The following is a 55,610-nucleotide window of genomic DNA, read 5'->3' on the forward strand; positions in this document are numbered from 1 at the left end:
GATGTGATCGTGACCAGCGGCGGCGCTTCAGTCGGCGATCACGATCTCCTGCGTCCGGCGCTGGAGGCCTGGGGTGCCGAAATCGATTTCTGGCGGGTCGCGATCAAGCCGGGCAAACCGCTGCTGGTAGCGACTCGCCCCCACGGCGAACGCAGGCAACTCGTGATCGGGCTGCCGGGAAATCCCGTATCCAGCCTGGTTACGGCTTATCTTTTCGTTCTGCCGGTCCTCCGCGCGCTCCTTGGTGCCACCGAGCCTTTGCCGCGCAGCATTATGGCGAAGCTTTCCGCCCCTCTGAAGGCTGCTGGAGCACGGCGGGAATTCCTGCGGGGGGTGTGGAACGGGGAAACCGCGCAGGCCCTATCGCTACAGGACAGCGGCGCGCTTTCTTCACTGGCCGCCAGCAACGTACTGATCGACCGTCCCGCTCAAGCCGAAGCGGCCAATGCGGGAGAGATGGTTCGAATGTTCTTGCTCCAAAATGGCGGTATTGCTTGACTATACCCTGTTCGTTGCATAATTGTTCCCTCATTGTTCGCAGGAAAGTTTTCTAAGGCGGCAGATCGTTTCGGATCTGTTCCTTGGAATCATCCGGCGAGGCAGCACTATCCGGTCGGGCCAAGGGCCGCAGAACATATGAGGCAAAGCAGATGTTGACGCGCAAGCAGCATGAATTGCTCCGGTTCATCCAGGTCCGGCTCGAAGAAAGCGGCATCTCGCCCAGCTTCGAGGAAATGAAGGAAGCGCTCGACCTCAAGTCGAAGTCGGGCGTTCATCGCCTGATCTCGGCCCTGGAAGAACGCGGCTTCATTCGCCGCCTGCCCAACCGCGCCCGCGCACTCGAAGTCCTGCGCCAGCCCGAGGATTCGACGACCAAGCCTGTCCGCAGCGCTCCGGCAGCGGAAGAGGCGCCGGTTCGTGCTCCGAAGGTTCCGACACCGGCCAACGACGTGATCGAAATTCCGCTCCATGGCCGGATCGCGGCAGGTGTACCGATCGAGGCGCTGGAAGGCCATTCGATGCTTCCGGTGCCGGCCGCTCTGCTCGGCTCCGGTGAACATTACGCGCTGGAGGTTTCCGGCGACTCCATGATCGACGCAGGCATTCTCGACGGCGACTTCGCACTCGTGAAGCGCACCAATACCGCACGCGACGGCGAAATCGTCGTCGCGTTGATCCGGGGCGAGGAAGCGACGCTCAAGTATCTCCGCCGCGAGGGCAGCATGCTTCGGCTCGATCCCGCCAATGCCGCATACGAGCCGCAGATCTACGGTCCGGACGAGGTGGAAGTTCAAGGCAAGCTCGCAGGACTTCTGCGCCGTTATCACTAAGCCTGAAGGGGGGAGAAAGCCCCCTTCAAATAATCGACCGAGATCTACCTCCAGGCACGCCACCAGCCATGATCGCCCTGCGTGTCCGCAACGGTTGTTAGCGTTTGCCGGTCCAGATCAATGGCCACGCCTCCACTGCGATCCAGCATGGCGCGATCGGCCTTCAGCCACTTCGGTCGGCAACTGTCCGGAAGCCGGCGATCAGCAATGACGACGTCGGATTGCCTGCAAGCCTTGGTGAGTTGATCTTCCGGCACGATCAAATGTCCCTTGGCGATGAGGACATGGTTCAGCGTCTGGCCGGTTCGCAGCGCAACGGCGCAGAAATCGCTGTTGCATCTGGCGCCCCGAACTGCCGAAACGACCTTGGGCCATTCGCGCCTTCCTACCGCTTCCATCATGTTGTCCAATGCATAATCGCTCGAACCGTCACGGAGCATCACGAGGCGCCGACTGTCCGGATCGATCCATCCGACATGGCGACCATCGCCTGAAATCACCAGATCCGGCGCCTGGACCATCATCAGGCCCAGGAATCCGATGACGATCGGCACCACTCCCCACAAGCGCACTCGTCCTTCCCAAAGCCCGAGCCATAACCCTCCCGCTACGAACAACAGGAAATGCCACCCGTTCAACGTTGGCAGGACACGGACGGAACCAGGACTATCCGCAATGAAATGGGCTATCGCCAGCAAGCCCTCGATCGCATGATCCGCCAGCCACCAGATCGGCCCGCCTGCTCCCACGACATCCAGAACCAGCGCCAGCGCGACCAGGGGCATGATAACCAGGGTTGTCAGCGGGATAGCCAGTACGTTGGCGAACGATCCGTAAATGCCCGCACGATGAAAATGGTAAAGACCGATCGGTAGGAGCGCCATTTCGATCGCGATGCCCATGACCAGCAGCAGCATGACATGACGCAGGCCCTTCACAGGCAGTGCCTCTTCGCGCGGAGCAAGCCATCGCTTTAGCGGTTCAGCATTGCCGAGCGCGATGAGAACCATCACCGCCGCGAAACTCATCTGGAAGCTGGGGCCGACGATCGACTCGGGCCAGACCAGCAGCACGATGAAAGCCGCCACTGCCAGCAAGCGCATCGACAGGGCCTCTCGCCCCATCGCCAGCGCCGCCAGCACGAGCAGGGCACCCAGGCAAGAACGCACCGTCGGCACCTGGGAACCGCTGAGCAAGGTATAGCCGATCCCGGCCAAAGCCCCGCAACCGGCAGCAAGGATCGGCAACCGGACCCGCAAGGCCAAGGCTGGCGACAATGCCAGCAGTCGGAGCGCGAGAAGATAGACCCCGCCAATCACCGCGCTCACGTGAAGCCCGCTGATCGACAGCAGATGCGCCAGCCCCGCATCCCGCATCGCCTGCGCATCGTCTCCGGAAATCGCCCCCATATCGCCCGTGGTCAGCGCTGCGGCGATTCCCCCGACCGATCCGGCCAGTCGCCCGGTTATATGACGTGACAAGCCATTACGCCGTTCCGCCAGCCAGTCCCCGCCACCGGCCGCCGAAATGATCTCGATAGGCGCAGTCACCTGCCCCGTCGCCGCAATCCCGGAAAACCACGCCGACCGCGCGAAATCGTACCCCCCCGGGAACATCGGCGACGCCGGTGGAGCAAGCCGCCCGCGAAAGCGGACCACCATTCCCGTCTCCAGCACATGGTCGCGAAACCGCACCGGCAAGTTCACGCGCACCTTGATCGCTCGCCCGGTTCCCGGCTCGCGCAGCGCCAGCGTCAGCCGGTCGCGCTCCAGCGCGGGCCGTTCTTCCAATCCGATCACAGCCCCGGTGAACGTTCCCGAAAGCGGGCGCTGGATCGCCTCTGCGCCGACCATTTCAGAGCGCAGCCAAACGCCAAGGCATCCCGCCATCGTCAACAACGCTAGCGACAATATCGCCTGCCGAAGATACGGATAGCGAAGGACGCCGGATCGCCAGTAAAGTGCGAATAGCGCAATCGAGACGCATACTACGCAAAGGCCTGCCCAATCCTCTCTTGAGGGCAGCGAAAACCACGCAGCTGCGCCGCTTCCGAAGGCTACGGCGAGCCACGGTCCCCTAGCGAAACCGCAGTTCGAAAGAAAACACTCGACACCAGCCAAACTGCTCGACAAGTGGCTCTGGCTGATCCATGGGCGATGCTGCATTGCAGCGGCTCCGGCGACATCCGGATGCTCTAGATCAACCGTCGTGGCGGCTTGGCTGGCCATGGCGCGCATAGGACAGGAAGGTTATAATAATGGCAAGCGGCAGCGCATCGAGCGGATCGACGGCAGGCAAGACCGTCGTCACGCGCTTTGCCCCCTCGCCCACGGGTTATCTTCACATCGGCGGCGCCCGTACTGCTCTCTTCAACTGGCTGTTCGCCCGTCATCACGGCGGCAAGTACCTCCTCCGTATCGAGGACACCGATCGCGCCCGCTCGACCGAACCGGCGATCGAGGCGATCTTCGACGGCCTGACCTGGCTCGGCCTCGAGGGCGACAAGCCCGCCGTGTTCCAGTTCGCCCGCTCGGAGCGCCATGCCGAAGTGGCCGCCGAGCTGTTGGCTAACGGCCATGCCTATCGCTGCTACCTTACGCCCGAGGAACTGGCCGAGCGCCGCCAGAAGGCCCAGGAAGAGCGCCGCCCGTTCCGCATCGACAGCGAATGGCGCGATGCCGATCCCGCGACCTGGCCGGCCGACCGCTCCTACGTCGTGCGCGTCAAGGCGCCGCGCGACGGCGAGACCACGATCACCGACCTCGTCCAGGGCGAAGTGACCGTCAGGAACGAGGAAATCGACGACTTCGTCATCCTTCGCTCGGACGGCACGCCGACCTACATGCTGGCCGTGGTGGTCGACGACAACGACATGGGTGTGACCCACGTCCTGCGCGGCGACGATCATCTCAACAACGCCTTCCGCCAACTCGTGGTCATCCACGGCATGGGCTGGGACGTGCCGACTTACGGCCACGTGCCGCTGATCCACGGTTCGGACGGCGCCAAGCTGTCCAAGCGCCACGGCGCGCTGGGCGTTGATGCCTATCGCGACGAGATGGGTGTACTGCCGGAAGCGCTGTTCAACTATCTGCTGCGCCTCGGCTGGGGCCACGGCGACGAGGAATTCATCAGCCGCGACAAGGCGATCGCGTGGTTCGACATGGCCGACGTCGGCAAGTCGCCCTCGCGCTTCGATCTCGCGAAGCTGCAAAATATCAACGGCCACTACCTGCGCGAGGCGGAAGACGCCCGCCTGGCGGAACTGGTCGCACCGCGCCTGGTCCAGGCCGGATACGATAATCCCGACTTCGCCCTGCTGACGCAGGCGATGCCGGTACTGAAGGTCCGTGCGAAGGACCTCAACGAACTTGCAGAAGGCGCGGCCTTCCTGTTTGCCAAGCGTCCGCTCGCGTTCAGCGAGAAGGCGCAGGCGCTGCTGACGGACGAGGCGCGGGGGCGCCTCGCCGCCATCCATGAGCGTCTTTCCGGCGAGCCCGACTGGGCGCTGGAGGCACTGGAAGCCAACCTGAAGGCAATGGCCGAGGACTTGGGATTGGGCCTCGGCAAGCTCGCGCAACCCTTGCGGGCGGCCCTGACTGGTCAGACGACCTCTCCGGGTATTTTCGACGTATTGGTTCTGCTCGGCCGGGACGAAAGCCTCGCACGCATTGGCGCGCAGGCGGACGCCGCTGCCGGGACACACATATAAGGAGTAAGAACTGGTGGGTGATCAGGTCAAACTGAATGCCGGTGGCACGGAATTCGACTATCCCGTGCTCAAGGGCAGTGTCGGCCCGGATGTCATCGATATCCGCAAGCTCTATGCCCAGACGGGCAAGTTCACGTACGATCCCGGCTTCACGTCGACGGCGAGCTGCGAATCCGCGCTGACCTACATCGACGGCGACGAAGGCGTACTGCTCCACCGCGGCTACCCGATCGGCCAGCTGGCCGAGAACTCGTCGTTCATGGAAACCAGCTACCTGCTGCTCAACGGCGAGCTGCCGAACGCGGACGAGCTGGCCACTTTCGAGAACACCATCACGCGCCACACCATGCTCCACGAGCAGCTGGCGAACTTCTACCGCGGTTTCCGCCGTGACGCCCACCCGATGGCGATCATGTGCGGCGTGGTCGGCGCGCTTTCGGCGTTCTACCACGACTCGACCGACATCTCGGATCCCGAGCACCGCAAGATCAGCTCGCATCGCCTCATCGCCAAGATGCCGACGATCGCCGCTGCCGCTTACAAGTACTCGGTCGGCCAGCCTTTCCTCTACCCGGACAACAAGCTGAGCTACACCGGCAACTTCCTGCGCATGACCTTCGGCGTCCCGGCGGAAGAATATGAAGTGATCCCCGCCGTCGAAAAGGCGATGGACCGCATCTTCATCCTCCATGCCGACCACGAGCAGAACGCCTCGACCTCGACCGTGCGTCTTGCAGGGTCCTCGGGCGCCAATCCGTTCGCATGCATCGCCGCCGGCATCGCCTGCCTCTGGGGCCCGGCCCACGGCGGCGCGAACGAAGCCGCGCTCAACATGCTCAAGGAAATCGGTACGCCGGACAAGATCCAGCACTACATCGATCGTGCGAAGGACAAGAACGATCCGTTCCGCCTGATGGGCTTCGGTCACCGCGTCTACAAGAACTACGATCCGCGCGCCACGGTCATGCAGAAGACCGTCCGCGAAGTGTTCGATGCGCTCAAGGTTACCGATCCGCTCTTCGAGACCGCCCTGCGCCTCGAAGAAATCGCCCTCAGCGATCCGTACTTCGCCGAGAAGAAGCTGTTCCCGAACGTCGACTTCTACTCGGGCATCATCCTCTCGGCCATCGGCTTCCCGACCACGATGTTCACCGCGCTCTTCGCCCTTGCCCGCACCGTGGGCTGGGTCGCGCAGTGGAACGAAATGATCTCGGATCCCGGCCAGAAGATCGGCCGCCCGCGTCAGCTCTACACCGGCCCGACGCAGCGCGACTACGTGCCGGTCGGCCAGCGCTGATCGATCGGTTCGCCGAAACCGGTTCGGTAAAGGAGGCCCTCGCGAAAGCGGGGGCCTTTCTTTTTGGCCCCGTCCGTGCGCAAAATTGCCGCTTACCCATTCCCGACGGGAAGGTGTATTGTGGAGGCGGGTCAGGCCGATTGCCGACGAGACCGCGCCGTCGCCACAATCTCGCCGCAAGCACTTTCTATCCTGACCTTGTTTCGCAAGGGGGAAGGTTTGATGCTGTTTCTCAGACTTCTTGCCATTTTCGTGGGCGTGCTGGGAATTGCCGTAGGTCTGCTATGGATCGCCCAGGGCACCGGTATCCTGTCCTGGCCAAGCGGCAGCCTGATGCTCGACGATCGGGGATGGGCGATCCGCGGCGCGGTGATGGCAGCGGTCGGCGGTATTCTGCTCTGGCTTGCACGGCGCTGGAACGAGACCAACAACAATCACCTGTAAGTCAGGCCTCAAGGTCGGCCGGAACTTCCAGAATGAAACGCGCGCCCTGCCCCGGCGCGCTGTCGACGAGCAGTTCTCCGCCCATCGCGCGAGCAAGGCTGCGCGAGATATAGAGCCCCAGCCCCGAGCCGCCATCGCCGCTGCGGCCGAGCCGCTCGAACTTGTCGAATATCTTGCCTTGCTGATCCCCGGAAAGACCCGGCCCCTGGTCCGCTACGATCACCCGCGCTCGGTCCTCAAGCGCTTCGAGCCTGATCCAGATCTGCGAATGCTCTGGCGAATAGCGGATGGCATTGCCGATGAGATTGAGCAGTACCTGAAGCACGCGTCGGTATTCGGCCACGGCAGGAAGCGTTTCCGCGACATGCGGCGCCTCGATGACGATGCCCTTTTCCTGCGCGCGCACGTTCAGGATACCGGCCGCCTGGCGCGCCAGTTCCGACAGGTCCACCTTGTCCGGCGCGGTGCTGAACCCCTCGGTCTCGACGACTTCGAGATCGGCCAGATCCTCCAGCAGCCCCAGCAACAACTTGCCCGCACCCGCGATCTCGCCCGCATATTCGGCATAGGCATCGGGGAGCGGCCCGGCAAGCCGGGTGCGGATGGTTTCGGCATTGGCGATGATCCGCGCGATCGGCTGACGCAGGACCGGCGCGAGATCGTGGCCGACGAGGCTGCGCCGCAGCAGCGGCTCCATCGGCTCCCGAACTGCCGAGGCAGGGGTCGCAGGCGTGTCCGAGACCAACAGCAGTTCGAAACCCGCAGGATCAAAGCCGGGGCGCATATGTGGAATGAGCGAAACCCGCCAGGACCGCCGCGATCCCGGCACAGCAACCGGCGCGCCGTCGAGCAGGCGCCAATGCAAGGGCTGCTGATGCGCCACATTCTCAGGCGGCAGAAACTCGGTCCAGAGCCGGCCAAAGCCGCCTTGCATGGCTGCTGCCACCTCGGAGAGTTCCGCACTGTCGGTCAGCACCGCCAGTACCCGCTGATCGGCATCGAGCTGCGCACTCAGTTCGGCAAGGTGGCGATCGATCATCGTCCGGCGGCGCTCCACCGAAGCCGCATCCTCGACCGGCGCTGGCGCGGTCTGCCAGTTGCGGACCACTATCTGGCAGCCCTCATTCAAGCCCTGCGGCTCCACCTCGACCCATGCAGTGATGACGTCGCCGCCGTCGTGCGCCGTGACCGCGCGGGCCAGTCGGAAGCCGTAGCGCCGCGCCTTGCGGACGAGTTCGAGCAGCTCGGGTATCGCGATCGTGCCGGGAAGCTCGCCGCCGCAGCGCTCCTGAAGCCCGGCAAGCGGCTCATCCGCTTCCAGCAGGCGGTCCTGCGCATCGCTGACGGCACGGGCCAGAATGGTACCTTCCATCAGCATCAGCCGCCCTGCCGTCCACTGGCCAGAATCGAGGCGGCGAGATCGACGCCCAGCCTCTCGAACCCTTGGGGCAGCATCGCCTCCGGGTGAATGGCGAGGAATTGCTTCTCGATATCGGCGGCCTTGAGGCCTGCCGCCCGCAGGGCCAGCGCCAGACGCGCAAGCTGCGCCTCATGCGTGGCCAGCACGGCGGCCTCGCGGCGCAGCCCCGACCCCGTCGCCAGCGCCGTGAAGAACAGCGCCGCTCCGGCATGGGCCACCGACAGCGCAACATGGAAAGCCCCGCCGAGCGCGGTCAGCAACCGGGCTGAAAGCCCGAGCCGGGTCGCCCCTTCGTCGTAACTGCGGCGAATGTCCGCTTCGAACAGCGCAAGACGTTCGGCGAAATCCGCCCGCCCGGTCAGAAACGCCTTAACCGCCAGCAGGACCCGGTGCAGCAGATCACCGGGAAGCTCGGTTAGAGGCAAGCTCATCCGGCGCTGGGCCTGGCACCAGCGGGCCTGCGCGGCCAGCCAGTTCACGGCGAGGCCATGCATCTGCCCCTCGGCCGAGGCCAGCATGGCCTGGATCAGCGGCGACACTACCGGATCGAGCGCGAGGCGCACCTGCAACCGCTCGGTCATCTGCCATTCCAGCGCCATCGCGTGGACATGCGAAAGTAGCAGAGTATCGGCCATGAAAGTGCGGGCAAGGTCTTCCACGTCTTCGGCGAACTGCACCGAACCCGCATCTTCGTCATGGAGCCTTTCCACGATTCCCCGGGCCAGATCGCCCAGCATTCCGCGCACCCGCGCCAGAATCTCGTCGCTGAAGAGCGCGCTGTCCTCGGCCGCCAGCAGGTACTGCAGGATCGGCAGCACCGAACCGGCCATGGCATCGCCGCGCGCCAGATCCGCTCGGAGCAGCGCTTCCGCAGTCTGGTCGTCGGCCGGATGAACAGCGTTGTCGATCATCCGTCCCGTTTACCCTGTATCTGGTTAAGCCCCGGTTAGTCCTTCCGACGTAGCGGAAGAACCATGCCGACCACAACGAGCGTGATCGCCAGAACCTCCACCAGCGGCTCAATTTGCCCGAATCCTGCGGCAAAAGCCAGCAGAAGTCCCAATGTGGCACGGTCCGCGACGAGCGAGGCCGCCGTTCCCGTCACGAAGCGCGGGATCATCGCCAGCAGCAGCATCAGCATGACCGGCGCGAACAGCCAGGAGATCACCGATTCGCCGCCGAGCCGGGGGATTCCGGCGAGCAGCGAAAGCCCGAACACGGCATCGACGAGCCACCCCAGCGCGTCGGCACGCGGGATCGCCGGCGGCATCTGCCCCAGCGCCTGACGCTCCGCCAGACGCAGCAACCGGCTGGCCTCGACCAGTACGGCGGCCACGAACAGCGAAAGGAAGGCGACGGTCAGGAACCCGAACCAGGCGAAACTGCCCGCGATCGCCAGCGCCGCCAGAACGCCGAGGCTCAGGATATTGCTGGCGTTACCGGCATGCAGCAGCGAGGAACCGAAAGTCAGCACGCCATAGCGCGCGATCGTCCGCCCCGGCGAAACCCGTTTGCCGTCACCGAACCGCTCGCGCAGCCATTCGAGTTCGACGCCGTGCGCCTCGCTCTCGTCGCGAATCAGCCGCCAGTCGGCACCGCTGCGCAAGTCCGCCGGGACTTCGCGCATCGCGACACCCGATTGCAGGGCGATCCGGGTCAGCGCCGAAGGCACGTCGCAATCTCCGGGAAGTTCCTGGAGATTCTCCACCAGATTGCCGGGAATCCGCATGATCCCGGCACTGGCGCGATTGATGTCGATCCGCTCGAACCCCGCTGCCAGCCCGCCTTCCACCGGCTGGACCAGCACCGCAGGCGCCTTGCCGTCGAACAGCCCCGCAACCCCGGCCGGTTCGACGAAGAGCCCCTCGCCGATCACCACGAGTTCGTCGTTCGCGGTTACAAGGCCCGAAAGCGGGCGCGCGCCGGTGGCGATGTAGAATTGCAGCCCGGCGTCCTCGGCCATGTGCTGGAGCGCGATCATCTCCGGTGAGGTCCCACGCGCGAGGCAGATGACCCGCTGGCAATCGAGCGCGAGCGCCAGCCCCAGTTGATGCTGCGCCAGCGTCGCCCCGCCGATGCGCAGGAAGCCGCGCGGCAGGGTCTGGCCCGCCACGGCAGGCTCCATCATGGCAAGCAAGGCAATGCGCAGTTTAATGACCTCCAGCAAGGCTCTACCGTTTAGGGAAAGGCCCGCCCGGTGCCAAGCTCGGCAGGTAAATCAGCCGACGGAAAACTCTGCCAGATAAGCCTGAAGACGGCGGATCACGGTCGGCTCGCCCGGTGCGCTATCCAATGCGCGTTCGGCCAGTGCCAGCAGCTGCGCCGAATGGAAACTGGCCGCCAGCCCCTTGAGCCGCATAGCCGCGACATGCCAGTTGCCGTCGCAGCGCGCTCGCGCCAGCAGATCGACCTGCCGCGTCACGCTTTCCAGATAGGACGCGCGCAATTCCGCGAAAAGCACGGGATCGCCGCCCGCTGCCGCGGCGAGGGTCGCTTCGAGGGCACCTGCTTCATACGCCATTTCCCCAGTTTAATCCGGAAAGGGTTAAACCGGGGTTTATCGACGCCTCCCGCGTGGTATCCTGGATCGCATGTCTGGGGAAAACAGGATCATCGCGTTCGGCGCGAACGGCAGCGAACCCGTTTCGAGCGGAAATTCGGAAGAACCCATGGAAAAACCGGCTGCTCCGGCCCCGGAAATCGAGGATGACACGTCCGACGACGCATGGCGCAATGCCTGGGTCGCGACCGAGCAAGCCGTGGCGCCGGATTATGACCGCGCGTCGCACTCGCTCGACTGGCTTGCGCCCGCCCTCGCCGGGACAGTCGCACTGGGCTGGAGCGCGTTCTTCCTCTATGCGCGCTGGCCGGATTTCGGCCAAGGCCTCGGACTCGTGGCGGTTCCAGCAATGATCGTTCAGTGGGCAGTGCCGCTGCTGCTGGTCGGCATGATCTGGCTGCTGGCACTGCGCCACAGCAGTCGCGAGAGCCGCCGCTTCGGCAACGTGGCCCGTGCCCTTTCCCACGAATCCGCACAGCTTGAAACGCGCTTGACCACAGTCAACCGCGAACTCAGCCTCGCCCGCGAATTCATCGCCGCCCAGTCGCGCGACCTCGAATCTCTCGGCCGTATCGCCGCCGAGCGCCTGTCCTCCAACGCCGAGCGCCTGCAGGACCTGATCCGCGACAACGGCGCCCGTGTCGAATCCATCGGCGGCGTCAGCCAGGCCGCGCTCGACAACATGGAGAAACTGCGCGGGCAGCTTCCCGTCATCGCCAGTTCCGCCAAGGACGTCACCAACAATATCGGCAATGCCGGCCGCGCTGCGCATGTCCAGCTTGAGGACATGGTCAACGGCTTCAAGCGCCTCAACGAATTCGCCACGGGCAGCGAGCAGCAGGTCTCGCGCCTCGGCAATGTCGTGGAAAGCACCCTGACCGCGATCAATGCCCGCAGCGAACAGATCGGCGTCCTTGCCGACCAGCGCTTCGCCCTGCTTTCGGAACAGGGCGAGGCGTTTCGCAGCCAGCTGGACGGCCATGAAGCCGCCGCCCTCGCCGCGATCCACGCCCGTGCCGCCGCCCTGAATGGGGAAATCACCGAAACACGCGGCCAGCTCGACCGCCACGAGGCAGAAAGCCTTACCTCGCTGCGCGCGCGCCTCGTCGCCCTGCGCGAGGAAAGCGATGTCGTCTCGCGTGCCTTGCGCGACGGCGAAGGCCGTGCAGCCGAAGCCTGGCGCCAGGCCCTCGACGATCTGCACGAAGAACAGGCCGAAGTCGCGCGCGGTATCGCCCGCGCGCAGGATTCCGCCGTCTCTGCCCTGCGCGGATCGCTGGGCACCATCGCCAACGATGCCGACGCGCTCGACCGCGAAATTTCCGCGCGGCGCGACAGGCTCAATGGCGAAACCAGCGAACGCCTCGCCCGTCAGGCCGAGCAGGAGCGCCACGCCATCGCCCGCATCGAACAGATGCTCGGCGACCTCGATCACGCCATTTCCGAACGTCTGGAGCGCCATCGCCTCCAGGCCGCCGCGCTTGGCGAACATGCTGCGGCCGTCACCGGCCAGCTCGGCGAATACGAAGCCCGTTTCGGCGCCATTGCCGGCAACAGCGAACTGCTCGAAACCCGCCTCCGCGGCAGCCTCGCCGCGCTGGGCGAGCGCCTCACCGCCGCGCGCGCCACGCTTTCGGCCACCGATGCCGATGCCGAAAAGCTGACCGAGACGAGCGTGCGCCTGCTCGAACTCATCCAGGGCAGCGCCCGCTATGCCCATCATGACCTGCCCGAGGCGCTCACGGTTTCGGAGGATCGTCTGGTCCGCCTGCAATCCGGTATCGCCACCGTTCTCGAAGCCCTGGGCCAGTCGGCCCGCAGCGGCGCCGAACTGGCGGGCGGGGTTGAGCAGTCCGGCAATAATCTCAAGGACTTCGCCGACGAACTTTCCGCCATGCATTCGGATCTGTCCGAGCACGGCGCGGCCCATGCGCAGCTTCTGAAGGTTCTGCACACCTCGCTGACCGAGATCGACGCTGCGACCCATACCGCCGCCGCGCGCGCGCAGGGCGAACTCAGTGAAGCGATTGCCGCGCTCGGCACCACCATCGATCAGTCCGTCACCGCCATCGAGACCCAGAGCGCCGCGCGCATCGCCAAAGTCGCCGAAGACCTCGGGACCGAGAGCGCCCAGGCCATCGACCGATCGATGCGCACCCGCGTCGCCGAAGTCACCGGTCAGTTGGATCAGGCCGTCGCCCACGCCTCGGGCGCGACCCGCGAGGCGACGATCCAGCTGCGCGAGCAACTGGCGAAAGTCGAGGAACTGGTCGGCAATCTCGAAAACCGCGTGACCGAAGCCCGCGAAAAGGCCGAGGAACAGGTCGATAACGACTTCGCCCGCCGCGTCGCGCTGATCACCGAAGCGCTCAATTCCAACGCCATCGACATCGCCTCGGCCCTGTCGAGCGAGGTCTCAGACACCGCCTGGGCCTCCTATCTGCGCGGCGATCGCGGCATCTTCACGCGCCGCGCGGTCTCGCTGCTCGATGCCGGGGAGATCAAGTCGATCCAGCAACTGTTCGAGCGCGACGAGGCCTTCCGCGAACACGTCAGCCGCTACATCCACGACTTCGAGTCGATCCTGCGGCAAGTGCTTTCCACCCGCGACGGCAATGCCCTGGGCGTCACCCTGCTCTCGTCCGACATGGGCAAGCTCTATGTGGCGCTGGCACAGGGGATCGAGAGGCTGCGAAGCTGACCCAAGCGCCTTCCCCCACAACAAAAAAGCCCGCTCTATCGAGCGGGCTTTTTTAGGGCAGTTGATCCGATTGCATCGGATCAACTGCCCTACGTTTTTGGTTTGCCACATTTTCCGAGTCATCAGGTGATTCCACCTGATTAGAAAATGCTTTAATATCCGAGGTCCTGAACCGGCGGCTTTCCGAAGAAATTGAGATCAGCCACCGTGATCCACTGCTCGGCGTAGTTCACATAATAGAGACCGAACAGCACCACCGCGAGAACGGTGGCCCGCTTGGCGATCAGGCGCGGCCGGAAGTTGACCGGGGCGCTATCCGCATGACCTTTCTCCACGCGAAAGCCCGTAACCTCGTTAGGCGTGCGTAGGCCGAAGGGCATGACCAGAAAGGCGCTGAGGACCCAGAACAGGCCGTAGATCGCCACCATCGAGGTCCATTGCATCGCCATCCACTCAATCCTCCAGCAGCATTACCTGTACTTGCGGCTTCTTGCCCGACCAGCGCGTGGCGGCACGGCGCGCGGCCAGACGAGCGGCCTCGACCCGCACTTCGCGGTCCGACTTCTTCGCACGGCCCAGCGCATCGGCGACGTCGCGCTGGGCTTCCTCGACGAACTTCGGGTAGTCCTCGTCGAGCGGCAGGCCGATCGCCGCCACCTGGACATGACCCTTGCGGTCCGCCGCCACCGAAACCACGCCGTTGAAGGCGATGCGGCGACGCATGACCATGGCATCGCCGTCGGCAGGCGCGATGATGTCGCCGTCGAGGATCAGGCGGCCGGAATGAACCTCTCCGAACTTGCCCGGCTTGCCGGGCGCCAGGCGGACGAGATCGCCGTTCTTCTGGAACACCGCATGGGGAATGCCGCTCTCCAGCCCCAGGCGGGCCTGTTCGCGCATGTGGCGGATCTCGCCGTGAACTGGCAGCAGGATTTCGGGCCGCAGCCAGCCATAGAGCGCAACGAGTTCCGGGCGTCCCGGATGACCGGAAACGTGGATCATGCTCTGCCGATCGGTGACGATGACGATCCCGGCGTCGGAAAGACGGTTCTGGATACGGCCGATCGGGATTTCGTTGCCGGGGATCTGGCGGCTGGAGAACAGGACGACATCGCCCTTCTCCAGCTTGATCGGGTGATTGCCCTCGGAAATACGCGAGAGCGCCGCGCGCGGCTCGCCCTGCCCGCCGGTGGCGACGATCAGCACTTCGCCGCGCGGCAGGTCCATCGCCGTCTCGACATCGACCAGTTCCGGCAGCTTCTTGAGATAGCCGCTAGCCTGTCCCGTCTCGATGATGCGGTCCAGAGAGCGCCCGGCCACGCAGAGCTTGCGGTTGGTCTTGCGCGCCACTTCACCCAGCGTCTGGAGACGGGCGACGTTCGAGGCGAACGTCGTGACCAGCACGCGACGGCCGCGATGCTTCTTCACTTCCTCCAGCAGCCCGCGATAGACTTCGCCTTCGCTGCCCGAAGCCTCGGGATTGAACACGTTGGTGGAATCGCAGACCAGCGCCAGCACGCCCTCATCGCCGATCGCGGTCAGTTCCGCCTTGGTCGCCGGGGTGCCGACTTGCGGCTCGTCGTCGAGCTTCCAGTCGCCGGTGTGGAAGATCTTGCCGAAAGGCGTATCGATCAGCAGCGCATTACCTTCTGCAATCGAGTGCGCGAGCGGCACGTAGCGAATGCCGAAAGGCCCGAGTTCGAAGCGGTCGAGGTGATCGATGACGATCAGTTCGACCTCGTTCAGAATGCCCGCCTCTTCCAGCTTCGCCGCGACAAGGCGCGCGGTGAAGGGCGTCGCGTAGATGGGAACGTCCAGTTCCTGCGCAAAGTATGGCACCGCGCCGATGTGATCTTCGTGCGCGTGGGTGAGCACGATGCCCAGCAGGTTCTCGCGCTCGCCCTCGATGAAGTCGAGATCGGCGAAGACCAGATCGACGCCGGGATATTCGTTCATGCCGAAGGTCATACCCAGGTCAACCATCAGCCATTTGCCCTGGCAGCCATAGAGATTGACGTTCATGCCAATCTCGCCCGACCCGCCGAGCGCACAAAACAGCAGTTCTTTACCTGGAATCACGTCTTCGATGCCCTTTCGGCAAGAATGGCGAGGCCTTCGAGCGTCAGGTCGGGATCGACCGCGTCGAATATGTCTGAGGCCTCGTCGAACAGTACGGCGAGCCCGCCGGTCGCGATGACCTTGGCGGGACGCCCGATTTCGGCGCGCATGCGGGCGATCAGGCCCTCCATCATCGCCACATAGCCCCAGAAAACCCCGATCAACATCTGATCTTCGGTGTTCCGGCCGATCACGCTCTTGCTGGCGGGCACCGCTACGGCGATGCGCGGAAGCTTCGCAGTGTTGCCCACCAGCGCATCCAGCGAGAGATTGATGCCCGGCGCGATGATGCCGCCCTTATAGGCGCCGTTGTAGTCTACCACGTCGAACGTCGTCGCGGTGCCGAAATCGACAACGATCAGGTCGCCGCCGTGGCGTTCATGCGCGGCGATGGCATTGACGGCGCGGTCGGCCCCCAGCGACTTGGGCTGGTCGACGTCGATGTCGATCGCATAGTCCGCCTTGCCGACGCCTGCCACCAGCGGCTCGACGTCGAAGTAATGGCGGGCGAGAATTTCGAGATTGTGCAGCGCGCGGGGCACGACCGTGGAAATGATGATCTGCTCGACCTCCTGCGGCGCGACGCCGCGGATCGAGAGCAACTGCATCAACCAGACCGCATATTCGTCACCCGTGCGGCGCGGATCGGTGGCGATGCGCCAGCGGCCGCGCAAGGTGCGGCCCTCGAACAGCGCGAATACGACATTGGTGTTGCCGGCATCGATGGCAAGCAGCATGGAACTTCCTTCAGGCGAGCGAAACGTCACCGGCGTGAACGACACGTAGGGACCCGTCTGCCAGACGCAAGCGCAATGCTCCGTCCGGGTCAAGCCCGGCAAAGGCGCCCGGCAGCAGCCCTTCCTCGTCGAGCGTCACCAGCAGCGGGGTTCCCTGCGGGTGGGCACGCCGGGTCCAGTCGGCCAGCGTCGCCGCCAGCCCATCCCGGCGCCACTGCGCGAGACGTTCGGCCAGACAGCCGGCCAGCGCTTCCAGAACGGTCTGCGCGTCGTTGTCGTTATCGGGATTGGCGGCGTGGATCGAGACGGTCGCGCGGTCGGGAAGATCGGGCGCGCTGACGACGTTCACCCCGATGCCGATGATGACATGATCGCCTGCGCGTTCGAGCAGGATGCCGCAAATCTTGGCGCCGCCGACGAGCACGTCGTTGGGCCACTTGAGCTGGCAATCCGCATCCGGCGGCAATTGCGAGAGCATCAGGTCGTAAACGGCCAGTGCCGCCACGAACGCCAGGGTATGGACCGAAGGATCGTCCGCTCTCAGCGCAACGATGGTGCTGGCGTAAAGATTGCCCTCCGGAGAGGACCATTGGCGACCGCGGCGACCGCGTCCGGCACTCTGCCTGACCGCACGCAACCAGAAACCTTCCGCGAGGCCCTCCCCGGCGCCGAGGCGCCGGGAAAGGTCCGCGTTGGTCGAAGCGGTCTCTTCGACGACCTCTATCAAAGGCCGGAGTAGAGTGCGGCCGCAGCCGTTTCGGTCAGGTGGCCGAGCCACTTGGTCAGCAGGAAGCCGAGCGGCGAAATGACCACGCACGATCCCACGAGGATCAGCTTGTGCCAGACGTCGCTCTCACCCTTCACCACGTCGGCGGGTTCGTCGAAGTAAACGACCTTGACGACCTTGAGGTAGTAGAAGGCGCCGATCACCGAGGCCGCGAAGCCGATTGCCGCGAGGGCAATCATGCCACCATCGACAGCCGCCTTGAAGACCAGGAACTTGCCCCAGAAGCCGAACATCGGCGGGATACCGGCAAGGCTGAACATGACCATCGCCAGTGCCAGGGCCAGACCCGGACGCGTGCGCGACAGGCCTGCCATCTTGGCGAGATCCTCGACCGGGTTGCCGTCGGCGTCCTTCATCATCAGGATCACGGCGAAACCGCCTGCCGACATCGCGACGTAGATCGCGAGGTAGAACAGCATGGCCGAAACGCCCTGCGGCGTTGCCACCGCGAGACCGACGAGCATGAAGCCGACGTTGTTGATCGACGAATAGGCCATCAGGCGCTTGATGTTCGACTGGCCGATGGCGCCGAGGGCACCGACGACGATCGAGGCAAGTGCGGCGAAGACCACGATCTGCTGCCAGGCCGCAGCCTGATCGCCGAAGGCCTCGATGGCGACGCGCATGGTCAGGGCCATGGCGGCAACCTTGGGGGCGGTGGCGAAGAGAGTGGTCACCGGGGTCGGCGCGCCCTCGTAGACGTCCGGAGTCCACATGTGGAACGGCACGGCGCTGATCTTGAAGGCAAGACCGGCGAAGACGAAGACGATGCCGAACAGCGCGCCGTTCGAGAGACCCTGCGCCATCGAAGCGCTGATTCCGGCGAACGAGGTGGTTCCGGCGAAGCCATAGGTCAGACTCATGCCGAAGAGCAGGATGCCCGAAGCCAGCGCGCCCAGCACGAAGTACTTGAGGCCCGCTTCGGCCGAACGACCGTCGGTCCGCAGGAACGCCGCCAGGACGTAAGCCGCCAGCGAGTTCATTTCGAGGCCGATGTAGAGCGTCAGCAGGTCGGTGGCCGAGACCATCATGCCCATGCCGATCGACGCCAGCAGCACCAGAACCGGATATTCCGCCCGCATCGCCTTGAAGCGGTCGAAGTAGGCAGGCGCCACCACCAGCGACACGGCGGCCGAGATGTAGATCAGGATCTTGGCGTAGGACGCAAAGGCGTCGGCACGGTACTGGCCGAAGAAGGCCGAGGTTTCGGCGCCCATGGCGCCGCCGCACAGAGCGGGAGCGACCAGGACACCGGCGGCGACGAGCGCCGCCACGGCGAGAACGGAGATCAGCTTGGCGGCCTTGTCACCGCCCCAGGCGGCCATCAGGAGCAAGACGAGGCTTGCGATGCTCAGCGTTTCTTCCGGCGCGATCAGGCGCAGCGACTGTGACCAGTCCATCAGTGTGCCCCCTCATGCGCGGTTGCTTCTTCGTGCGCAGGCTTTTCCTTGCCGATTGCCAACTTGGCGTCTCCTTCCGGCTTTGCGCGAGCGAGCCGGGCGTCGAGCGCGGCAATATCTGCGCGCATCGGAGCGATGAAGCTCTCGGGGTAAACGCCCATCCACAGCACCGCGAGGCCGAGCGGGATCACCATAAGGTATTCGCGCAGGTCGAGGTCGGCCATGGCGGCGGCATCGGCATTCTTCTGGTCGCCAAAGACGACACGGCGATAGAGGTAGAGCATGTAGGCAGCGCCCAGGATGATGCCGGTGGTGCAGATCAGCGCCGTCCAGCTCGATGCCTGGTAGATACCGCCGAGGCTCAGGAATTCGCCGACGAAACCGCTGGTGCCCGGAAGGCCGATCGAGGCCATCGTGAAGAGCAGGAAGAACAGCGCGTAACGCGGCATGTTGATGGCGAGGCCGCCGTAGCGGGCGATCTCACGGGTGTGCAGGCGGTCGTAGATGATGCCGACGCAGAGGAACAGCGCGCCCGAGACGAGGCCGTGGCTGAGCATGACCAGCATCGAGCCTTCGAGGCCCTGCGGATTGAAGGCGAAGAGACCGATGGTCACGACGGCCATGTGGGCGACCGACGAGTAGGCGATCAGCTTCTTCATGTCGTCCTGCACCAGCGCGATGAGCGAGGTGATGACGACCGCAGCCATCGACAGGCCCCACACCAGCGGCGCGAAGTAGGCCGAGGCTTCGGGGAACATCGGCAGCGAGAAGCGGATGAAGCCGTAGCCACCCATCTTCAGCAGTACGCCGGCCAGGATGACCGAGCCTGCGGTCGGCGCCTGAACGTGCGCCGCCGGAAGCCAGGTGTGGACCGGCCACATCGGCATCTTCACCGCGAAGCTGGCGAAGAAGGCGAGCCACAGCCAGGTCTGGACCTGCGGGTCGAAGTCGTAGTTCATCAGCGTCGGGATGAAGGTCGTGCCGGCGGTGTGGACCATCCACAGCATCGCCACGAGCATCAGCACCGAGCCGAGCAGCGTGTAGAGGAAGAACTTGTAAGAGGCGTAGATGCGATCCGCGCCGCCCCAGATGCCGATGATCAGGTACATCGGGATGAGGCCGGCTTCGAAGAACATGTAGAACAGGAAGATATCCTGGGCCGTGAAGACGCCGATCATCAGCGTTTCGACGAGCAGGAAGGCCGCCATGTATTCGCCAACGCGCTTCTCGATCGAGTTCCAGCTCGCGCCGATGCAGATCGGCATGAGGAAGACGGAAAGCTCGATCAGGAGCAGCGCGATACCGTCGATGCCGAGGGCGTAGGAGAAGCCCGAGAACAGCTCGTGCCGTTCCTGGAACTGCCACTGCGCGCCGCCGATATCGAAGTTCAGCCAGAGGACGACGCCAAGGGCAAGGTTCGCAAGGGTGGCGAGAAGCGCCACCATGCGGGCCGATTTGGCATCAAGGTAGAGACATGCCAGTGCCGCCGCGAGCGGCACCAGCAACATCAGACTGAGGATCGGAAAACCACTCATCATCTTATCCCGCGATCACCCAGCTGATGGCGCCGACAAGGCCCAGCAGCATGACAAGAGCGTAGCTGTACAGATAGCCCGACTGGACCTTCTGCGCGTAAGTCGAACCCCTGGCGACGACCCAGGCCGCACCGTCGGGACCGAACTTGTCGATCACGCCGATATCCAGGACCTTCCAGAACACCTTGCCGAGCCAGAAGGCCGGGCGAACGAAGATGTTGTGGTAGAGTTCGTCGAACATCCACTTGCGGAACACGAAAGTGTAGACCGGTCCGAGCTGTTCGGCGACTGCCTTGGGGAACGAAAGGTTCTTGATGTAGCCGTACCAGGCGATCAGCAGGCCCAGCGACATCACCGTGAACGGAGCCCACTTCACCCAGGTCGGTACGCCGTGCATGGCGTGGATCAGGTGTTCGTGGAAGACCAGTGCACCCTTCCAGAATTCGCCGGTCCCTTCCGAGACGAAGGCGTGGTTGAAGATGAAGCCCGCAGCCACGGCGCCGATTGCAAGGATGACCAGCGGCAGCAACATGACCAGAGGGCTTTCGTGCGGCTGATAGCCACCCGTACCATCACCGTGCGTCGTATAGGCGGGGCCGACCGCTCCGAGCGCGGGTGCCGCATGGGCATGGTCGTCGTGCGCATGGTCATCATGACCGTGTGCGTGCTCGTCGTGCCCGTGATCGTCATGACCGTGGCCGTGCGCGTCATGGACGGCGTGCTGGATGTGCTCCGACTGTATCCAGCGCGGCTTGCCGAAGAAGGTCAGGAAGACCAGGCGCCAGGAGTAGAAGCTGGTCATCAGCGCAGCGGCGATGCCCATCCAGAAGGCGAAACCGCCGACTGCCGTGCCCGAACCGAAGGCCGCTTCGAGGATCGCGTCCTTCGAGTAGAAGCCTGCGAAGCCAACGAAGCCCGCGATGCCGACGCCGGTGATGGCCAGCGTACCCGCCGTCATCGTCCAGAAAGTGATCGGGATCTTCTTACGCAGGCCGCCGTAGAAGCGCATGTCCTGTTCATGGTGCATCGCGTGGATGACCGAACCGGCGCCGAGGAACAGCAGTGCCTTGAAGAAGGCGTGCGTGAACAGGTGGAACATGGCCGCGCCATAGGCACCGACGCCTGCTGCAAAGAACATGTAGCCGAGCTGCGAGCAGGTCGAATAGGCGATGACGCGCTTGATGTCCCACTGCGTGCAGCCGATTGTGGCGGCGAAGAAGCAGGTGCAGGCGCCCACGAAGGCGACGATGTGCATCGCCGTCTCGCTGGTTTCGAACAGCGGCGACAGGCGGCAGACCATGAAGACGCCGGCGGTGACCATGGTGGCCGCGTGGATCAGCGCCGACACCGGGGTCGGGCCTTCCATCGCGTCCGGAAGCCAGGTGTGCAGGCCGAGCTGCGCCGACTTGCCCATCGCACCGATGAACAGGAGGATGCAGATCACCGTCATGGTGTCGAAACGGGCACCGAGGAAGCCGATCGTCGAACCGGCCATGCTGGGCGCGGCGTGCAGGATCTCGGGGATCGAGACGGTGCCGAACACCAGGAAGCAGCCGAAGATGCCGAGCATGAAGCCAAGGTCACCGACGCGGTTGACCACGAAGGCCTTGATCGCGGCGGCACCGGCCGAGGGCTTGCGGAACCAGAAGCCGATCAGGAGGTACGAGGCAAGGCCCACGCCTTCCCAACCGAAGAACATCTGCACCAGGTTGTCCGCGGTCACCAGCATGAGCATGGCGAAAGTGAACAGCGAGAGGTACGCGAAGAAGCGCGGCTGATCCGGCTCCTCGCTCATGTAGCCCCACGAATAGAGGTGCACGAGCGCGGAGACCGAGGTGACGACCACCAGCATGACCGCGGTCAGCGAGTCCACCCGCAGCGACCAGTCCCAGGTCATGGCGCCCGACTGGACCCACTTGAGGACCGGCACGACGCTGGCTTCGGCGTGGCCGCCGAGGAACTGGATGAAGATCGGCCAGCTCAAGCCGCAGGCAATGAACAGCGCGCCGGTCGTCAGGACCTTTGCGGGAACATTACCCAGCTGCTTGTTGCCGAGCCCGGCGATGATCGCTGCCAGTAACGGCAGGAAGACGATGAACAGGATCGGGTGCAAGGCCTTATCCCTTCATCCGGTTGACGTCGTCGACAGCAATGCTGCCGCGTCCGCGGAAATAGATCACGAGGATTGCGAGCCCCACTGCGGCCTCGCCGGCAGCGACCGTCAGCACGAACATCGCGAAGATCTGGCCCGTGAGGTCGTGCAGGAACGCGCTGAACGCGACGAGGTTGATGTTGACCGCAAGCAGGATCAGTTCGATCGCCATGAGCAGAACGATGACGTTCTTGCGGTTCAGGAAAATGCCGAGGACGCCGAGCACGAAGAGGATCGAGCTCACGACCACGTAATGTTCGACGCCGATCACAGCGAAACCCCCTTGCCCACTTCGGGCTTGACGTTGACGGTCGCCTCGTCGGGACGACGTGCGATCTGCTTGCTGACCTTCTGGCCGCGCGTGTCGCCACGCTGGCGGTGAGTCAGGACGATGGCACCGACCATCGCGACGAGCAGGATCAGGCCGGCCGCTTCGAACAGGAACAGGTAGCGGCTGTACATCAGTCCGCCGATCGCCTCGATGTTCGAGGCACCGACCGGGGTTGCCGCCGTGCCGTCAGGCTTGCCGAGGTTCAGGGCACCGGCCTTGTAGGCACCGATGCCGAGCACCATCTCGGCAAGCAGCACCAGGGCCACCAGCATGCCAAGCGGGAAGTTCTTGATGAAACCTGCCCGCAGTTCGGCGAAATCGATGTCGAGCATCATGACGACGAAGAGGAACAGCACCGCGACCGCGCCCACATAGACGATGATCAGCAGCATGGCGATGAACTCGGCACCGGTGAGCATCATGAGCCCGGCGGCGTTGAAGAACGCCAGGATCAGGAACAGCACCGAGTGGACCGGGTTGCGCGAGAGGATGGTGGCGGCCGCCGAAGCGATCGTCAGCACCGCGAAAAGGTAGAAGGCGAAAGTCTGGATCATGTCCGCGGCCCCCTATCGGTACGGTGCGTCGGCTTCAAGGTTCGCGGCGATAGCCCGCTCCCACTTGTCCCCGTTCGCCAGTAGCTTGGCTTTGTCATAGAGCAGTTCTTCGCGCGTTTCGGTCGCGTATTCGAAGTTCGGCCCCTCGACGATGGCGTCCACCGGGCAGGCTTCCTGGCAGAAGCCGCAGTAGATGCACTTCGTCATGTCGATGTCGTAGCGCGTGGTGCGGCGCGAACCGTCGGTACGCGGCGCGGCCTCGATCGTGATCGCCTGCGCCGGGCAGATCGCCTCGCAGAGCTTGCAGGCGATGCAGCGCTCCTCGCCGTTGGGATAACGGCGAAGGGCATGCTCACCACGGAAGCGCGGCGAAAGCGGGTTCTTCTCGAAGGGGTAGTTGATCGTCGCCTTGGGCTTGAAGAAATACTTCAAGGTCAGCCAGTGCGCCTTCACGAACTCCCAGAGCGTGAAGCTCTTTATGAGTTGTCCGACGGTCATTGGAAGTGTCCGGTAGCCATGAGGTAGCCGCTGACGAGTACGACGAACAGCAGCGATACGGGCAGGAAGACCTTCCAGCCCAGACGCATCAACTGGTCATAGCGGTACCGGGGAACGGTAGCCTTGATCCAGCTGAACACGAAGAAGAAGAAGAATATCTTGAGCAGGAACCATACGAAGCCCGGCACGAGATAGAGAACGGGGATGTCGAGCGGCGGCAGCCAGCCACCCCAGAACAGCGTCGCGTTGAGCGCGCACATCAGGAGCACGTTGGCATATTCGCCCAGCCAGTAGGCGGCGAAAGCCATCGACGAATATTCGGTCTGGTAACCGGCGACGAGTTCCGATTCCGCTTCGGCAAGGTCGAAGGGCGCGCGCTGCGTTTCCGCAAGGCTCGAAATCAGGAACATGACCCACATCGGGAACAGCAGCGGGTTCGCGACGAAACCGTTGATGATGCCGAAGACGTGGCCCTTCTGCGCCCAGACGATGTCGTTCATGTTGAACGTACCCGCCCAGAGAACGACGCAGATCAGGATGAAGCCAATCGAGACTTCATAGGAGATCATCTGCGCCGAGGCACGCATCGCAGAGAAGAACGGGTACTTCGAGTTCGAAGCCCAGCCCGCCATGATCGTGCCGTAGACACCCAGCGAGCTGATCGCGAGGATGTAGAGCAGGCCGATGTTGATATTGGCCAGGATCGCGCCCGAGTTGAACGGGATCACCGCCCAGGACAGCAGCGCCAGAGTGAAGGTCACGATCGGTGCGATCAGGAACAGGCCCTTGTTCGCCGCCGAGGGAATGATCGTCTCCTGGAGGAAGACCTTCAGACCGTCTGCGAAGGACTGCAGCAGGCCGAACGGGCCGACCACGTTGGGGCCACGGCGAAGCGCCATGGCGGCCCAGATCTTGCGGTCGACATAGATGATCATCGCCACAGCCAGCATCAGCGGCAGCGCGATGAGCAGGATGCCGCAGATAGTGGACACGAACCATGCCCACTCGTAGCTCATCCCGAGATTTTGGAAGAAAGCGGTCATTCCGCGGCCTCCGCGATCTCTTCTCCGTGGAGAAGTTCAGCCGAGCAACGCTGCATGACCGCGCTCGCACGGGCGATCGGGTTGGTCATGTAGAAGTCCTTGATCGGATAGGCGATCCGGCCGGCAGCGGAACCGCCGCCGTTCGGCAGGACGCTGCCGTAATCGGCAAGACCTTCGCTGCCGAGCGCAGGCACTTCCGCGATCATCGCGTCGCGCAGCTGGTCGAAGCTGTCGAAGCCGACGGTCACGCCGAAGGCATCGGCGAGCGCGCGCAGGATCGTCCAGTCTTCACGGGCATCGCCCGGCGCGAACACGGCCTTGTCGGCCCACTGCACGCGGCCCTCGGTGTTGACGTAAGTGCCTGCCTTTTCGGTGTAGGCCGAAGCCGGCAGGATCACGTCCGCTGCGTGGGCGCCCTTGTCGCCGTGATGGCCGATGTAGACGATCATCGAACCGGCGAACTGGGTGAAGTCCACTTCATCGGCGCCGAGTGCGAGCAGAACCTTGGGCTTGGCGGCGACGAGGTCGGCAATGCCGCCCTTCTGCGCGTAGCCGAGCATCAGGCCGCCCATGCGGGCTGCCGCCATGTGGAGGACGTTGAAGCCGTTCCACTTGGTGCCGTCTTCAAGATCGCGAACGAGGTTGAACTGGGCCGCGAGCACAAGGCCCGCTTCCAGACCGCCACGGCCGAGCGCCGCACCGCCGAGAATGACCGCCGGACGCTTCGCGTTCGACAGCGCATCGGCAACGTTCTGCGGAAGATTGCCAAGGACCGAGAGGTCTTCGCCAAGGAACTCGCCGCCGAACGTGGTTTCCCACTCGGGACCGACGAGGAACACCTTGGCGCCGCGCTTCACCGCCTTGCGCAGGCGGACGTTGAGCAGCGGAGCTTCCCAGCGCACGTTGCTGCCCGCGATCAGGATCGCGTCGGCGGTCTCGATACCCGAGAAGGTGGTGTTGAAGTTGACGGCGGCGAGGCTTTCGGTGGCGTAGTCCATCCCGGTCTGGCGACCTTCGATGAGCTTCGAACCGAGCGCGCCGACCAGCTTCTTGGCGGCGAACATCGTTTCGCAATCGACCATGTCGCCAGCGACGGCGGCGATCGAATTGCCCGGGTTCAGCGTGGCGATGGCGGCGAAAGCCTCGTTCCAGCTAACCGCGACGAGCTTGCCGTCACGGCGCAGGAACGGCTTGTCGAGGCGGCGCTTGGTAAGCCCGTCGACCATGTAGCGCGCCTTGTCGCTGATCCATTCCTCGTTCACGTCATCGTTGTTACGAGGAAGCACACGCAGCACTTCCCGGCCGCGCGCATCGATGCGGATGTTGGCGCCGGTGGCGTCCGACACGTCGATGCCCAGCGTCTTCTTGAGTTCCCAGGGACGGGCCTCGAAGGCGTAGGGACGCGAGGTGAGCGCGCCGACCGGGCACAGGTCGATCACGTTGGCCGACATCTCGTGCTTGGCAGCATGTTCGAGATAGGTCGTGATCTGCATGGATTCGCCGCGATAGAGCGCGCCAATCTCGTCCACGCCGGCGATCTCTTCCGAGAAGCGCACGCAGCGGGTGCAGTGGATGCAGCGCGTCATCGTGGTCTTGATGAGCGGACCCATGTACTTTTCAGTGACCGCGCGCTTGTTCTCGTCATAGCGCGAAGCACCGCGACCGTAAGCGACGGACTGGTCCTGAAGGTCGCACTCGCCGCCCTGATCGCAGATCGGGCAGTCGAGCGGGTGGTTGATGAGGAGGAATTCCATCACCCCTTCCCGCGCCTTCTTCACCATTTCGGAATCCGTGCGGATTTCCTGGCCTTCGGAGGCCGGAAGCGCGCACGAAGCCTGCGGCTTGGGCGGTCCGGGCTTCACTTCGACCAGGCACATGCGGCAATTGCCGGCAATGCTCAGGCGTTCGTGGTAGCAGAAGCGCGGGATTTCCTTGCCGGCAAGCTCGCAGGCCTGCAGCACGGTTGCGCCGGTGGGGACGTCGATCTCGACGCCGTCGACTTTGACCTTGGGCATTACTCGGCAGCCTCGCGGACGTTTTCGGCGATCCGGCGCTCAAGCTCCGGACGGAAATGACGGATCAGGCCCTGGATTGGCCACGCCGCAGCGTCGCCCAGAGCGCAGATGGTGTGGCCTTCGACCTGCTTGGTCACCTGCTGCAGCATGTCGATTTCCTCGACTTCCGCGTCGCCGGTGCGCAGGCGCTCCATCACGCGCCACATCCAGCCCGTGCCTTCGCGGCAGGGGGTGCACTGGCCGCAGGACTCGTGCTTGTAGAAGTACGAGATGCGGCTGATGGCGCGGACGATGTCGGTGGACTTGTCCATGACGATGACGGCAGCGGTACCGAGGCCCGAACCGACGGCGCGCAGGCCGTCGAAGTCCATCGGGGCGTCCCAGATCTCGGCAGCCGGAACCAGCGGAACCGACGAACCGCCGGGGATCACCGCCAGCAGGTTGTCCTTGCCGCCGCGAATGCCGCCGCAGTGACGCTCGATCAGTTCGCTGAACGGGATCGACATCTCTTCCTCGACCACGCAGGGACGGTTCACGTGCCCGCTGATCTGGAAGAGCTTGGTGCCCTTGTTGTTCTCGCGGCCGAAGCTGGAGAACCACGCGGCGCCGCGACGCAGGATGGTCGGCGCGACGGCGATCGATTCCACGTTGTTGACCGTCGTCGGGCAGCCGTAGAGGCCCGCGCCCGCCGGGAACGGCGGCTTCAGGCGGGGCTGGCCCTTCTTGCCTTCGAGGCTCTCGATCATCGCGGTTTCTTCGCCGCAGATGTAGGCGCCCGCGCCGCGGTGGACGAAGACGTCGAAGTCGTAGCCCGATCCGGCGGCGTTCTTGCCCAGCAGGCCGGCTGCGTAAGCCTCTTCACGGGCAGCGAACAGCGTTTCTGCCTCGCGGATGTATTCGCCGCGAATGTAGATGTAGGCCGCGCGCGCGCCCATTGCGAAGCCCGCGACCAGCGCGCCTTCGAACAGAAGGTGCGGATCGTGGCGCATGATCTCGCGGTCCTTGCACGAACCCGGTTCGGATTCGTCCGCGTTGATCACGAGGAAGCTGGGCTTGGGATTGCCGTGCTGGTCGAGCGGCGGCTGCTTGGGCATGAAGGACCACTTCATGCCGGTCGGGAAGCCCGCACCGCCGCGACCGCGCAGCCCCGAAGCCTTCATCTCGTCGATGATGGCATCACGGCCGCGAGCGATCAGGTCCTTGGTGTTGTCCCAGGCACCGCGCGCCTGCGCTTCCTTCAGGTTCCACGGCTGATAGCCGTAGAGGTTGGTGAAGATGCGGTCCTTATCGAGGAGAGCCATTACCACTCACTCCGATAGTCATGGTTTTCGGTGATCATCGCGACCAGGTTGGTCGGCTCGCCCACCGGTTCGACGGTGTGACGGTCGGGGTCCTGGGTGCCGGCCTTCGGCGTCTCGCCACGTGCCAGCGCGTCGAGCACCGCGTTGAGGCGATCCGACGTGAGGTCTTCGTAGTTGTCGTCGTTGATCTGGACCATCGGCGCCGAGGCGCAGTTGCCCATGCACTCGACCTCGGTGAACGACCAGAGACCGTCTTCCGAGATGTGGCCCTTCTTCATGCCGCGCGACTTGCAGGTTTCCAGCAGATCGTCAGACCCGCGCAGCATGCACGGCGTGGTGCCGCAGACCTGCACGTGGAACCGACCGATCGGCGCGATGTTGTACATCGTGTAGAACGTCGCGACCTCGACGACGCGGATCACCGGCATGTCGAGATAGGCGGCGATGTATTCCATCACCGGGATCGGCAGCCAGCCCTGCGTGTTCAGCTCGGCACCGACCTGGCGCTGGGCGAGGTCGAGCAGCGGCATCACCGCCGAGCGCTGGCGCCCGGCCGGATAGCGGGACACGACATCCTTCGCCTTTTCGGCGTTTTCGGCGGTCCAGGCGAAATTGCCCCAACGGGCCCGGAGTTCGGGCGTGTCGGGTTCGATATAGCGGTCAGCCATGCTTACCCCTGCGCTTCAGCCACTGGTCCTGGCCGAAAAGAAACAACTCAAAGCCGCCGATCGCAGTCACCAGCATCGGCAGCACGGCCGTGGGCTGGAGATCGAGATAGACGGCGGCAAAATACCACACCGCAAGGGCCACACCGGTAACAGCGGCCCAGATGCGGGTCAGTTCGAGCGTGTTGAATTTCATCGGATGAACTCAACCCGCGAGCACTTGTCGCCCTCGAAGCTGTAGACGGCCAGAACGTCGAAAGGATCGACGAGATCGGAACCGTCCGTCGCCGGGCCGCGCGTCACGTGCTCGCGCAAGACGACATAGTTGTCGGTCTCTTCGCGCGAGACGATCTCCGCCTTGTTCTCGGGCCACTTGGCGAAAGCCGCCTTGAGGCCCGAGCGCGTGCCCTCCTTGCCCTCTCGAACGACAGCGCCGCGATAGTTCGCTTCGCTGGCTTCGTCAGTCATGAAGGTCACGTAGAGATCGGCGTCCTGCGCATTGTAGGCGGCGATCATGGCCTCGGCGATGGCGAGCTTGCTCAACGGTCGCACTCCCCGAACACCACGTCGATGGCGCCGAGAATGGCGGTCGCGTCGGGGAGCATGTGCCCCTTCGACATGAAGTCCATCGCCTGGAGGTGCGAGAAGGCGGTCGGGCGGATCTTGCAGCGGTACGGCTTGTTCGAGCCGTCCGACACCAGATAGACGCCGAATTCGCCCTTCGGGCTTTCCGTGGCGACGTAGACTTCACCGGCCGGCACGTGGAAGCCCTCAGTGTAGAGCTTGAAGTGATGGATCAGCGATTCCATCGACTGCTTCATCTCGCCGCGCTTGGGCGGAACCACCTTGCGGTCGGACGAAGCGACCGGACCTTCCGGCATCTCAGCAAGGCACTGCTTCATGATCCGGGCCGACTGGCGCACTTCCTCGACGCGGACCATGAAGCGGTCGTAGCAGTCAGAGTTGGTGCCGACGGGGATCTCGAAGTCCATGCGATCGTAGACGTCGTAAGGCTGCGCCTTGCGGATATCCCAGGGGATGCCCGCGCCGCGGATCATCGGGCCGGAGAAGCCCCAGGCCAGCGCATCTTCCTTGCTCACCAGCGCGATGTCGACATTGCGCTGCTTGAAGATGCGGTTGTCGACCACGAGACTCATCGCGTCCTCGAACAGCTCCGGCAGGCGCGTGTCGAGCCAGTCGGCGATGTCGGTCAGCAGCTTGAGCGGCACGTCCTGGTGGACGCCGCCGGGGCGGAACCAGGCCGAGTGCATGCGGGCGCCCGACGCGCGTTCGAAGAAGTTGAGGCAGTCCTCGCGGATTTCGAACAGCCACAGGTTCGGGGTCATCGCGCCCACGTCCATGACGTGCGAGCCGATGTTGAGCATGTGGTTGCAGATGCGAGTCAGCTCGGCGAACAGCACGCGCAGGTACTGCGCGCGGATCGGCACTTCGAGGTTGAGCAGCTTCTCGATCGCCAGGACATAGGAATGTTCCATGGCCAGCGGCGAGCAGTAGTCCAGGCGGTCGAAATAGGGCAGCGCCTGAAGGTAGGTCTTGTGCTCGATCAGCTTCTCGGTGCCGCGATGCAGCAGGCCGACGTGCGGGTCGATGCGCTCGATGATCTCGCCATCGAGTTCCATGACCATGCGCAGAACGCCGTGGGCCGCCGGGTGCTGCGGCCCGAAGTTGATCGTGTAGTTGGTGATGACTTCATCGCCGGTGGTCGGCGACTGTTCGAGCTGGATGCTCATTTCGCCTCTCCTTCGGCCTTTTCATCGCCGGGAAGCACGTATTCGGCACCTTCCCAGGGGCTCATGAAGTCGAACTGGCGCAAGTCCTGCGCGAGCTTGACCGGCTCGTAGACCACGCGCTTGTCCTCTTCGGAATAGCGCAGCTCGACGTAGCCGGTGAGCGGGAAGTCCTTGCGGAACGGGTGGCCCTCGAAACCGTAGTCGGTGAGGATGCGGCGCAGGTCCGGGTTGCCCGCGAAGATCACGCCGTACATGTCGAACACTTCGCGTTCGAGCCAGCCCGCGTTGGGCCAGAGCGTGGTCACGGTCGGAACCGGGGTATTCTCGGCAGCCGAGACCTTCACCATGATGCGATGGTTCTTCGTCACCGAAAGCAGCATGTAGACGACTTCGAAACGCTCGGGACGCGACGGATAGTCGACGCCGGCCATTTCCATCAACTGCTGGTATTCGTGACGGTCACGCAGCAGGCGAAGGGCGTTTTCGATCTGGTCGCGCGCGACGGTGAGCACGACTTCGCCGTGCTCTTCCTTGGTCGCGAGAACCATGTCGCCAAGCGCGGCCGAGAGGGTCTCGACCACGCCTTCGTTCGACGCGAACTTGGGGGCGGAATGCAGAACAGTCATCGTGCCCTTACCTTTCGAGCGCGCCAACGCGGCGGATCTTACGCTGCAACTGCATAATGCCGTAGAGCAGCGCTTCCGCGGTAGGCGGGCAGCCCGGCACGTAGATGTCGACCGGAACGACCCGGTCGCAGCCGCGCACGACGCTGTAGCTGTAGTGATAGTAGCCGCCGCCGTTGGCGCACGAGCCCATCGAGATGACGTACTTCGGGTCCGACATCTGGTCGTAGACCTTGCGGAGCGCCGGAGCCATCTTGTTGCAGAGCGTACCGGCCACGATCATCACGTCCGACTGACGCGGGGACGCGCGCGGCGCGGCGCCGAAGCGCTCCATGTCGTAGCGCGGCATGTTCACGTGGATCATCTCGACCGCGCAGCAGGCAAGGCCGAAGGTCATCCACCACAGCGAGCCGGTGCGGGCCCACTGGAACAGTTCCTCGGTCGACGTGACAAGGAAGCCCTTGTCGGACACTTCCTGATTTAGGTCCTTGAAGAATGCCTGATCGGGCGGCGTGATCGCGCCGCCCTGAGCGAGTGCCGGAGCGAGAGGCTGACCGGCGGAATTGACGAGCGTGCTCATTCCCAGTCCAGAGCTCCCTTCTTCCATGCATAGGCGAGGCCGATGGCCAGTTCGCCGAGGAACACCATCATCGTCAGCCAACCGGCCCAACCGGTCAGCTTGAGCGATACGGCCCAGGGGAACAGGAACGCGGCTTCAAGATCAAAGACGATGAAAAGGATCGCCACGAGATAGAAGCGCACGTCGAACTGGCTGCGCGGATCTTCGAACGCGGGGAAGCCGCACTCGTATTCGCTGTTCTTGTCCGCGCTGGGGTTGTGGGTGCCGGTCAGGCGCGAAACGCCCAGCGGCAGCAGCACGATCACCGACGAAAGCGCGAGAGCTACCGCGAGAAAGATCAGGATCGGCAGGTATTGTGACAGATCAGTCAATGGTTCTGGCCTCATACCGGATACGGCAGCCGGACTCATGCCATAAGAGCCCGGTCGTTGGGGGCGCTCTTAGGCCAGCCCCCTGCCCTCCGCAAGGGTGTCGAACCGGAATAAATGGCGGAACTCTGCGGTGTTGCGAGTGATTCGCAAAAACCTTTAAGGGCGACATGGTTCGTTACGATGCCGCACCAAGTGGAAACCCGCGAAAGCCGGGAGATCGCGCAATTTCAACGCCAAACCATTCCATTGCCGCACGGATGCAAGAATTCGCATCCAGCTTGCGAAAATCGCCGCAAAGAGCCTCCTTCAAACGCCACGATGATGGAGCATGTTCAGCAGCGGCAGAACGAGAGTCGCCGATTGCATTTGGTGCGGTGCAGCACTACCTCTCCTGCCAAGGATACCTGATTTTCAACGCGTGAAAGGCAACATAATAATGGCCCAGATCTCGGCTTCGGACCCGATTGTCATTCTTTCCTATGCTCGTACCCCGATGGGCGGCCTTCAGGGCGCCCTTGCCGACGTTTCGGCGACCGAACTCGGTGCCACTGCGGTCAAGGCCGCAGTCGAACGCGCCGGGGTCGCCGGTGAGGATATCGAACGCATCTACATGGGCTGCGTGCTGCCCGCCGGGCTGGGCCAGGCCCCTGCCCGTCAGGCCGCGCTGAAGGCCGGCCTGCCCAAGTCCGTCGAGGCCACCACCGTCAACAAGGTCTGTGGCTCGGGCATGCAGACCGTCATCATGGGCGCCGAGGCCCTGGCTTCCGGCTCGCTCGACGTGCTGATCGCGGGCGGCATGGAATCGATGACCAATGCGCCCTACCTGTCGAAGAAGCACCGCTCCGGCGCGCGCGCCGGTCACGATACGCTTTATGACCACATGTTCCTCGACGGCCTGGAAGACGCTTACGAAGGTGGCTCGATGGGCTCCTTCGCACAGGTGACGGCCGACGAGTACCAGCTGACCCGCGAAAACCAGGACGACTATTCGATCGAATCGCTGCGCCGCGCGCAGGAAGCGATCACCAACGGTGCCTTCAAGGACGAAGTCGTTCCGGTCACCGTCAAGACCCGCAAGGGCGAAGTCGTGATCGACACCGACGAGCAGCCGCCCAAGGGCAATGCCGACAAGATCCGCACCTTGCGCGCCGCCTTCGCCAAGGACGGCACGATCACCGCAGCCACCTCCAGCTCGATCTCGGACGGCGCTGCCGCCGTCGTCATGAGCCGCGCCAGCGTCGCGGCGGACAAGGGCCTCACCCCGGTCGCCACCGTGGTGGGCGTCGCCGCCCATGCCCATGAACCCGCCAAGTTCACCACCGCCCCGGTCGGCGCGATCACCAAGCTGATGGACAAGGTGGGCTGGAAACTCTCCGACGTAGACCTGTTCGAAGTGAACGAGGCCTTCGCCTGCGTCGCCATGTTCGCCATGCACGACCTCGGCATCCCGCACGACAAGGTGAACGTTCACGGCGGTGCCACCGCGCTCGGCCATCCGATCGGCGCCTCGGGCACCCGCATCATCGTCACGCTCATCAACGCCCTCAAGTCGAAGGGCCTGAAGAAGGGCGTCGCCTCGCTCTGCATCGGCGGCGGTGAAGCGACGGCCGTGGCGATCGAACTGGCCTGACCCGTCTCATCCGGCTCTCAAGAAGAAACCCCCGTCCTTGCGGCGGGGGTTTTTATTTGTATTTCGCGCTTTAGAAGCGGAATCTCAGGGTACTCCAGCGCCCCAGAGCATCTCCTGCTCCACGAAACCCTTGTGCCCCTGAACGTCGAACGGGCACCACCCGTCCTTGCAGGTGCCAAGCAGGCCGACCACGCCCGGCTCGATCCGCCAGAGCATCGCCGACGAGGAATTGGCCTCTGCCCTCATCTCCACCGGCACCCTACTTCCGGAACCTTTGCCGCCTCCAGCGCCCTTGACGAGCGCCGAGCGCTGGCGGGAGAGCAGCAGGTCCCGCATCCAGCCCTTGGTCCCGTCCGGATCCTCAATGAGGCGCCACGGACCTTCACGGCGCAGGACCTTCACCGGCAGGTGCGGCCGCCGGTAAACCCAGTCGATCCTGTACGATTCCCCCGGACCTACGCGCAGGTTCGCAAGGTCGGTGTCAACCGAGGCCCAGTACGGAACCTTGTCGTCGTCGGCCGCATGCGCGGCGCCGGCCAGGGAGGAGATCGCCACGGCACAGGCCGCCATGATCGACTGTCGAACTTTGCGAGAAAACATCTCCGTTTCATACTCTGTTACAAGAGGCTTCTTCAAGCATTCTTGACCCGCGACCTGTGGAAGGCCTAGCCCGGTTCTCGAGATGACTCTGGTAACCGAAACGCCGCTTGCGCCCAAGCTGACCGGCCGCCCCCGCGTCGTGGTCACCCGCCGCCTCCTGCCTCCCGTTGAGGCGCGAATGGCGGAACTGTTCGATGCCGAATTCAATAGCGAAGACGCACCGATGACGCGCGCCGAATTGGCCGAGGCGATGCAGCGCTGCGACGTTCTCGTGCCCGCCGTGACCGACCGGATCGACGCGGATCTGGTTGCCGGGGCCGGAGAGGCGCTCGGGCTGATCGCCAATTTCGGTGCCGGAACCGAACATATCGACGTGACAGCCGCTCACCGGCGCGGTCTTCTCGTCACCAATACCCCGGCTGTGTTCACCGAAGACACCGCCGACCTGACTTTTGCACTTATTCTCTTCGTTTCCAGAAGGTTCCGGGAGAATTCTCGTATTCTTCACGAAGGCCGGTGGCGTGGCTGGGAACCTTCGGAGATGCTCGGCATGAGCCTTCACGGCAAGCGCCTGGGCGTCGTCGGCATGGGGCGGATCGGCCAAGCCGTCGCTCGCAGGGCCCGCGCCTTCGGCATGGAAGTCGCCTATCACAACCGCCATCGTTTGCCCGAGGCCATCGAGGCCGAATGCACCGCCCGTTACGAAGCGGACCTCGACGCCCTGTTTGCCGGAAGCGATGTGATCACGTTGCATTGCCCGGCGCTTCCCGGCGGCGCACCGCTCGTCGACGCACGCCGTCTGTCATTGATGAAACCGGCGGCAAGCCTCATCAACACCGGGCGCGGATCGCTGATCGACGAGGACGCCCTGATCGCGGCCCTCACCGAAAACCGCATCGCCGGTGCCGGACTGGACGTCTTCGCCCGTGAGCCGGAAGTCAATCCCCGGTTGCTCGCCCTGCCGAACCTCGTTGCCCTGCCCCATCTCGGCAGCGCGACCTTCGAAGGGCGTCAGGCGGCGGGCGAAAGGATCATCGCCAATATCCGCTTCTGGGCGGACGGTCATCGCCCGCCGGACCAGGTGCTCCCGGAGCTCGCCTGAAACGCCGGAAACGCGCGCCCGTGCAATCGCTTGTGCCCGACCGCTTCCCTGTTCTAAACCTGCCCCCCGGAAGACGACCGCCCGCGGCCGTCTATGGGGAACTCCGATGAAGAAAAGCAGGCTCACGCCCTTTTTCGGCGGGCTGGCGGTCATGCCTGCTCCTGCCATGGCGCAGGACGGGCGAATCGATCTGGCGAACAGCGGCGATACCGCCTGGATCATGGCCTGCGCGGCGCTCGTCCTGCTTCTTTTCCTCCCCGGCATCGCACTTTACAACTCCGGCCGCGCCGATGCCAGGAACGGTCTGTCAGTCCTGATCCAGTCGGCCGCCGTCGTCGCGGCCGTGACACTGCTCTGGCCGATCGTGGGCTATACTCTGGCCTTCGGCGACGTCACGAGCGGCTGGCTCGGCAGCGGCAACGCCTGGATGCTGGGACAGCTCGGCAATGTCCGTGAGGGCACGAGCACGCCCGAAAGCGCCTTCGCCCTCTTCCAGATCGCCCTGGCCGGTCTAGCCCCCGCGCTGATGATCGGTGCCTGGGCCGAACGTGCCCGTTTCGGCTGGGTCGTGGCATTCTGCGCGCTCTGGACGCTCGTCGTGCAAGCACCGATCGCCCACTGGATCTGGGGCGGCGGCTGGCTGGCCCGCCGGTTCGGTGTTCTCGACTGGAGCGGCGGCCTGGCGATCTTCGCCAGTGCCGGGGTCTCCGCACTGGTGGTCGTTGCAATCCTCGGCCGCCGGATCGGTTTTCCCGGCGACCTGTCGCAGCCGCGAAGCCCGGCACTTTCGCTGACAGGAGCAGCATTGGCCTGGATCGGCGCTCTCGGCCTCTGCGGAGGCTGGGCCCTCGCTGCCAACGACGATGCCGCCGCAGCGATGATCGCCGCCCATATTGCCATCGCGGCAGCCGGCCTGACCTGGGTCGCGGCCGAACGATGGGCCACCGGCCGCGTCACCGCCGAAGGGATGGCCAAGGGTATCCTTGCGGGCATGGCCACAATCGCCCCGGCAGCGGGCTATGTCTCCCCGGGCGCAGCCATCGTGTTCGGCGTAATCGGCGCGCTCTCAGCTTACCATATCCGCCCGCTCATCCGCCGGAGCCTGCGCCTCGACGATGCCTGCGACATCTTCGCCATTCCCGGTCTCTGCGGAATGCTGGGTTCGCTCCTGCTTGGTCCGTTTCTCTCGATGAACCTCGGAGGAGTCGGTTATTCCGGCTACAATACAATGATATCGCAGGTAATTTCACAATCCATCGGTCTCGGCGCGGTCATTTTGTGGGCAGCTCCGGCAACGGCGATCGTCGCGCTGATGGCATCCCTCGCCTTCCCGATGCGCGTGTCCGAGGATGCGGAACGAGCCGGACTCGACCAGTCCAGCCATGGATCGCAGCCTGGCGGCAACCCGTCATGAAAACTGCTTCCCTACAGAACCTGCGCTTTACGATACGGCACAGCCTGACATTCACCGGCCGATCTCCGCGCACCGACGTGTGGACGTATCTTCTCGCTGCGGTGCTCGTGATCGCCATCCTCTCCAGCGTGACCGCCTGTGCGACCGAAGATCCCGTATCGGGATGGATTTCCCTGGCCATCGGCCTGATCTGCGCGGTCCCGGCACCGGCCCTTGCCGTCCGGCGGTTGCACGATTTCGGACGCAGCGGTTGGTGGAGCCTCGCCCTCGCCGCAGGCGCCGCACGCCTGCTCCTGCTGGACATCCTGCAACTCACTTTCGGGTGGAACGTCCGCGCCGTAACCGAGAACCTCGTCCACTGGGTCGACTGGGCTATTTTCCCCGCTTTCGGACTGACCTACCTGGCCTTGCTCGCCTGGCCGGGATCGAAATGCAGGAACAGCCCCCCGATCGCCTGACGGCTTGCCGACAGACGAACCCGTTCGGCGCCCATTACCCCGGTTTCTTCGGCAAAGCGATCTCGGCAAGCCCCGCGCACATGAGCGTCCCCTTCTGGTTCGCCATCTTGTGCTTCACCTGCACGAGATGGCGCCCTTTCTCATCCACCATCCTGTCGACCACTTCCGCAGTCTGGATCGTCACATCGCCGGAAAGCGCCGGGCCTCGGTAGTTCGCGGTCGAATGCACGACCATGCCCCATTCACCGGCCCAGCCCGACAGATAGTCCGTCACCCAGGCCCCCATCGAAGCGCCGTAGCCATAAGCCCGGGGCATGCCGATCTTGCGCGCATATTTGGGAAAGAGATGCCCGCGCGAGGGGCCGAAATAGGCGCCGTCGGTCAGTTCGGGATTGATGCGCTCCATATGCGGATCGTTCTCGTGCCCGGCCATTTCCGGCGTGAATCCGAGCGCGGCAAGATCGAGTTCGCGGCGATCGAGCGTTCCCCATGTGGTGAACAGGAAGGCCCGCCACTCGGTGGTGAAACTGGCAATGGTATGCGGCCCGAAGACCCGCTCGGGCAATTGATCGCCAACCTGGACGTCGTCCCACCAGCGCTCCGCATGGCCAAGATCATGCAGCATCCGGATCCAGGCAAACTTGCGCGCTTCCAGTTGCTCCAGTTCCCCTTCGCTCCACTCCGGTTCCTCAAACTCTGCCGTGTTCACCGTATCGCCACCGGCGTGAGCCAGATAGCGGATCGCCGTCGACCGCTGCTTGGCGATCAGGTCACCGTTCTGGTTGCGGTAATAGTTGTCGCCCCGCTGGAAGCAGGTCGGACCGAAGCCGGTATTCTTGACGACGTAATCGAAAGGAATGCGTTCGTTCGTCACGACATCCCCGCCGAACACGCGCGGGCCGTAGTGCCAGAACTCGTCCCCGCCGAAGAGGAGATGTGAATTCGGAATGCAGCCCACGCAGGACGGCGCCGTGCCGTGACCATCGTCCATTACGATCGGAAAGCTCTGCGGTGCCACCAGCTTTCCATGACGACTGGCAGCGGCATAGACCGGATCGAAATGGAGCAGGTTCGGATAATGCATCGCCTGCGCCCAACGCCGGATATCGTTGTTTCCGAGCGGCTCGCGGATCGGAGAGGAATCAATGACTTTCCCCAGGTACTGATCGATATCGGAGCAATCGAACGCGGCGACAGCTTGGTCGGACATGGCAGAAACCTCTCCTGGCGGCCGACTTGCGCGGCCCTCTTATGATCGACACTGCTGTTTATGACGAGAGGCGCCGCCCCGGTCACTTGCTTTCGGGCCGGAGCAGACCAGCAACGCCGGGGCGGTACGCCGCGCCTCTCGACAGGTGATGGCAGGCGCTCTATGCCCATTTAATCGATCACTTAAACGGACCGGAAATGACCCTTCCCGCACCTTTCGAGAATCTGCGTCTTCCCGTGATTGCGGCTCCAATGTTCATCGTTTCGACTCCCGAACTGGTCGTCGCCCAGGTCCGTTCGGGCGTAGTGGGCAGCTTTCCGGCGCTGAATGCCCGGCCTTCGAGCCAGCTGGATGAATGGCTCTCACAAATCTCTGAAGAAACAGATGGTTGCGCATCACATCTTGCGGTCAATCTCATCGTTCACAAGAGCAACAACCGGCTCGAAGAAGACCTCAAGGTTCTGGAACGACACAAGGTCCCGCTCGTCATCACCTCGCTCGGTGCGATTCCCGAGGTCAATGCCGCCGTCCACGGCTGGGGGGGAAAGGTCTTTCATGACGTCATCAACGACCGTTTCGCCCGCAAGGCCGTCGAAAAAGGGGCAGACGGCCTGATCGCCGTTGCCGCGGGTGCGGGTGGACATGCCGGTCCTCAATCGCCCTTCGCACTGGTGCAGGAAATCCGCGGCTGGTTCGACGGCCCGCTTGCACTGTCCGGCGCCATTGCCTGCGGCCGCTCGATCCTGGCCGCGCAAGCCATGGGCGCCGATTTCGCCTATATCGGCACCCCCTTCATCGCCACGCGCGAAGCCCATGCCGCCGAAGCCTACAAACAGGCCATCGTCGAAGGCAGTGCAGGTGATATCGTCTACTCCAGCCTCTTCACCGGCGTACACGGCAACTATCTGCGCGCCTCGATCAAGGCGGCGGGCCTCGATCCGGACAATCTCCCCGAAGGCGACAAGAGCCAGATGGATTTCGGCTCCGGCGGCAATACGGCGGCCAAGGCCTGGAAGGACATCTGGGGTTCCGGACAGGGGATCGGCGCCATTTCTTCGATCGCTTCGGTCGAAGAAAGGGTGGCGGATTTCGAAGCCCAATATCGTTCGGCGCGTGACGAACTGGCACGCCGCACCGGCATGGGCTGAACGTCTTCGGGCTGTCGCAGACCCGTTCCCTGCCACAGCGTTTCGGAAAGCGCGTCCAAGTCCGAAAAGTCCGGTTCGGCCTGTTGGGGATCGTGGTGATTGAGCTTCGGCCATCGCCTCGATCCGCCAAGCAGCAATTTGCGCAGGGCGCGTTGCAACAGATCCAAGCGCATATTCGCTTCGATGGCCGCACCGCTTGGATCGCAGCCGCAGCATCGCGCCCAGGCCGCCTCGATCTGCCCGACCCGCTCGCTCACCAGTTCGCTGTAGCGCCGATGCGGTCCGCGATGGAGCGGCAGTCCCAACCGGATACTGGCGATCTCGTGGCAGGGAAGCAGCAATCCGTTCCGGCGAAAATCCTCGAAGCGAATGCGTACGCCGCCCAGCGCGTTGAAAAGCGATCGGAAGCAGTCTTTTCGGCCAATCTGCAAGGGAAGCAGGTGATGACGTTGCAGAGCTGCGTCATAGTCCGGCAAACCTCGGCGATTGATCGCGCGAAAGGAAAGAGATTGTCTCAGCGGATGAAATGAAATTCAGTGCCGAGAATTCAGTTCTGGCGCCAGACCCAGACCTGCCGTCCCGTCTGCGACGGCTCCACCAGCAGACGGCCACACGGCGAATCGATTTCCCGAGGCGCTGCCAGCTTGCCCTGACGAACGAGAAAATCGACCACGCGAATGGCAAGCTTGAGACTGTCTGACGGGGTTTCTCCGGCAGCGGCTTCCAGTTGCATTTCCTGTCCGGAAAAGCGGGAAAGGCCTCTCGTGACAATGCTGCCGTCCTCCGCGCGCAGCAGCGCCGTAAGGCCGAGTGTGGGAAACGCGCCGCCCGCCAGCCAGTTCACGATAACCTGCGCGAAGTATCGCGGCTCCATGACGGTCTGCGCCGATTGCCAGCCCACGGCCGCTACCGGAAGCTTCAGTGCCAGACTTGCCGCCAGACCCGCAAGAACGCGAATGACCGGAAGCAGCCGCGCGCCGCCGACGATGTGGCCGCCGGGAACAAGCTCCACCGTTTCCAGCCCCTCAAGGGAACAGGCGCCGTCGAAGCCATGCTCCTGCACGATTGCCGTCTGCGGAACGGGAGGTGCAGGTGCCAGCCCGACAAGATCGAAGGTCAGGCCATTTGCGAGAAGTTCCACCCATCCGTCCCTGTCCGGGGGACGGTGCGATATTCGCGCCGTGACGTCGCCGCCCGAGCCTGTTCCCGGCTCGGCAGCGAGAAGAGCGGCAATCGCTTGCGCGGAAGGACGTTGCCCCGCCGGAAAGAACAGCGAAACGCCGTTGCGCGGTGCACTTCCCAAGCGCCCCTCATGGCGCAAGGAATGAGGTTCCAGAATATCGGGGCCAGTCGTGTTCACGGCCGCATTAGCCTATAGTTCGGCTTGTCCGTCGAGTCCGTTTACGGACGAATGAAACCGAAACGGCGGCTTTTTCAGAAGATGCCCAGTCCCAGGCCTTCGCCAAAGGCTTTTCCAAGCCCGCGACAGGCGGCAAGGTCATGGTCCAAAACGGTCTTTTCTGCGCGAATCTGCTCCGGCGTCTGTGCGCCCAGATTGACGATCAGCGGCGGTGCCACGCGCTTCAAACGCCATCCGGTAACGATCCGGTCGATCTGCGCCTGGGCACCTGCGCCGTCCGATCCCGCAGCGATGGCCGTGGCATAGGGACGTCCCTCCACGCGCCCGAGCATGGGATAGTAACAGCGGTCGAACATCTCCTTCATCTGTCCGGACATGCTGCCGAGGTTCTCGGGACAGACGAAGACATAGCCCTTCGCTCCCAGCAGGAGAGCCGGCATCGCCTCCGCCGCGCCCAGCAGCACCCCCTGTTCCCCCGCGCCTTGCGCGATCGCCGCCGCCATCGCGCGCGCGGCGCCGGTGCGGCTGTGCCAGACTATCGCGAGCATCGCTCTCTCCTTTCGCCCTGAGCCGCCCTTTCCGCGCAGTGCCAGTTAGTCTAATCGCATCGCCATGGCTTCGCGACCTGTAACTTCCGTATTCGGCATCGAACGTTCCCTCACCGGCAAGGCCTGGCGCTGGCGGGGCGGCAACATGGACCTTTCCGACAGTTCCTCAGGCTTCCCCGGCGGGCTGGAGGACGACATCGTCACCCAGATCCTGCTCTCCCGCGGCGTGCCGCGCGAGGACCTGGAGCGTCACCGCAGCCCGTCTCTGCGCTCGTTCCTGCCCGACCCTTCCGAGTTCCGCGACATGGACGTCGCCGCCGAGCGGCTTGCCCAAGCCGTCATGACGGGCGAACCGATGACCGTCTACGGCGACTACGACGTCGACGGCGCGACCAGCGCGGCACTGCTGATCCTGCTGCTGCGCCAACTCGGCCATGAGGCGAACTACTACATTCCCGACCGTCTGCTCGAAGGCTACGGTCCGAGCGGTGAAGCGCTTGTCCGCATCGCCGGGGAAGGCTCCCGCCTGATCGTCACCGTCGATTGCGGCGCCATGGCCTACGAGGCGCTGGAAATGGCCCACGGCGCGGGTGTGGACGTAATCGTCGTCGATCACCACAAGTGCGCCGCCGTGCTTCCCCGCGCCGCCGCACTGGTCAATCCCAACCGCCTCGACGAGAACGAAGTGGCAGCCGGACATGGCCATCTCGCCGCCGTCGGCGTCGCCTTCCTGCTGGCCGTCGCCACCTTGCGCACCTTGCGCAAGCGCGGGTTCTTCAAGGATCGCCGGGAACCCGACCTCTTCGCCCTCCTCGATCTCGTCGCGCTGGGAACGGTGGCGGACGTCGCCGCACTCCACGGCCTCAACCGCGCCCTGGTGGCGCAGGGCCTCAAAGTCATGGCGAAGCGCGACAATATCGGCATGGCGGCCTTGATCGACGCGAGCCGCCTCAACCGCGCGCCGACATGCTCCGACCTCGGCTTCGCGCTCGGCCCGCGCATCAACGCGGGTGGACGCGTGGGCGAATCGACGCTCGGCGTGCGCCTGCTCACCACCACCGACCCGGACGAGGCGCGTGACATCGCTGCCCAACTCTCCCGCCTCAACGACGAGCGACGCGGCATTGAGCAGGTCGTGCAGGAAGCCGCCGAGGCCCAGATCGAGCGCCAGCACAACCGCGCGGTCATGGTCCTCTCCGGCGCGGGCTGGCATCCGGGCGTGATCGGCATCGTCGCCGGACGGATCAAGGAAAAGACCGGCAAGCCGACCCTCGTCATCGCCATGGATGCCGACGAGGCGGGCAACGGCAAGGGATCGGGCCGCTCGATCCCCGGCGTCGACCTCGGCGCCGCGATCATCGCCGCGCGCGAGGCGGGGCTGCTCGTGGCAGGCGGCGGCCACGCCATGGCGGCAGGCCTGACCGTCGCGCCGGACAAGCTGGAGGCGCTCTCCGAATGGCTCGACACGCTGCTGGCCGCCGATGTCTCGCGGGCCAGCGCCAACCAGTCGATGCTGCTCGATCTCGCCTTGGCACCGGGAGGGCTCACACCCGATCTGGTGGAGAAGCTGGAAAGCGCCGGTCCCTACGGCATGGGCTGGCCGGGGCCGCGCGTGGCGGTCGGGCCGGTCCATGTCATCAAGGCCGACACCGTGGGCGCCGATCACGTGCGCCTGATCGTCGGCGGGCGCGACGGCGGCCGGTTCAAGGCCATGGCCTTCCGCTCGGCCGAGAGCGAAATGGGGCAGGCCCTGCTCCATAATTCGCAAGGGCGCCGCCTCTGGCTGGCCGGACGCGCGAAAATCGACGACTGGGGAAGCCGTCCACAAGCCGAACTTCACATCGACGACGCCGCCTTTGCCGACTGAAAACGGCGGATTTTCGCGTCCTCCGCAGCCAGTGTCACAGAGAGTTCAAATTATTATCGATGAGGGGGTTGACCCCCCACCGGACCCCCGCTAGAGGGCCGGTCCTGCCTCCGGCGCAACCCGGAAATGGCCCCTTCGTCTAGCGGTTAGGACGCGGCCCTTTCACGGCTGAAACACGGGTTCGATTCCCGTAGGGGTCACCATTCCGATGGTGCGTGGATGCAGATAAAATGGCTTAACGGCCCCTTCGTCTAGCGGTTAGGACGCGGCCCTTTCACGGCTGAAACACGGGTTCGATTCCCGTAGGGGTCACCATTTTCACCACCTTCAGGTGGTCTGCACTGGCTTAACGGCCCCTTCGTCTAGCGGTTAGGACGCGGCCCTCTCACGGCTGAAACACGGGTTCGATTCCCGTAGGGGTCACCAGCGGCGCTCCCGGCTTCGGCCTCTTCCCTCAAATCAGCGACAGGCTTTCCAGCCCGCCATTCTACTTGCCTGATCGAGATGCAGGTGGTCTGCATGGGCTGCGTTGTAGTCCGGCGAGAGCACCGTCGAGAAACTCTCGCAGGCCGAATCGCGCACCGCATGAAGGAAGGCCGCTTCCTCGGTGCTGCCCCTCCAGCCTCTGCGAAGCGTGATTCGGCGACCGTCCGCCAGTACGAAAGCCGAGACATCGATCGCATTGCCAGTCGCGTGCTCGCTCCAACTGTCGGTGTTGCCGATACGGCGGCAGTTGTAGGTGCCAAGTTGCTCGATCCTGACGACCTTGCTGGAGAATATCACCTCCGCCTGCGGCTGGACGCCGTGTCGCAGCCACCGGGCGAGCGCGGCATCGACGGCGCAGGTTGCCTCCGCCCGCGCCGGAGAAAGCGCCACACCGGCCGCCTGGGGCGCTGCAAGAAGCTTGCGGTCGTCACGGCGGCACTCACCTTTGCCCAGGGGCGGGAGGGCAATGCGAGAAATCCCGCTCCGCTCCAGGAAGGCGCGGCAGAGATTGCGGTCGCCGCGAAGGGCGGCCAGCTTGCGCGGGGTAGCCCATCCCGGCTTCTCGTCCAGCGTCAGCGGCGCCCAGGGATCATAACCGGGGTGCTCCCGCAGCCAGCCTCGCCCGGCCAGCAGGATGCAGGCGGCAAGGAGCAGGGCCAGAACGATACGGTCGAACGGGAAGGACATCGGGGAAAGCAACGCGCGGCGACCCCGCTTGCTCCGCAGCGGTCACTCCATCATCGCGAAGAGCGCCCAGGCGAGCGCGGTAGCCCCGCAGAACAGCGGCCAGGACCAGTAGAACTCGTGCCCCTGATAGAACGTGTGCGTGATCGCCAGAACGCCACCGCTCGATTTTTGCGAGCCGATGATCGTGGAAACGATCCAGGTCAACAGGAAGCCTGGGATCAACGCCTTGATAGCCGACATGATGGTGCCCGATTTTTGGATAGCCCTGTCGGAATTATCGCAGCGATAGGTAAATTTCCCCTTATCCGACCAAGGGGCAGGCTTGTGGATAATTTCTGGATATCCTGAGCAAGGCCGGTGGATAGCCGGAGCGCAACCACGGGATATCTCTGCACGCAGGCAAAGAAAAAGGGGAGCGCGGTGGCTCCCCTTTCCTTTTCGCAACGAGGCGTCCGATCAGACCGGCGGGACCGGCTGCGGCGGAGCGTCGGCGTCGACCTCGTGGGTTTCGATCACCCCACGGCCGACGTGGCTACGCGAACGGCTGTAGGTGTAATAGACGATGAGTCCCAGGATCGCCCAGCCCACGAACAGGCCGATGGTCTGCACCGAGAGGCTGAAGAACAGGTAGATGCAGCCGAGGATCGCCAATGGCGCGGTCAGCATGATACCCGGTGTGCGGAACGGGCGCTTGCGTGTCGGATCGGTCTTGCGCAGCACCATGACCGCGATCGACACCGCCGCGAAGGCGAACAGCGTTCCGGAGTTCGACACGTCCGCCAGCAGGCCGACCGGGAAGAACGCCGCGAACAGGGTCACGAACAGGCCGGTCAACATGGTGATGACATGCGGCGTGTGGAAGCGCGGATGCACCTTCGAGAAGAACTCGGGCAGCAGGCCGTCGCGGCTCATCACGAAGAAGATGCGGGTCTGGCCGAACATCATCATCAGGATGACCGAGGGCAGCGCAATGATCGCCGCCGCGCCGACGAGCCAGCCGACGAAGGGATAGCCGACCTGGCGCAGGGTCCAGGCGAGAGCTTCCTTTGAGCAGACGACGGCATTCTCGTGAATGGCGGCACAGGCCTGCGAAAGCTCCGGCGTGCCGGGAGAAAGCGCCGCGCCGTTGGCGCCGAACACGGGCTGCGCGCCGACGGTGCCGATCACGCCAGATGCTACCAGCATGTAGAAGATCGTGCAGATACCGAGGCTGCCGATCAGGCCGATCGGCATGTTGCGCTGCGGGTTCTTGGTCTCTTCCGCAGCGGTCGAAACCGCGTCGAAACCGACATAGGCGAAGAAGATCGAGGCCGCGGCGCTGGAAATGCCCGCGAAACCGAGCGGGGCGAACGGTGTGAACTGGCCGCTCCTGATGACCGGGATCGTCAGGACCACGAACAGGGCCAGCGCCAGGATCTTGATGCCCACGAGCACCGCGTTGACGGTGGCGCTTTCCTTGGTGCCCTTGATCAGCAGCGCGGTAACCGCCGCTGCGATCAGCATCGCCGGAATGTTGATGAAGCCGCCGTCGAACGGTCCGCGCACGAAATCGAGCGGGATGTGCATCCCAAAGCTGCTGTTCAACCAGCCGACGAAGTAGCCCGACCAGCCGACCGAAACCGCGCCCGCCGCGATCGCATATTCCAGGATCAGTGCCCAGCCGACCATCCAGGCGACGGTTTCGCCCATGACTGCATAGCTATAGGTATAGGCGGAACCCGAGACCGGGACCATTGCCGCCATTTCGGCGTAACAAAGCGCTGCCACGCCGCATACGAACCCGGCGATGACGAAGGAGAGCATCATGCCGGGACCGGCTTTCTGCGCCGCTTCGGCAGTGAGCACGAAAATACCGGTGCCGATCACGGCACCGATTCCGAGCATGGTGAGCTGGAACGCCCCCAGCGACCTGTGAAGAGATTTCTTTTCCGCCGTCGCCAGAATGGCGTCGAGCGGCTTTACGCGTCCGAACATGCGGTGGACCCCCGAATTTTGTATGGCGCGACGCTAGCGGGCTGCGTGGGCATGGCAAGCCCTATTGCCATCGGTTCTTCACAATTGCGGATTCAGGCACAAACGGCATCCCGCAACCCGTTGAAGTTTACTTCTTCTCGCAGTCGGCAATGAAAATGCGCTTTTGCGCATCTTCCAACCTCGCGCTAGAAGCCTTTGCCATGTCCACGACCTTCCAGCTCGACACCGCGACCAGTCGCGCCAATCCCACCCCGATGCCGATGAAGCGGCTGACGGTTCCCGCCATCCAGCGCCGCAAGGTCGAGGGGAAGACCACCGAGCCGCTGGTAATGCTGACGGCCTATACGGCGCGTCAGGCCCAGATTCTGGACGAACATTGCGACATGCTGCTCGTCGGAGACTCACTGGCCCAGGTGATCTACGGCCTTCCCTCCACCCTGCCGGTCACGCTCGACATGATGATCGCCCACGGCGCCGCGGTGGTGCGCGGCAGCTATCATTCGCTCGTCGTCGTCGACATGCCCTTCGGTTCCTACGAGCAAAGTCCGCAGCAGGCCTTCGCCTCGGCCTCGCGCGTGATGGCCGAGACGGGCTGCGCCGCCGTGAAGCTCGAAGGCGGCGAGGCCATGGCCGAGACGATCGCCTTCCTGACCCAGCGCGGCATTCCGGTAATGGCGCACATCGGCCTGACCCCGCAGGCGGTCAACGCCCTCGGCGGCTACGGCGCGCGCGGCCGCAGCCAGGAAGAGCACGCCAAGATCATCTCGGACGGCAAGGCCGTGGCGGGTGCAGGCGCTTTCTCGGTCGTCGTCGAGGGGGTGCTCGAACCGATCGCTGTTTCGCTCACCCATAGCCTCGACATCCCGGTAATCGGCATCGGCGCTTCGGCCCAGTGCGACGGCCAGGTGCTCGTCGCCGAGGACATGCTGGGCATGTTCGACCGCGTGCCGCGCTTCGTGAAGCGTTATGCCGACATGGCCGGGCTGGTCTCGGAAGCGGCGGCGAAATATGCCGAGGAAGTGCGCGCCCGCAATTTCCCCGGACCGGAACAGACCTATCAGCCCAAGTAAGGCCGAGAGCGTGAGAGCCTCCTGACAAGGGCGGCTCTCACGCCCGTTCAGTTCTGAAGATCGTACTGCTTGAGCAGATCGTAGAGCGTCGGCCTGCTGATCCCCAGCATCTTGGCGGTGCTGGAAATATTGCCCTCGCTGCGGGCCAGGGCATGGCGGATGACCTTACGGTCGGCCTGCTCGCGCGCGGTCTTGAGATTGAGCGCATTAGCCACTTGCTCGTCCGGGTCGGCGAGGTCGAGATCGGCGGCGCCCACCAGCTTCTCGTCCGCCATGATGACCGCGCGCTTCACCCGGTTCTCCAGTTCGCGCACATTTCCCGGCCAGCCCCAGGCGTCGATCGCCGCGAGGGCATCAGCCGCGAAGCCGCGCACGCCGGGGTTCATCTCCTTGGCATAGCGGTGGAGGAAGGCCTTCGCCAGCAAGGTCGCATCGCCCGGCCTTTCCGCCAGCCCCGGAATGCGCACGACGATTTCGGCGAGGCGATAGAACAGGTCCTCGCGGAAACGCCCTTCTGCGATCATCGTTTCGAGGTCCTGATGCGTCGCGCAGACGATGCGGGTGTCGACCGGGATGGATTCGCGCGAACCGACGCGCTCGATCACCCGCTCCTGCAGGAAACGCAGCAGCTTGACCTGAAGCTGGAGCGGAATGTCGCCCACTTCGTCGAGGAACAGGGTACCGCCCGCGGCTTGCTCGATCTTGCCGGGCGTGGTCTTGACCGCGCCGGTAAAAGCGCCCTTCTCGTGGCCGAACAGCTCGCTTTCGAGCAGATTTTCCGGAATAGCCGCGCAGTTGATCGCCACGATCTGGCCCTTGGCACGCCCGCTCGCTTCGTGCAGACCGCGTGCCAGCAGTTCCTTGCCGGTGCCACTGGCGCCGAGCAGCATGACCGAGACATTGGTATTGGCAACGCGCTCGATCGTGCGCGCGACGCGGATCATCTCCGGCGCCGCAGTGATCAGGCGGCCGAGCACTTTCTCGTCCTTCTCCACCCGCGAGGCGAGGCGGCGGTTCTCATCCTCAAGCCGGTGCAACTGCAAGGCCCGGCGCACGATATGTCCGAGCGCGTCGATATCGACGGGCTTCTGGTAGAAATCGTAGGCCCCGCGCGCAATCGCCTGCAACGCTGATTCCCGCGCGCCGTGGCCGGAGGCGACGATCACCTTGGTATCGGGCTTGAGCGCCATGATTTCGTCGAGCACCGCGAAGCCCTCTGTGGTGCCGTCCGGATCGGGTGGCAGGCCGAGGTCCAGCGTCACCACGTCCGGCATTTCCGAGCGCAGCAGGGCCAGCGCCGCAGACCGATCCCCCGCGACGACCACCTCGAAGTCCTCGTAAGCCCACTTGAGCTGCGCCTGGAGCCCGGCATCGTCTTCCACGATGAGCAGCTTCGGGAGAAGCTTGGGTCGGGTCTCGGTCATTCTCAGGCTACCTTCTGGTCCTTGCGGACATTGTCTTGCTGGATGTCGGTGGAGAGGGCGAGCGGGATGCGGACGATGAAGCGCGAACCCAGTCCTTCGCGCGATTCCACGTCGAGCCGCCCTTTCATGCCCCGCACCAGTTCGCGCGCCTCGAAGGCGCCGATACCGAAGCCGCCGCTCTTGGTGGAAACGAAAGGCTTGAACAGACGGTGGCGCACGAATTCGGCGGACATGCCGCAGCCGGAATCGACGACCTCGAACCGGGCGTGAAGCCCCTCGGCGGCCAGCGTCAGCAAGACCGGACTGCCGGGCGTCCCGGCATCGACAGCGTTCTGGACGAGATGGACCAGGACCTGCTCCAGCGAATGGGCATTGGCCGTCGCGGTAAGGTCCTGCGCTTCGGTCAGGACGACCTGCCCGCCGAACCGCAGGACGACCCCGCGCGCGACATCGGCGGCGCGGACGGGACCGAGACGGTCCACCGCACCGGTGCCGTAGCGCGAAAGCCGGGTCAGCAGCGCGTTCAGCTTGTCCGAGGAATTTCGCAAGGTGACGAGCATGTCGGCGCGGAATTCCGGCTTTTCGGCGTGAAGCTCGGCATTGCGGGCGAGCAGGCTGAACTGGCTGGCGAGGTTCTTGATATCGTGCATCACGAAGGCGATGCGGCGGTGGAAATCCTCGAAGCGGCTGGATTCGGCCAGCGCTTCCTGGCTGGCGTTCTCGGCGAGGTAGCTGGCAAGCTGCTGGCCGATCACGCGCAGGAGGTCGAAGTCCTCCCAATCGAACTTGCGCGCCATCGCCGGACGGGCCAGCACGACCATTCCGACCAGACGGTCGTAGTGGACGAGCGGCACCAGCGCCCAGGCGCGGCGCTCGCCGCCGAGCCATTCCGGCACCGCGACGTCGAGACCCCGACGGGTCCGGCCCTCGCGCAAGTCATCGAGATCGGCGATATGGCCGGACTGCTCGAAGGGCGCGAGCGCCGACAGCGGATAGGCGATAGCCGGAACGTCCACATCCGGCCAGTTCCAGCGCGCCGCCAGCGTGAGATCGCCTCCCTCGTCCGGCGTCAGCAGCAGTCCGGCGGGACTGTCGGTGATATCGGCGACCGACTGAACCACGCGCTCTTCCAAAGGCAACGCGCGATCGTCATTGCTGCCGATGGTGCGGGTGAAGCGCAGCCATTCCTCGCGGTAGTCGTAGCGGTGCTGGAAGAAGTGCTTGGCGAGGATCACCTTGAGCCAGCTTCTCACCCGGCGCGAGGGGAGCACGACGAGGGCGAAAGCGCTGGCAAGCGTCAGGAAGGCCATCTCGATCAGCCGCGCGAAATCGCCGCCTGCATAGGAAAGCCACCGCGCCACCGCCACCATCGCCACGAGATAGACGCCGATGACGAGCAGCGAGAAGGTCTGGAAGGTCACCGCCCGCGAGGGCTTGAGCCGCAGTTCGTCGCGGTTGCGCGAGGCGGCAATGGCAAGGCAGGCGGCCAGCACCAGTGCGGCAGCGCCCCGTAGCGCGGCGATCTCGCCAGGCCAGCTGCGCGCCAGATAAGCGACCGTATAGAGGTTGAGGTCGAACGACCAGAGCACGGCCAGACCGATAGCGGGCCAGCGCAGACCGACCCGCATCTCGCGCGGGGCTCCGGCATAGAGATTGTGCACCAGCACCAGTCCGCCGACCGTCACCAGCAGGCGCAGCATCACCTCGATATCGAAGCCGAGGCTGACCAGCCCCCGCCCCATCGCCACCGAGGACAAGGCCACTATCATGCCGAAATGCAGCAGTTCAACGAAAGCCAGCGCGAAGATCACCGGCCGGATCGGCGCGAGGCTGGAATGGCGTCCGTCGCCTGCGAAGAAGCGATAGATCACCACGAGCCAGGCAAGATTGCGCAGGCTTTCCGCCACGGAGGCGAAGATCGGTGCTTCCGCCGTCACCGCGGCAGCGGCGGCGATGCTCCAGCCCGCAGTGAAGAACAGAGCGGCGACGGTGGCTACGCCAGCCTCGGCCAGACGCGCGCGCCGGGGCCAGAGCCACAGACCGACGCTGGCGGCGCCGATCGCGCCGGTCAGATCGAGAACGACGCCCACCGTGCCCCACAAGCCGAAACCGTCCGAGAGGCTCATCGCGCCCCTTCGCTCCACAGCACGACGCGCAAGGTCTGAAGAATGATGATGAGATCGAGGAACGGCGTATAGTTCTTGGCGTAGTAGAGGTCGTATTCCAGCTTGTGCCGGGAATCCTCGATCGAGGCGCCGTAGGGGTAGTTGATCTGCGCCCAGCCGGTAATGCCGGGCTTCACCATGTGACGCTCGGCGTAATAGGGCAGCTGCTCTTCCAGCTCCGATACGAACTGTGGGCGCTCCGGGCGGGGGCCGACGAAGCTCATCTCGCCCTTGAGCACGCTCCAGGACTGGGGCAGTTCGTCGATGCGGACCTTGCGAATGAAGCGGCCGATGCGGGTCACGCGCGGGTCGTCCTTCGAGGCCCACTGCGCGCCCGCCACTTCGGCATCGGTGCGCATCGAGCGCAGCTTGATCACGTCGAACGGCTCGCCGAACAGGCCGACGCGCTGCTGGCGGTAGAAGGCCGGGCCGCGACTGTCGATCTTCACCAGCAGCGCGAAGAGCAGGATCACCGGCGCGGTCAGGCAGAGCGCCACTCCGCTGACGACGATGTCGAACAGCCGCTTGGCCACGCTGGAAATCGCCCGGCCCGAGGAAAACCCGTCGGAAAAGATCAGCCAGCTTGGATTGACCGTGTCCAGATCGACCCGGCCAGTCTCGCGTTCGAGGAAACTGGAGAACTCGTTGACGTGGACGCCCGTGGTCTTGATCCGCAGCAGGTCCTTGAGCGGCAGGGCGTTGCGGCGTTCTTCCAGGGCCAGCACGACTTCGGTGACGCCGAGGTTGTCGACGAAACGGGTCAGGTTGTTGATCGCCGCGCGCGAGATCGCTTCCTCGACGACCGGCGTGCCGTCGCTCATGGCCACGTAGCCGACGATCACGAAGCCGCTCTCGCGCCGCTCCGCCAGATCGCGCAGGCGCTGGGCGCGCTGCCCGGCGCCGAGCACCAGAACCCGCCGCCGGAATGCCGAAGTGCCGAGGAAACCGCCCAGAACCAGACGGTTGGCTACCAGCAGCACGACCGCGAAAGCCATCGCGTAAGCCAGTGTCGAGCGCCAGAAATTCTGCGCGGCGAAGATGAAATCGACAAAAGCCAGTGCGATCACGCCGAGCGAAACCGCCACCAGCAGGCGCGCGGCGGCGAACCGCATCGAACGCAGCGCGTCGGCGCCGTATACCCCCACCGCGACCATCGACAGCGAGATGACCAGCGCAAAGCCCCCGTGCAGCGCCAGGCGCGTGCCGAGATCGCCGGGGTCCATGCCGATCTGATCGGCCCTGAGCCGCCATGACAGTTCGTTGGCCCCGACCAGCAGGAGCATATCCACCAGCCACAGCAGCGCCACCGCATGGGGGATGTAGTGTTTGAACAGGCGAATCATCGTCGCTTGGCGCCACTCTCCGTGCCGAAAACCGGCAATGACGTCAGTTTAGGTCCAAGGCGTAAACTGTCGGTGAATCTGACAGGCGCGGGATCGCCGGACTATCACGATATGCGCCAAAGCCACTATCATGACCGGATAAATGTCGGGTATTCTTACAGTTTCCCGCCGATCACTGCTTCGGCATCAAGCGCAGGGCCGTCAGGGTAAGCGCCTCGCTGCCCGAAGCGATCACCTTGTCGGCCTGCGGTGCCCAGAACGGGCTGTGGAGCGAGGGCAGCGCCGGGCCGCCGGCCTTCGCCGCCGCTATCTTCTGCGGATCGGCGCCGCCGACCCAGAAGATCACCGACTTGATGTGGTCCTCGTCGGCGCGGCGGAACTCGCCAAAGTCCTCGCCGCCCATGACCGATGGGGTGACGACGACATTGCCGTCTCCCATCTTTGTCTTGAGGTCGGCCACGGCCTCCTGCGTGAACTCGGGCGTGTTCCAGGTCGCGCGGGTGTAAGGGTCCTTCACCGAGACTTCGGGCATCAGCGTATCCGGCAGGCCCGAGGCGATCGCCTCGCCGCGAGCGATGCGCTTGATGCCGTCGAGCAGATGCGCGCGGGTCTCGTCGGAATAGCTGCGGACCGTCAGCTCCAGCTTGGCCTGATCGGAAATGATGTTGTGCTTGGCCCCGGCGTGGAACGACCCCACCGTCACCACCGCCGGATCGAGCGGGCTCATCTCGCGGCTGACGAGCGTCTGCAGCTTCATGACGATCGAACTGGCGAGGACGATCGGGTCCTTGGTCGCCTGCGGATAGGCGCCGTGGCCGCCCAGCCCTTTCACCAGAATATCGACGCTGTCGACATTGGCGAGCGCCCAGCCCACCGCGGCGCCGACCTGCCCGGCGGGAAGATCGGCCGAATCGTGGAAGGCCAGGGTGTAGTCCGGCTTGGGAAAGCGCGTGTAAAGACCGTCCTTGAGCATGCCCACCGCGCCGGTGCCGACTTCCTCGGCGGGCTGGCCGATCATCACGAGCGTGCCCGACCATTCCGCCTTGCGCTTCGCCATGAGACGCGCGGCCTCGATCCAGGCGGTCATGTGGGTATCGTGGCCGCAGGCATGCATGATGCCGCTTTCGACCCCGGCGGTGGAAACGCCGCGCTTCTTCGAGGCGAAGGCGAGGCCGGTCTGCTCTACGACCGGCAATCCGTCCATGTCGGCGCGGATCAGCACCGTCGGCCCCTCGCCGTTCTTCAGCACCGCGACGACGCCGGTCTGGCCGACTTTCTCGGTTACGGTGAACCCGGCCTCCCGCGCGGCCTTGGCCATGATCGCAGCGCTGCGGACTTCCTGATAGCTCAGCTCCGGATTGGCGTGGAGATCGCGGTAGATCGTCATCAGCCCCGGCAGGTCGCGCGCGATGCTGTCCGTCACCGGCTCGGCCTGCGCGGCCATCGGAGACAGGGCTATGGCCAGGGCGGAAACGGTGAGGAGCGCTTTCATGGCGCACAGACTATGGAGCCGGCCCTGCGGCGACAACAGATTTCATGACATCTCAAGACCCAAGCAGTCCCTGCGCTTCGAGTGGAGCGACGGCGAAATCGGGGATGCGCAGTCCCTTCACCACCTCTATGCGGCCTTTCCGCACACCGGGATAGGCACCCGCGGCTTCTACCAACACCGCCTGCGCCTCCTTGCCCTGCCCCCCCAGCGCATAGGCGGAAGCCGTTGGTCCATGCCGAGATCGCGGTGGTTCTCCAAGTCCTGCCGCATGGTCTCATGGATCACCCCGTCAGGCTGGCCGCGACGCGACGCCCAGCGCGATTTTCGACTGGACCTTGAGGATCTGCTCCGGATCGTAGTCGATCGGCGCATTGCGCCCCGACGTCACGCCCGCAGACCGTCCAAAGCAATAGGATAGCCTTTCAGCCGGTCTCCCTGCCCTGCAAGCGTTCGATCGACGAGATAGAACAGAAGTTCCACCAGTTTCGGCGCAGATCTGAAAGATGAAGCAGCAACGACGCGTGCAAGAGCGTCGCGATAGTCTTCGGCGGTGGGCTCCATCTCGTCCCCCTCCGGACCAGAAAAAATCCGGAGGGGGAGCTTTGGCAAACACGCTTCCAGTTGCGGCCCGAAGCGGACGTCCAAAAACCTTGCTGTCGATTCGCGCCCGCGCCTCGTCTTGCGAAAACTCCAGCGGGAGCGGAACTGCCGGAAGCGAGCCGGTGGTCCAGGTGGCCACCGGTGTCCCGCAGCCTCGTTGCCTCGGTTCGGAACGCGCTTCCAGCAGACCTCGACGTCGATCGCAGCCCCGAGGGAACGAAGGACATGCCACCGCGAACCTGCGGCGGAATTTCAAGGTTATTGCCAATGTAGAAAAATTGCAGCGCAAAGCACCCGTGTTTAACTGTTAAATTCCGTCTATTTCCGCGAGATAGGGCTGTTCCACGCGATGCTTCACGGCATCACGTTCACTATCGCACACAAATCAATCGGTTCGGGGCTCTCGGCTTCGAACTTCGGTACCAGACGCGAAAAAGCCGCGAGACCCGATCCGGGTTCGCGGCTTTTCGTTCTTGGTGCCCCTGGCCCGACTCGAACGGGCACGCCTTGCGACAAACGATTTTGAGTCGTTCGCGTCTACCATTCCGCCACAGGGGCATCCCTGCTGCCGTTATCCTTGCGAATATCGGCACCGGCGCGGCTGACTTAGCCGCGCCTTGGCTTCGGCTCAAGTCACTTAAGCGCGTTTGCCAACAACTTGTGGAGACGCGAGTGCAACGCGTCGTTGCCGGCAAGGATCTGCGTATCATGAATGGGCAGCGAGCGGCCCTTCCAGTCGGAGACGAAACCACCGGCCTCACGCACCAGCAGGCAGCCTGCCGCCGTGTCCCAGGGCTTGAGATCGGCTTCCCAGAAACCTTCGTAGCGACCGGCGGCCACCCAGGCGAGATCGAGCGCGGCCGAACCGAAGCGGCGGATACCCGCGACCTGCGGGGCCAGTGCGTGGTAGATCTTGGTCCACTCGCCCGCATCGCCGTGACCGGCGAAGGGAATGCCGGTGGCGATCACGCTCTCATCGAGATGACGGCGCGACGAGACGCGCAGGCGCTTGTCCTGAAGCCAGGCGCCGCGGCTCTTCTCGGCCCAGTAGCTCTCGTCGGTGACCGGGTTGTAGATCAGGCCCGCGGTGACTTCACCCCAGCCCT

52 protein-coding genes, 4 tRNA genes and 2 pseudogenes (2 of these 58 only partly in view) are annotated in these 55,610 nt (G+C 64.3%); 17 read left to right on the top strand and 41 right to left on the bottom strand.

Going from position 1 to position 55,610, the window contains the following annotated elements; translation table 11 throughout:
* Window positions 1–498, top strand: the end of a protein-coding gene (locus AC4D6D_RS10310; RefSeq protein WP_491325206.1) for a molybdopterin molybdotransferase MoeA. 717 nt of this gene lie to the left of the window's left edge; 498 of the gene's 1,215 nt are visible here — the last part of the coding sequence; the start codon falls outside the window, past its left edge; its stop codon occupies window positions 496–498.
* A gap of 152 nt (window positions 499–650) precedes the next feature.
* The gene (gene lexA / locus AC4D6D_RS10315; RefSeq protein ID WP_147215089.1) at window positions 651–1,331 is read left to right on the top strand and encodes a transcriptional repressor LexA; all 681 of its coding nucleotides are present in this window, start codon (window positions 651–653) and stop codon (window positions 1,329–1,331) included.
* A 44-nt stretch (window positions 1,332–1,375) separates the two neighbouring features.
* Here lexA and AC4D6D_RS10320 read toward each other — a convergent pair whose 3' ends face one another.
* Complete coding sequence (locus AC4D6D_RS10320; protein WP_491325207.1) at window positions 1,376–3,559, bottom strand: ComEC/Rec2 family competence protein; 2,184 nt, start codon at window positions 3,557–3,559, stop codon at window positions 1,376–1,378.
* A 29-nt stretch (window positions 3,560–3,588) separates the two neighbouring features.
* Here AC4D6D_RS10320 and gltX point away from each other — a divergent pair, with 29 nt between their 5' ends.
* The 3 genes from gltX to AC4D6D_RS10335 all read left to right on the top strand — a co-directional run bounded on the left by gltX (window position 3,589) and on the right by AC4D6D_RS10335 (window position 6,784).
* Window positions 3,589–5,043, top strand: coding sequence for a glutamate--tRNA ligase (gltX, locus tag AC4D6D_RS10325; protein ID WP_491325208.1), 1,455 nt, complete (start codon window positions 3,589–3,591; stop codon window positions 5,041–5,043).
* Between the two features lie 13 nt (window positions 5,044–5,056).
* Window positions 5,057–6,340, top strand: coding sequence for a citrate synthase (locus AC4D6D_RS10330; protein ID WP_147215093.1), 1,284 nt, complete (start codon window positions 5,057–5,059; stop codon window positions 6,338–6,340).
* A gap of 75 nt (window positions 6,341–6,415) precedes the next feature.
* Window positions 6,416–6,784 carry a hypothetical protein gene (locus AC4D6D_RS10335; RefSeq protein WP_491325209.1) on the top strand — a complete coding sequence of 123 codons (369 nt, stop codon included), beginning with the start codon at window positions 6,416–6,418 and terminating at the stop codon, window positions 6,782–6,784.
* Window position 6,785: 1 nt separating this feature from the next.
* Here the strand turns inward: AC4D6D_RS10335 and AC4D6D_RS10340 are convergent, their stop codons facing one another.
* From AC4D6D_RS10340 to AC4D6D_RS10355, 4 genes are read right to left on the bottom strand one after another with little or no spacing between them, the layout of a single operon-like run.
* On the bottom strand, window positions 6,786–8,162 hold the full coding sequence (locus AC4D6D_RS10340) for a sensor histidine kinase (protein ID WP_491325210.1): 1,377 nt from the start codon (window positions 8,160–8,162) through the stop codon (window positions 6,786–6,788).
* On the bottom strand, window positions 8,162–9,115 hold the full coding sequence (locus AC4D6D_RS10345; RefSeq protein WP_491325211.1) for a hypothetical protein: 954 nt from the start codon (window positions 9,113–9,115) through the stop codon (window positions 8,162–8,164). Before AC4D6D_RS10345 ends, AC4D6D_RS10340 begins: the two co-directional genes overlap by 1 nt.
* A gap of 35 nt (window positions 9,116–9,150) precedes the next feature.
* Window positions 9,151–10,371 carry a hypothetical protein gene (locus AC4D6D_RS10350; protein WP_491325212.1) on the bottom strand — a complete coding sequence of 407 codons (1,221 nt, stop codon included), beginning with the start codon at window positions 10,369–10,371 and terminating at the stop codon, window positions 9,151–9,153.
* Window positions 10,372–10,422: 51 nt separating this feature from the next.
* Complete coding sequence (locus AC4D6D_RS10355) at window positions 10,423–10,725, bottom strand: Hpt domain-containing protein (protein ID WP_147215099.1); 303 nt, start codon at window positions 10,723–10,725, stop codon at window positions 10,423–10,425.
* A gap of 70 nt (window positions 10,726–10,795) precedes the next feature.
* Between AC4D6D_RS10355 and AC4D6D_RS10360 the strand changes: the two genes are divergently transcribed.
* Complete coding sequence (locus AC4D6D_RS10360) at window positions 10,796–13,465, top strand: coiled-coil domain-containing protein (protein WP_491325213.1); 2,670 nt, start codon at window positions 10,796–10,798, stop codon at window positions 13,463–13,465.
* Between the two features lie 152 nt (window positions 13,466–13,617).
* On the opposite strand, the gene AC4D6D_RS10365 is transcribed toward AC4D6D_RS10360, so the two are convergent.
* From AC4D6D_RS10365 to AC4D6D_RS10460, 20 genes and pseudogenes are all read right to left on the bottom strand, one after another.
* Window positions 13,618–13,908 (bottom strand): DUF1467 family protein, encoded by a 291-nt coding sequence (locus AC4D6D_RS10365; RefSeq protein ID WP_147215857.1) that lies wholly within the window; start codon window positions 13,906–13,908, stop codon window positions 13,618–13,620.
* A 10-nt stretch (window positions 13,909–13,918) separates the two neighbouring features.
* Window positions 13,919–15,544, bottom strand: a complete 1,626-nt coding sequence (locus AC4D6D_RS10370; RefSeq protein WP_491325214.1) for a ribonuclease J — start codon at window positions 15,542–15,544, stop codon at window positions 13,919–13,921.
* Window positions 15,541–16,320 carry a type III pantothenate kinase gene (locus AC4D6D_RS10375; protein ID WP_147215106.1) on the bottom strand — a complete coding sequence of 260 codons (780 nt, stop codon included), beginning with the start codon at window positions 16,318–16,320 and terminating at the stop codon, window positions 15,541–15,543. The genes AC4D6D_RS10370 and AC4D6D_RS10375 overlap by 4 nt, the downstream gene beginning before the upstream one ends.
* A gap of 10 nt (window positions 16,321–16,330) precedes the next feature.
* A complete protein-coding gene (locus AC4D6D_RS10380) occupies window positions 16,331–17,047 on the bottom strand; it encodes a biotin--[acetyl-CoA-carboxylase] ligase (RefSeq protein ID WP_491325215.1) in 717 nt (238 codons plus the stop codon).
* Window positions 17,044–18,507, bottom strand: coding sequence for an NADH-quinone oxidoreductase subunit NuoN (gene nuoN, locus AC4D6D_RS10385; protein WP_491325216.1), 1,464 nt, complete (start codon window positions 18,505–18,507; stop codon window positions 17,044–17,046). Before nuoN ends, AC4D6D_RS10380 begins: the two co-directional genes overlap by 4 nt.
* Entirely contained in the window at window positions 18,507–20,042 is a 1,536-nt protein-coding gene (locus AC4D6D_RS10390) for an NADH-quinone oxidoreductase subunit M (protein ID WP_491327237.1), read from the bottom strand. Before AC4D6D_RS10390 ends, nuoN begins: the two co-directional genes overlap by 1 nt.
* Before the next feature lie 4 nt (window positions 20,043–20,046).
* Window positions 20,047–22,155 (bottom strand): NADH-quinone oxidoreductase subunit L, encoded by a 2,109-nt coding sequence (gene nuoL, locus AC4D6D_RS10395; RefSeq protein WP_491325217.1) that lies wholly within the window; start codon window positions 22,153–22,155, stop codon window positions 20,047–20,049.
* Window positions 22,156–22,159: 4 nt separating this feature from the next.
* Window positions 22,160–22,465 (bottom strand): NADH-quinone oxidoreductase subunit NuoK, encoded by a 306-nt coding sequence (gene nuoK, locus AC4D6D_RS10400; protein ID WP_054437643.1) that lies wholly within the window; start codon window positions 22,463–22,465, stop codon window positions 22,160–22,162.
* Window positions 22,462–23,079: an NADH-quinone oxidoreductase subunit J gene (locus tag AC4D6D_RS10405; RefSeq protein WP_491325218.1), complete on the bottom strand. Its 618-nt coding sequence runs from the start codon at window positions 23,077–23,079 to the stop codon at window positions 22,462–22,464. The genes nuoK and AC4D6D_RS10405 overlap by 4 nt, the downstream gene beginning before the upstream one ends.
* A gap of 12 nt (window positions 23,080–23,091) precedes the next feature.
* Complete coding sequence (nuoI, locus tag AC4D6D_RS10410; RefSeq protein WP_086490631.1) at window positions 23,092–23,577, bottom strand: NADH-quinone oxidoreductase subunit NuoI; 486 nt, start codon at window positions 23,575–23,577, stop codon at window positions 23,092–23,094.
* The gene (gene nuoH / locus AC4D6D_RS10415; RefSeq protein ID WP_147215119.1) at window positions 23,574–24,620 is read right to left on the bottom strand and encodes an NADH-quinone oxidoreductase subunit NuoH; all 1,047 of its coding nucleotides are present in this window, start codon (window positions 24,618–24,620) and stop codon (window positions 23,574–23,576) included. The genes nuoI and nuoH overlap by 4 nt, the downstream gene beginning before the upstream one ends.
* Window positions 24,617–26,635, bottom strand: coding sequence for an NADH-quinone oxidoreductase subunit NuoG (gene nuoG, locus AC4D6D_RS10420; RefSeq protein WP_491325219.1), 2,019 nt, complete (start codon window positions 26,633–26,635; stop codon window positions 24,617–24,619). Before nuoG ends, nuoH begins: the two co-directional genes overlap by 4 nt.
* Window positions 26,635–27,936: an NADH-quinone oxidoreductase subunit NuoF gene (gene nuoF / locus AC4D6D_RS10425; RefSeq protein ID WP_491325220.1), complete on the bottom strand. Its 1,302-nt coding sequence runs from the start codon at window positions 27,934–27,936 to the stop codon at window positions 26,635–26,637. The genes nuoG and nuoF overlap by 1 nt, the downstream gene beginning before the upstream one ends.
* Entirely contained in the window at window positions 27,936–28,604 is a 669-nt protein-coding gene (locus AC4D6D_RS10430) for a complex I 24 kDa subunit family protein (protein WP_491325221.1), read from the bottom strand. Before AC4D6D_RS10430 ends, nuoF begins: the two co-directional genes overlap by 1 nt.
* On the bottom strand, window positions 28,597–28,797 hold the full coding sequence (locus AC4D6D_RS10435; protein WP_147215127.1) for a hypothetical protein: 201 nt from the start codon (window positions 28,795–28,797) through the stop codon (window positions 28,597–28,599). Before AC4D6D_RS10435 ends, AC4D6D_RS10430 begins: the two co-directional genes overlap by 8 nt.
* Window positions 28,794–29,144, bottom strand: a complete 351-nt coding sequence (locus AC4D6D_RS10440; RefSeq protein WP_491325222.1) for a nuclear transport factor 2 family protein — start codon at window positions 29,142–29,144, stop codon at window positions 28,794–28,796. The genes AC4D6D_RS10435 and AC4D6D_RS10440 overlap by 4 nt, the downstream gene beginning before the upstream one ends.
* On the bottom strand, window positions 29,141–30,352 hold the full coding sequence (locus AC4D6D_RS10445; protein WP_147215131.1) for an NADH-quinone oxidoreductase subunit D: 1,212 nt from the start codon (window positions 30,350–30,352) through the stop codon (window positions 29,141–29,143). The genes AC4D6D_RS10440 and AC4D6D_RS10445 overlap by 4 nt, the downstream gene beginning before the upstream one ends.
* A 14-nt stretch (window positions 30,353–30,366) precedes the next feature.
* Window positions 30,367–30,978: pseudogene (locus AC4D6D_RS10450) on the bottom strand (NADH-quinone oxidoreductase subunit C); the annotation flags it as partial.
* Window positions 30,979–30,985: 7 nt separating this feature from the next.
* Entirely contained in the window at window positions 30,986–31,555 is a 570-nt protein-coding gene (locus AC4D6D_RS10455; RefSeq protein ID WP_147215134.1) for a NuoB/complex I 20 kDa subunit family protein, read from the bottom strand.
* Window positions 31,552–31,926: an NADH-quinone oxidoreductase subunit A gene (locus AC4D6D_RS10460; protein WP_021234985.1), complete on the bottom strand. Its 375-nt coding sequence runs from the start codon at window positions 31,924–31,926 to the stop codon at window positions 31,552–31,554. The genes AC4D6D_RS10455 and AC4D6D_RS10460 overlap by 4 nt, the downstream gene beginning before the upstream one ends.
* Window positions 31,927–32,093: 167 nt before the next feature.
* Between AC4D6D_RS10460 and AC4D6D_RS10465 the strand changes: the two genes are divergently transcribed.
* Window positions 32,094–32,348 (top strand): hypothetical protein, encoded by a 255-nt coding sequence (locus tag AC4D6D_RS10465; RefSeq protein WP_491325223.1) that lies wholly within the window; start codon window positions 32,094–32,096, stop codon window positions 32,346–32,348.
* A 14-nt stretch (window positions 32,349–32,362) separates the two neighbouring features.
* On the top strand, window positions 32,363–33,556 hold the full coding sequence (locus AC4D6D_RS10470; RefSeq protein WP_147215138.1) for an acetyl-CoA C-acyltransferase: 1,194 nt from the start codon (window positions 32,363–32,365) through the stop codon (window positions 33,554–33,556).
* A gap of 84 nt (window positions 33,557–33,640) precedes the next feature.
* On the opposite strand, the gene AC4D6D_RS10475 is transcribed toward AC4D6D_RS10470, so the two are convergent.
* The gene (locus AC4D6D_RS10475; protein ID WP_491325224.1) at window positions 33,641–34,126 is read right to left on the bottom strand and encodes an SH3 domain-containing protein; all 486 of its coding nucleotides are present in this window, start codon (window positions 34,124–34,126) and stop codon (window positions 33,641–33,643) included.
* Window positions 34,127–34,238: 112 nt separating this feature from the next.
* On the opposite strand from AC4D6D_RS10475, the gene AC4D6D_RS10480 reads away from it, so the two are divergent.
* The 3 genes from AC4D6D_RS10480 (at window position 34,239) to AC4D6D_RS10490 (ending at window position 37,130) form a co-directional block, all read left to right on the top strand.
* The gene (locus AC4D6D_RS10480) at window positions 34,239–35,258 is read left to right on the top strand and encodes a 2-hydroxyacid dehydrogenase (RefSeq protein WP_491325225.1); all 1,020 of its coding nucleotides are present in this window, start codon (window positions 34,239–34,241) and stop codon (window positions 35,256–35,258) included.
* 106 nt (window positions 35,259–35,364) lie between these two features.
* Complete coding sequence (locus AC4D6D_RS10485) at window positions 35,365–36,672, top strand: ammonium transporter (protein ID WP_491325226.1); 1,308 nt, start codon at window positions 35,365–35,367, stop codon at window positions 36,670–36,672.
* The gene (locus AC4D6D_RS10490) at window positions 36,669–37,130 is read left to right on the top strand and encodes a DUF805 domain-containing protein (protein WP_491325227.1); all 462 of its coding nucleotides are present in this window, start codon (window positions 36,669–36,671) and stop codon (window positions 37,128–37,130) included. The genes AC4D6D_RS10485 and AC4D6D_RS10490 overlap by 4 nt, the downstream gene beginning before the upstream one ends.
* A 34-nt stretch (window positions 37,131–37,164) precedes the next feature.
* On the opposite strand, the gene AC4D6D_RS10495 is transcribed toward AC4D6D_RS10490, so the two are convergent.
* Window positions 37,165–38,340, bottom strand: a complete 1,176-nt coding sequence (locus AC4D6D_RS10495) for an FAS1-like dehydratase domain-containing protein (protein ID WP_491325228.1) — start codon at window positions 38,338–38,340, stop codon at window positions 37,165–37,167.
* A gap of 197 nt (window positions 38,341–38,537) precedes the next feature.
* On the opposite strand from AC4D6D_RS10495, the gene AC4D6D_RS10500 reads away from it, so the two are divergent.
* Window positions 38,538–39,488, top strand: a complete 951-nt coding sequence (locus tag AC4D6D_RS10500; protein WP_491325229.1) for an NAD(P)H-dependent flavin oxidoreductase — start codon at window positions 38,538–38,540, stop codon at window positions 39,486–39,488.
* 281 nt (window positions 39,489–39,769) lie between these two features.
* Here the strand turns inward: AC4D6D_RS10500 and AC4D6D_RS10505 are convergent.
* From AC4D6D_RS10505 to AC4D6D_RS10515, 3 genes and pseudogenes are all read right to left on the bottom strand, one after another.
* Window positions 39,770–39,964: pseudogene (locus AC4D6D_RS10505) on the bottom strand (AHH domain-containing protein); the annotation flags it as partial.
* 71 nt (window positions 39,965–40,035) lie between these two features.
* The gene (locus AC4D6D_RS10510) at window positions 40,036–40,791 is read right to left on the bottom strand and encodes a hypothetical protein (RefSeq protein ID WP_491325230.1); all 756 of its coding nucleotides are present in this window, start codon (window positions 40,789–40,791) and stop codon (window positions 40,036–40,038) included.
* Between the two features lie 131 nt (window positions 40,792–40,922).
* On the bottom strand, window positions 40,923–41,396 hold the full coding sequence (locus AC4D6D_RS10515) for a flavodoxin family protein (protein ID WP_491325231.1): 474 nt from the start codon (window positions 41,394–41,396) through the stop codon (window positions 40,923–40,925).
* A 64-nt stretch (window positions 41,397–41,460) separates the two neighbouring features.
* On the opposite strand from AC4D6D_RS10515, the gene recJ reads away from it, so the two are divergent.
* From recJ to AC4D6D_RS10535, 4 genes are all read left to right on the top strand, one after another.
* Window positions 41,461–43,263, top strand: coding sequence for a single-stranded-DNA-specific exonuclease RecJ (gene recJ / locus AC4D6D_RS10520; RefSeq protein WP_491325232.1), 1,803 nt, complete (start codon window positions 41,461–41,463; stop codon window positions 43,261–43,263).
* Between the two features lie 128 nt (window positions 43,264–43,391).
* Window positions 43,392–43,466 (top strand) — tRNA-Glu (locus AC4D6D_RS10525).
* Window positions 43,467–43,503: 37 nt separating this feature from the next.
* A tRNA-Glu gene (locus AC4D6D_RS10530) sits at window positions 43,504–43,578 on the top strand.
* Window positions 43,579–43,614: 36 nt separating this feature from the next.
* A tRNA-Glu gene (locus AC4D6D_RS10535) sits at window positions 43,615–43,689 on the top strand.
* Window positions 43,690–43,722: 33 nt separating this feature from the next.
* On the opposite strand, the gene AC4D6D_RS10540 is transcribed toward AC4D6D_RS10535, so the two are convergent.
* The 3 genes from AC4D6D_RS10540 to AC4D6D_RS10550 form a co-directional block, all read right to left on the bottom strand.
* Window positions 43,723–44,436 (bottom strand): extensin-like domain-containing protein, encoded by a 714-nt coding sequence (locus AC4D6D_RS10540; protein WP_491325233.1) that lies wholly within the window; start codon window positions 44,434–44,436, stop codon window positions 43,723–43,725.
* Between the two features lie 42 nt (window positions 44,437–44,478).
* Window positions 44,479–44,676 carry a hypothetical protein gene (locus AC4D6D_RS10545; RefSeq protein ID WP_147215160.1) on the bottom strand — a complete coding sequence of 66 codons (198 nt, stop codon included), beginning with the start codon at window positions 44,674–44,676 and terminating at the stop codon, window positions 44,479–44,481.
* A 216-nt stretch (window positions 44,677–44,892) separates the two neighbouring features.
* Window positions 44,893–46,410, bottom strand: coding sequence for an amino acid permease (locus AC4D6D_RS10550; protein ID WP_147215162.1), 1,518 nt, complete (start codon window positions 46,408–46,410; stop codon window positions 44,893–44,895).
* 200 nt (window positions 46,411–46,610) lie between these two features.
* Here AC4D6D_RS10550 and panB point away from each other — a divergent pair, with 200 nt between their 5' ends.
* The gene (panB, locus tag AC4D6D_RS10555) at window positions 46,611–47,480 is read left to right on the top strand and encodes a 3-methyl-2-oxobutanoate hydroxymethyltransferase (protein WP_147215164.1); all 870 of its coding nucleotides are present in this window, start codon (window positions 46,611–46,613) and stop codon (window positions 47,478–47,480) included.
* A 47-nt stretch (window positions 47,481–47,527) separates the two neighbouring features.
* Here the strand turns inward: panB and prsR are convergent, their stop codons facing one another.
* From prsR to AC4D6D_RS10595, 8 genes are all read right to left on the bottom strand, one after another.
* Entirely contained in the window at window positions 47,528–48,904 is a 1,377-nt protein-coding gene (prsR, locus tag AC4D6D_RS10560) for a PEP-CTERM-box response regulator transcription factor (RefSeq protein WP_491325234.1), read from the bottom strand.
* A 2-nt stretch (window positions 48,905–48,906) separates the two neighbouring features.
* Window positions 48,907–51,030 (bottom strand): XrtA/PEP-CTERM system histidine kinase PrsK, encoded by a 2,124-nt coding sequence (gene prsK / locus AC4D6D_RS10565; RefSeq protein ID WP_491325235.1) that lies wholly within the window; start codon window positions 51,028–51,030, stop codon window positions 48,907–48,909.
* Window positions 51,027–52,412: a TIGR03013 family XrtA/PEP-CTERM system glycosyltransferase gene (locus tag AC4D6D_RS10570; protein WP_491325236.1), complete on the bottom strand. Its 1,386-nt coding sequence runs from the start codon at window positions 52,410–52,412 to the stop codon at window positions 51,027–51,029. The genes prsK and AC4D6D_RS10570 overlap by 4 nt, the downstream gene beginning before the upstream one ends.
* Before the next feature lie 172 nt (window positions 52,413–52,584).
* Window positions 52,585–53,904, bottom strand: coding sequence for an amidohydrolase (locus tag AC4D6D_RS10575; RefSeq protein ID WP_491325237.1), 1,320 nt, complete (start codon window positions 53,902–53,904; stop codon window positions 52,585–52,587).
* 52 nt (window positions 53,905–53,956) lie between these two features.
* A complete protein-coding gene (locus AC4D6D_RS10580; RefSeq protein ID WP_491325238.1) occupies window positions 53,957–54,082 on the bottom strand; it encodes a hypothetical protein in 126 nt (41 codons plus the stop codon).
* Between the two features lie 206 nt (window positions 54,083–54,288).
* Window positions 54,289–54,465 (bottom strand): hypothetical protein, encoded by a 177-nt coding sequence (locus AC4D6D_RS10585; RefSeq protein ID WP_491325239.1) that lies wholly within the window; start codon window positions 54,463–54,465, stop codon window positions 54,289–54,291.
* A 513-nt stretch (window positions 54,466–54,978) separates the two neighbouring features.
* A tRNA-Leu gene (locus AC4D6D_RS10590) sits at window positions 54,979–55,062 on the bottom strand.
* Window positions 55,063–55,137: 75 nt separating this feature from the next.
* Window positions 55,138–55,610, bottom strand: the 3' portion of a protein-coding gene (locus AC4D6D_RS10595; protein ID WP_147215175.1) for an inositol monophosphatase family protein. It continues 343 nt past the right edge of the window; only the last 473 of its 816 coding nucleotides appear in the window; its start codon lies off the right edge, out of view — the gene reads right to left on this strand; its stop codon occupies window positions 55,138–55,140.

It is taken from the genome of Novosphingobium sp. BF6 (genome assembly GCF_058273105.1).

What these genes read in the sequence shown, in the direction of transcription:
- lexA (WP_147215089.1), top strand. Translation starts at nt 651, where the DNA reads ATGTTGACGCGCAAGCAGCATGAATTGCTCCGGTTCATCCAGGTCCGG.
- AC4D6D_RS10320 (WP_491325207.1), bottom strand. Translation starts at nt 3,559, where the DNA reads ATGGCCAGCCAAGCCGCCACGACGGTTGATCTAGAGCATCCGGATGTC.
- gltX (WP_491325208.1), top strand. Translation starts at nt 3,589, where the DNA reads ATGGCAAGCGGCAGCGCATCGAGCGGATCGACGGCAGGCAAGACCGTC.
- AC4D6D_RS10340 (WP_491325210.1), bottom strand. Translation starts at nt 8,162, where the DNA reads ATGCTGATGGAAGGTACCATTCTGGCCCGTGCCGTCAGCGATGCGCAG.
- AC4D6D_RS10345 (WP_491325211.1), bottom strand. Translation starts at nt 9,115, where the DNA reads ATGATCGACAACGCTGTTCATCCGGCCGACGACCAGACTGCGGAAGCG.
- AC4D6D_RS10355 (WP_147215099.1), bottom strand. Translation starts at nt 10,725, where the DNA reads ATGGCGTATGAAGCAGGTGCCCTCGAAGCGACCCTCGCCGCGGCAGCG.
- AC4D6D_RS10360 (WP_491325213.1), top strand. Translation starts at nt 10,796, where the DNA reads ATGTCTGGGGAAAACAGGATCATCGCGTTCGGCGCGAACGGCAGCGAA.
- AC4D6D_RS10365 (WP_147215857.1), bottom strand. Translation starts at nt 13,908, where the DNA reads ATGCAATGGACCTCGATGGTGGCGATCTACGGCCTGTTCTGGGTCCTC.
- AC4D6D_RS10375 (WP_147215106.1), bottom strand. Translation starts at nt 16,320, where the DNA reads ATGCTGCTTGCCATCGATGCCGGCAACACCAATGTCGTATTCGCGCTG.
- nuoN (WP_491325216.1), bottom strand. Translation starts at nt 18,507, where the DNA reads ATGGACTGGTCACAGTCGCTGCGCCTGATCGCGCCGGAAGAAACGCTG.
- AC4D6D_RS10390 (WP_491327237.1), bottom strand. Translation starts at nt 20,042, where the DNA reads ATGAGTGGTTTTCCGATCCTCAGTCTGATGTTGCTGGTGCCGCTCGCG.
- AC4D6D_RS10405 (WP_491325218.1), bottom strand. Translation starts at nt 23,079, where the DNA reads ATGATCCAGACTTTCGCCTTCTACCTTTTCGCGGTGCTGACGATCGCT.
- nuoI (WP_086490631.1), bottom strand. Translation starts at nt 23,577, where the DNA reads ATGACCGTCGGACAACTCATAAAGAGCTTCACGCTCTGGGAGTTCGTG.
- nuoH (WP_147215119.1), bottom strand. Translation starts at nt 24,620, where the DNA reads ATGACCGCTTTCTTCCAAAATCTCGGGATGAGCTACGAGTGGGCATGG.
- nuoG (WP_491325219.1), bottom strand. Translation starts at nt 26,635, where the DNA reads ATGCCCAAGGTCAAAGTCGACGGCGTCGAGATCGACGTCCCCACCGGC.
- nuoF (WP_491325220.1), bottom strand. Translation starts at nt 27,936, where the DNA reads ATGGCTCTCCTCGATAAGGACCGCATCTTCACCAACCTCTACGGCTAT.
- AC4D6D_RS10430 (WP_491325221.1), bottom strand. Translation starts at nt 28,604, where the DNA reads ATGGCTGACCGCTATATCGAACCCGACACGCCCGAACTCCGGGCCCGT.
- AC4D6D_RS10435 (WP_147215127.1), bottom strand. Translation starts at nt 28,797, where the DNA reads ATGAAATTCAACACGCTCGAACTGACCCGCATCTGGGCCGCTGTTACC.
- AC4D6D_RS10445 (WP_147215131.1), bottom strand. Translation starts at nt 30,352, where the DNA reads ATGAGCATCCAGCTCGAACAGTCGCCGACCACCGGCGATGAAGTCATC.
- AC4D6D_RS10455 (WP_147215134.1), bottom strand. Translation starts at nt 31,555, where the DNA reads ATGAGCACGCTCGTCAATTCCGCCGGTCAGCCTCTCGCTCCGGCACTC.
- AC4D6D_RS10465 (WP_491325223.1), top strand. Translation starts at nt 32,094, where the DNA reads ATGGTTCGTTACGATGCCGCACCAAGTGGAAACCCGCGAAAGCCGGGA.
- AC4D6D_RS10470 (WP_147215138.1), top strand. Translation starts at nt 32,363, where the DNA reads ATGGCCCAGATCTCGGCTTCGGACCCGATTGTCATTCTTTCCTATGCT.
- AC4D6D_RS10475 (WP_491325224.1), bottom strand. Translation starts at nt 34,126, where the DNA reads ATGGCGGCCTGTGCCGTGGCGATCTCCTCCCTGGCCGGCGCCGCGCAT.
- AC4D6D_RS10480 (WP_491325225.1), top strand. Translation starts at nt 34,239, where the DNA reads ATGACTCTGGTAACCGAAACGCCGCTTGCGCCCAAGCTGACCGGCCGC.
- AC4D6D_RS10485 (WP_491325226.1), top strand. Translation starts at nt 35,365, where the DNA reads ATGAAGAAAAGCAGGCTCACGCCCTTTTTCGGCGGGCTGGCGGTCATG.
- AC4D6D_RS10490 (WP_491325227.1), top strand. Translation starts at nt 36,669, where the DNA reads ATGAAAACTGCTTCCCTACAGAACCTGCGCTTTACGATACGGCACAGC.
- AC4D6D_RS10495 (WP_491325228.1), bottom strand. Translation starts at nt 38,340, where the DNA reads ATGTCCGACCAAGCTGTCGCCGCGTTCGATTGCTCCGATATCGATCAG.
- AC4D6D_RS10500 (WP_491325229.1), top strand. Translation starts at nt 38,538, where the DNA reads ATGACCCTTCCCGCACCTTTCGAGAATCTGCGTCTTCCCGTGATTGCG.
- AC4D6D_RS10515 (WP_491325231.1), bottom strand. Translation starts at nt 41,396, where the DNA reads ATGCTCGCGATAGTCTGGCACAGCCGCACCGGCGCCGCGCGCGCGATG.
- recJ (WP_491325232.1), top strand. Translation starts at nt 41,461, where the DNA reads ATGGCTTCGCGACCTGTAACTTCCGTATTCGGCATCGAACGTTCCCTC.
- AC4D6D_RS10540 (WP_491325233.1), bottom strand. Translation starts at nt 44,436, where the DNA reads ATGTCCTTCCCGTTCGACCGTATCGTTCTGGCCCTGCTCCTTGCCGCC.
- AC4D6D_RS10545 (WP_147215160.1), bottom strand. Translation starts at nt 44,676, where the DNA reads ATGTCGGCTATCAAGGCGTTGATCCCAGGCTTCCTGTTGACCTGGATC.
- AC4D6D_RS10550 (WP_147215162.1), bottom strand. Translation starts at nt 46,410, where the DNA reads ATGTTCGGACGCGTAAAGCCGCTCGACGCCATTCTGGCGACGGCGGAA.
- panB (WP_147215164.1), top strand. Translation starts at nt 46,611, where the DNA reads ATGTCCACGACCTTCCAGCTCGACACCGCGACCAGTCGCGCCAATCCC.
- prsR (WP_491325234.1), bottom strand. Translation starts at nt 48,904, where the DNA reads ATGACCGAGACCCGACCCAAGCTTCTCCCGAAGCTGCTCATCGTGGAA.
- prsK (WP_491325235.1), bottom strand. Translation starts at nt 51,030, where the DNA reads ATGAGCCTCTCGGACGGTTTCGGCTTGTGGGGCACGGTGGGCGTCGTT.
- AC4D6D_RS10570 (WP_491325236.1), bottom strand. Translation starts at nt 52,412, where the DNA reads ATGATTCGCCTGTTCAAACACTACATCCCCCATGCGGTGGCGCTGCTG.
- AC4D6D_RS10575 (WP_491325237.1), bottom strand. Translation starts at nt 53,904, where the DNA reads ATGAAAGCGCTCCTCACCGTTTCCGCCCTGGCCATAGCCCTGTCTCCG.
- AC4D6D_RS10585 (WP_491325239.1), bottom strand. Translation starts at nt 54,465, where the DNA reads ATGGAGCCCACCGCCGAAGACTATCGCGACGCTCTTGCACGCGTCGTT.